At 70.6% G+C, this 54508-nt stretch carries 62 protein-coding genes, 2 tRNA genes, 1 other RNA gene and 1 pseudogene (1 of these 66 cut by a window edge); 29 read left to right on the top strand and 37 right to left on the bottom strand.

All coding sequences use genetic code 11. The features are described from left to right. Nucleotides 1-227: the 5' portion of an aspartate kinase gene (locus AF1_RS03505; protein WP_067793529.1), read on the bottom strand. It extends 1048 nt beyond the left edge of the window; only the first 227 of its 1275 coding nucleotides appear in the window; its start codon is at nt 225-227; the stop codon falls past the left edge of the window. 99 nt (nt 228-326) lie between these two features. Continuing rightward, on the bottom strand, nt 327-1172 hold the full coding sequence (locus AF1_RS03500; protein ID WP_067793528.1) for an LLM class flavin-dependent oxidoreductase: 846 nt from the start codon (nt 1170-1172) through the stop codon (nt 327-329). Between the two features lie 426 nt (nt 1173-1598). Between AF1_RS03500 and AF1_RS03495 the strand changes: the two genes are divergently transcribed. Further along, complete coding sequence (locus AF1_RS03495; RefSeq protein ID WP_131732378.1) at nt 1599-1886, top strand: hypothetical protein; 288 nt, start codon at nt 1599-1601, stop codon at nt 1884-1886. Nucleotides 1887-1966: 80 nt separating this feature from the next. Here AF1_RS03495 and AF1_RS03490 read toward each other — a convergent pair whose 3' ends face one another. From AF1_RS03490 to AF1_RS03480, 3 genes are read right to left on the bottom strand one after another with little or no spacing between them, the layout of a single operon-like run. Then, nucleotides 1967-2512 (bottom strand): DUF5063 domain-containing protein, encoded by a 546-nt coding sequence (locus AF1_RS03490; RefSeq protein WP_067793526.1) that lies wholly within the window; start codon nt 2510-2512, stop codon nt 1967-1969. Further along, nucleotides 2505-3104, bottom strand: a complete 600-nt coding sequence (recR, locus tag AF1_RS03485; protein ID WP_067793525.1) for a recombination mediator RecR — start codon at nt 3102-3104, stop codon at nt 2505-2507. The genes AF1_RS03490 and recR overlap by 8 nt, the downstream gene beginning before the upstream one ends. A 28-nt stretch (nt 3105-3132) precedes the next feature. Further along, entirely contained in the window at nt 3133-3513 is a 381-nt protein-coding gene (locus tag AF1_RS03480) for a YbaB/EbfC family nucleoid-associated protein (protein ID WP_084262409.1), read from the bottom strand. Between the two features lie 236 nt (nt 3514-3749). On the opposite strand from AF1_RS03480, the gene AF1_RS03475 reads away from it, so the two are divergent. After that, nucleotides 3750-4328 carry a GNAT family N-acetyltransferase gene (locus tag AF1_RS03475; protein ID WP_067793523.1) on the top strand — a complete coding sequence of 193 codons (579 nt, stop codon included), beginning with the start codon at nt 3750-3752 and terminating at the stop codon, nt 4326-4328. A 277-nt stretch (nt 4329-4605) separates the two neighbouring features. On the opposite strand, the gene AF1_RS03470 is transcribed toward AF1_RS03475, so the two are convergent. Both AF1_RS03470 and ffs read right to left on the bottom strand, forming a co-directional pair. Then, nucleotides 4606-6819 carry a DNA polymerase III subunit gamma and tau gene (locus AF1_RS03470; RefSeq protein WP_067793522.1) on the bottom strand — a complete coding sequence of 738 codons (2214 nt, stop codon included), beginning with the start codon at nt 6817-6819 and terminating at the stop codon, nt 4606-4608. 38 nt (nt 6820-6857) lie between these two features. Beyond that, nucleotides 6858-6953: signal recognition particle sRNA small type (ffs, locus tag AF1_RS03465), an RNA gene on the bottom strand. 58 nt (nt 6954-7011) lie between these two features. On the opposite strand from ffs, the gene AF1_RS03460 reads away from it, so the two are divergent. The 3 genes from AF1_RS03460 (at nt 7012) to AF1_RS03450 (ending at nt 8079) form a co-directional block, all read left to right on the top strand. Continuing rightward, nucleotides 7012-7356 (top strand): DUF952 domain-containing protein, encoded by a 345-nt coding sequence (locus AF1_RS03460; protein ID WP_067793521.1) that lies wholly within the window; start codon nt 7012-7014, stop codon nt 7354-7356. 10 nt (nt 7357-7366) lie between these two features. Beyond that, a tRNA-Ser gene (locus tag AF1_RS03455) sits at nt 7367-7451 on the top strand. A gap of 319 nt (nt 7452-7770) precedes the next feature. Then, entirely contained in the window at nt 7771-8079 is a 309-nt protein-coding gene (locus AF1_RS03450) for a type II toxin-antitoxin system VapB family antitoxin (protein ID WP_067793520.1), read from the top strand. Nucleotide 8080: 1 nt separating this feature from the next. On the opposite strand, the gene AF1_RS03445 is transcribed toward AF1_RS03450, so the two are convergent. From AF1_RS03445 to upp, 7 genes and pseudogenes are all read right to left on the bottom strand, one after another. Beyond that, the gene (locus AF1_RS03445; protein WP_255218772.1) at nt 8081-9295 is read right to left on the bottom strand and encodes a CynX/NimT family MFS transporter; all 1215 of its coding nucleotides are present in this window, start codon (nt 9293-9295) and stop codon (nt 8081-8083) included. Between the two features lie 34 nt (nt 9296-9329). Beyond that, the gene (locus AF1_RS03440; RefSeq protein WP_067793518.1) at nt 9330-10013 is read right to left on the bottom strand and encodes a FadR/GntR family transcriptional regulator; all 684 of its coding nucleotides are present in this window, start codon (nt 10011-10013) and stop codon (nt 9330-9332) included. A 165-nt stretch (nt 10014-10178) separates the two neighbouring features. After that, the gene (locus tag AF1_RS03435; protein WP_084262408.1) at nt 10179-11666 is read right to left on the bottom strand and encodes a helix-turn-helix transcriptional regulator; all 1488 of its coding nucleotides are present in this window, start codon (nt 11664-11666) and stop codon (nt 10179-10181) included. Nucleotides 11667-12164: 498 nt separating this feature from the next. Next, nucleotides 12165-12674: pseudogene (locus AF1_RS03430) on the bottom strand (PH domain-containing protein); the annotation flags it as partial. 9 nt (nt 12675-12683) lie between these two features. Beyond that, entirely contained in the window at nt 12684-12842 is a 159-nt protein-coding gene (locus AF1_RS34065) for a hypothetical protein (protein WP_157419132.1), read from the bottom strand. 161 nt (nt 12843-13003) lie between these two features. Continuing rightward, entirely contained in the window at nt 13004-13261 is a 258-nt protein-coding gene (locus tag AF1_RS03425; RefSeq protein WP_067793517.1) for a hypothetical protein, read from the bottom strand. 175 nt (nt 13262-13436) lie between these two features. Then, nucleotides 13437-14075, bottom strand: coding sequence for a uracil phosphoribosyltransferase (gene upp, locus AF1_RS03420; protein ID WP_067793556.1), 639 nt, complete (start codon nt 14073-14075; stop codon nt 13437-13439). 270 nt (nt 14076-14345) lie between these two features. Between upp and AF1_RS03415 the strand changes: the two genes are divergently transcribed. From AF1_RS03415 to AF1_RS03395, 5 genes are all read left to right on the top strand, one after another. Next, nucleotides 14346-14558 (top strand): hypothetical protein, encoded by a 213-nt coding sequence (locus AF1_RS03415; protein ID WP_067793516.1) that lies wholly within the window; start codon nt 14346-14348, stop codon nt 14556-14558. A 154-nt stretch (nt 14559-14712) separates the two neighbouring features. Next, nucleotides 14713-15198 (top strand): tRNA adenosine deaminase-associated protein, encoded by a 486-nt coding sequence (locus AF1_RS03410; RefSeq protein WP_067793515.1) that lies wholly within the window; start codon nt 14713-14715, stop codon nt 15196-15198. Nucleotides 15199-15323: 125 nt separating this feature from the next. Next, nucleotides 15324-15761, top strand: coding sequence for a tRNA adenosine deaminase-associated protein (locus tag AF1_RS03405; protein WP_067793514.1), 438 nt, complete (start codon nt 15324-15326; stop codon nt 15759-15761). A 37-nt stretch (nt 15762-15798) separates the two neighbouring features. After that, nucleotides 15799-16236, top strand: coding sequence for a tRNA adenosine(34) deaminase TadA (gene tadA, locus AF1_RS03400; RefSeq protein WP_067793555.1), 438 nt, complete (start codon nt 15799-15801; stop codon nt 16234-16236). Between the two features lie 10 nt (nt 16237-16246). Beyond that, nucleotides 16247-16331: transfer RNA gene (locus AF1_RS03395), tRNA-Ser, on the top strand. A 50-nt stretch (nt 16332-16381) separates the two neighbouring features. Here AF1_RS03395 and AF1_RS03390 read toward each other — a convergent pair. After that, nucleotides 16382-17248, bottom strand: coding sequence for an EamA family transporter (locus AF1_RS03390; protein ID WP_067793513.1), 867 nt, complete (start codon nt 17246-17248; stop codon nt 16382-16384). Beyond that, nucleotides 17248-17913 carry a B3/B4 domain-containing protein gene (locus AF1_RS03385; RefSeq protein ID WP_067793512.1) on the bottom strand — a complete coding sequence of 222 codons (666 nt, stop codon included), beginning with the start codon at nt 17911-17913 and terminating at the stop codon, nt 17248-17250. The genes AF1_RS03390 and AF1_RS03385 overlap by 1 nt, the downstream gene beginning before the upstream one ends. A gap of 255 nt (nt 17914-18168) precedes the next feature. Between AF1_RS03385 and AF1_RS03380 the strand changes: the two genes are divergently transcribed. Continuing rightward, nucleotides 18169-18732 (top strand): helix-turn-helix domain-containing protein, encoded by a 564-nt coding sequence (locus AF1_RS03380; protein WP_067793511.1) that lies wholly within the window; start codon nt 18169-18171, stop codon nt 18730-18732. Nucleotides 18733-18774: 42 nt separating this feature from the next. Here the strand turns inward: AF1_RS03380 and dnaN are convergent, their stop codons facing one another. The 3 genes from dnaN to AF1_RS03365 all read right to left on the bottom strand — a co-directional run bounded on the left by dnaN (nt 18775) and on the right by AF1_RS03365 (nt 21991). Continuing rightward, nucleotides 18775-19920, bottom strand: coding sequence for a DNA polymerase III subunit beta (dnaN, locus tag AF1_RS03375; protein ID WP_067793554.1), 1146 nt, complete (start codon nt 19918-19920; stop codon nt 18775-18777). A gap of 77 nt (nt 19921-19997) precedes the next feature. Continuing rightward, nucleotides 19998-20510: a methylated-DNA--[protein]-cysteine S-methyltransferase gene (locus AF1_RS03370; RefSeq protein ID WP_067793510.1), complete on the bottom strand. Its 513-nt coding sequence runs from the start codon at nt 20508-20510 to the stop codon at nt 19998-20000. Between the two features lie 8 nt (nt 20511-20518). Then, nucleotides 20519-21991 (bottom strand): DNA-3-methyladenine glycosylase 2 family protein, encoded by a 1473-nt coding sequence (locus AF1_RS03365; protein ID WP_067793509.1) that lies wholly within the window; start codon nt 21989-21991, stop codon nt 20519-20521. Between the two features lie 105 nt (nt 21992-22096). On the opposite strand from AF1_RS03365, the gene AF1_RS03360 reads away from it, so the two are divergent. Together AF1_RS03360 and AF1_RS03355 are read left to right on the top strand one after the other, a co-directional pair. Beyond that, nucleotides 22097-23155 carry a hypothetical protein gene (locus tag AF1_RS03360; RefSeq protein WP_131732379.1) on the top strand — a complete coding sequence of 353 codons (1059 nt, stop codon included), beginning with the start codon at nt 22097-22099 and terminating at the stop codon, nt 23153-23155. Nucleotides 23156-23254: 99 nt separating this feature from the next. Then, nucleotides 23255-23617 carry a nuclear transport factor 2 family protein gene (locus tag AF1_RS03355; protein ID WP_067793507.1) on the top strand — a complete coding sequence of 121 codons (363 nt, stop codon included), beginning with the start codon at nt 23255-23257 and terminating at the stop codon, nt 23615-23617. A 38-nt stretch (nt 23618-23655) separates the two neighbouring features. Here AF1_RS03355 and AF1_RS03350 read toward each other — a convergent pair whose 3' ends face one another. The 5 genes from AF1_RS03350 to AF1_RS03330 form a co-directional block, all read right to left on the bottom strand. Then, the gene (locus tag AF1_RS03350) at nt 23656-24411 is read right to left on the bottom strand and encodes an SDR family NAD(P)-dependent oxidoreductase (protein WP_067793506.1); all 756 of its coding nucleotides are present in this window, start codon (nt 24409-24411) and stop codon (nt 23656-23658) included. Between the two features lie 11 nt (nt 24412-24422). Beyond that, the gene (locus AF1_RS03345; protein ID WP_067793505.1) at nt 24423-25811 is read right to left on the bottom strand and encodes an MFS transporter; all 1389 of its coding nucleotides are present in this window, start codon (nt 25809-25811) and stop codon (nt 24423-24425) included. A gap of 76 nt (nt 25812-25887) precedes the next feature. After that, a complete protein-coding gene (locus AF1_RS03340) occupies nt 25888-26256 on the bottom strand; it encodes a VOC family protein (protein WP_306303150.1) in 369 nt (122 codons plus the stop codon). Nucleotides 26257-26348: 92 nt separating this feature from the next. After that, nucleotides 26349-27023 carry a response regulator gene (locus tag AF1_RS03335; RefSeq protein ID WP_067793503.1) on the bottom strand — a complete coding sequence of 225 codons (675 nt, stop codon included), beginning with the start codon at nt 27021-27023 and terminating at the stop codon, nt 26349-26351. After that, entirely contained in the window at nt 27020-28624 is a 1605-nt protein-coding gene (locus AF1_RS03330) for a sensor histidine kinase (RefSeq protein ID WP_242608602.1), read from the bottom strand. The genes AF1_RS03335 and AF1_RS03330 overlap by 4 nt, the downstream gene beginning before the upstream one ends. Before the next feature lie 253 nt (nt 28625-28877). Between AF1_RS03330 and AF1_RS03325 the strand changes: the two genes are divergently transcribed. Genes AF1_RS03325 through AF1_RS03305 form a run of 5 tightly spaced genes read left to right on the top strand, consistent with a single transcriptional unit; the run spans nt 28878 to nt 33225 of the window. Continuing rightward, complete coding sequence (locus tag AF1_RS03325) at nt 28878-29744, top strand: Bug family tripartite tricarboxylate transporter substrate binding protein (RefSeq protein WP_242608603.1); 867 nt, start codon at nt 28878-28880, stop codon at nt 29742-29744. Next, a complete protein-coding gene (locus tag AF1_RS03320) occupies nt 29741-30289 on the top strand; it encodes a tripartite tricarboxylate transporter TctB family protein (RefSeq protein ID WP_067793501.1) in 549 nt (182 codons plus the stop codon). The genes AF1_RS03325 and AF1_RS03320 overlap by 4 nt, the downstream gene beginning before the upstream one ends. After that, nucleotides 30289-31794, top strand: coding sequence for a tripartite tricarboxylate transporter permease (locus tag AF1_RS03315; RefSeq protein WP_067793500.1), 1506 nt, complete (start codon nt 30289-30291; stop codon nt 31792-31794). Before AF1_RS03320 ends, AF1_RS03315 begins: the two co-directional genes overlap by 1 nt. Further along, on the top strand, nt 31778-32293 hold the full coding sequence (locus AF1_RS03310) for an ATP-binding protein (RefSeq protein WP_067793499.1): 516 nt from the start codon (nt 31778-31780) through the stop codon (nt 32291-32293). The genes AF1_RS03315 and AF1_RS03310 overlap by 17 nt, the downstream gene beginning before the upstream one ends. Before the next feature lie 59 nt (nt 32294-32352). Further along, nucleotides 32353-33225: a helix-turn-helix transcriptional regulator gene (locus AF1_RS03305; protein ID WP_067793498.1), complete on the top strand. Its 873-nt coding sequence runs from the start codon at nt 32353-32355 to the stop codon at nt 33223-33225. On the opposite strand, the gene AF1_RS03300 is transcribed toward AF1_RS03305, so the two are convergent. Next, nucleotides 33222-33566, bottom strand: coding sequence for a YrdB family protein (locus tag AF1_RS03300; RefSeq protein WP_255218771.1), 345 nt, complete (start codon nt 33564-33566; stop codon nt 33222-33224). The two genes, AF1_RS03305 and AF1_RS03300, sit on opposite strands and share 4 nt — an antisense overlap. A gap of 42 nt (nt 33567-33608) precedes the next feature. Here AF1_RS03300 and AF1_RS03295 point away from each other — a divergent pair, with 42 nt between their 5' ends. Then, entirely contained in the window at nt 33609-34772 is a 1164-nt protein-coding gene (locus tag AF1_RS03295; RefSeq protein WP_067793496.1) for a 50S ribosomal protein L11 methyltransferase, read from the top strand. On the opposite strand, the gene AF1_RS03290 is transcribed toward AF1_RS03295, so the two are convergent. Continuing rightward, nucleotides 34759-35883, bottom strand: coding sequence for an epoxide hydrolase family protein (locus AF1_RS03290; RefSeq protein ID WP_131732380.1), 1125 nt, complete (start codon nt 35881-35883; stop codon nt 34759-34761). The genes AF1_RS03295 and AF1_RS03290 overlap by 14 nt on opposite strands. Continuing rightward, complete coding sequence (locus AF1_RS03285; RefSeq protein ID WP_067793494.1) at nt 35876-36268, bottom strand: nuclear transport factor 2 family protein; 393 nt, start codon at nt 36266-36268, stop codon at nt 35876-35878. The genes AF1_RS03290 and AF1_RS03285 overlap by 8 nt, the downstream gene beginning before the upstream one ends. Nucleotides 36269-36356: 88 nt before the next feature. Between AF1_RS03285 and AF1_RS03280 the strand changes: the two genes are divergently transcribed. Both AF1_RS03280 and AF1_RS03275 read left to right on the top strand, forming a co-directional pair. Then, nucleotides 36357-36812 carry a MarR family winged helix-turn-helix transcriptional regulator gene (locus AF1_RS03280; RefSeq protein WP_067793493.1) on the top strand — a complete coding sequence of 152 codons (456 nt, stop codon included), beginning with the start codon at nt 36357-36359 and terminating at the stop codon, nt 36810-36812. A gap of 51 nt (nt 36813-36863) precedes the next feature. Continuing rightward, nucleotides 36864-37334 carry a GNAT family N-acetyltransferase gene (locus AF1_RS03275; protein ID WP_242608605.1) on the top strand — a complete coding sequence of 157 codons (471 nt, stop codon included), beginning with the start codon at nt 36864-36866 and terminating at the stop codon, nt 37332-37334. Nucleotides 37335-37423: 89 nt separating this feature from the next. On the opposite strand, the gene AF1_RS03270 is transcribed toward AF1_RS03275, so the two are convergent. Beyond that, nucleotides 37424-37828 (bottom strand): nuclear transport factor 2 family protein, encoded by a 405-nt coding sequence (locus AF1_RS03270; protein WP_067793491.1) that lies wholly within the window; start codon nt 37826-37828, stop codon nt 37424-37426. A gap of 145 nt (nt 37829-37973) precedes the next feature. On the opposite strand from AF1_RS03270, the gene AF1_RS03265 reads away from it, so the two are divergent. Continuing rightward, nucleotides 37974-38564 carry a PadR family transcriptional regulator gene (locus AF1_RS03265; RefSeq protein ID WP_067793490.1) on the top strand — a complete coding sequence of 197 codons (591 nt, stop codon included), beginning with the start codon at nt 37974-37976 and terminating at the stop codon, nt 38562-38564. Nucleotides 38565-38576: 12 nt separating this feature from the next. Here AF1_RS03265 and AF1_RS03260 read toward each other — a convergent pair whose 3' ends face one another. Then, nucleotides 38577-42461, bottom strand: a complete 3885-nt coding sequence (locus AF1_RS03260) for a replicative DNA helicase (RefSeq protein WP_067793489.1) — start codon at nt 42459-42461, stop codon at nt 38577-38579. 338 nt (nt 42462-42799) lie between these two features. Here AF1_RS03260 and AF1_RS03255 point away from each other — a divergent pair, with 338 nt between their 5' ends. The 3 genes from AF1_RS03255 (at nt 42800) to AF1_RS03245 (ending at nt 44806) form a co-directional block, all read left to right on the top strand. Further along, the gene (locus tag AF1_RS03255; RefSeq protein WP_067793488.1) at nt 42800-44125 is read left to right on the top strand and encodes an MATE family efflux transporter; all 1326 of its coding nucleotides are present in this window, start codon (nt 42800-42802) and stop codon (nt 44123-44125) included. Nucleotides 44126-44179: 54 nt separating this feature from the next. Then, a complete protein-coding gene (locus tag AF1_RS03250; RefSeq protein ID WP_052357975.1) occupies nt 44180-44368 on the top strand; it encodes a hypothetical protein in 189 nt (62 codons plus the stop codon). 90 nt (nt 44369-44458) lie between these two features. After that, nucleotides 44459-44806, top strand: a complete 348-nt coding sequence (locus AF1_RS03245) for a VOC family protein (protein WP_067793487.1) — start codon at nt 44459-44461, stop codon at nt 44804-44806. Nucleotides 44807-44893: 87 nt separating this feature from the next. Here AF1_RS03245 and rplI read toward each other — a convergent pair whose 3' ends face one another. From rplI to AF1_RS35085, 5 genes are all read right to left on the bottom strand, one after another. Continuing rightward, the gene (gene rplI / locus AF1_RS03240; protein WP_067793486.1) at nt 44894-45340 is read right to left on the bottom strand and encodes a 50S ribosomal protein L9; all 447 of its coding nucleotides are present in this window, start codon (nt 45338-45340) and stop codon (nt 44894-44896) included. Between the two features lie 16 nt (nt 45341-45356). Beyond that, on the bottom strand, nt 45357-45593 hold the full coding sequence (gene rpsR / locus AF1_RS03235; RefSeq protein WP_026403973.1) for a 30S ribosomal protein S18: 237 nt from the start codon (nt 45591-45593) through the stop codon (nt 45357-45359). An 83-nt stretch (nt 45594-45676) separates the two neighbouring features. Then, the gene (locus AF1_RS03230; RefSeq protein ID WP_067793485.1) at nt 45677-46255 is read right to left on the bottom strand and encodes a single-stranded DNA-binding protein; all 579 of its coding nucleotides are present in this window, start codon (nt 46253-46255) and stop codon (nt 45677-45679) included. A gap of 37 nt (nt 46256-46292) precedes the next feature. After that, the gene (gene rpsF, locus AF1_RS03225) at nt 46293-46583 is read right to left on the bottom strand and encodes a 30S ribosomal protein S6 (protein WP_067793484.1); all 291 of its coding nucleotides are present in this window, start codon (nt 46581-46583) and stop codon (nt 46293-46295) included. 215 nt (nt 46584-46798) lie between these two features. Further along, nucleotides 46799-46966 carry a hypothetical protein gene (locus tag AF1_RS35085; protein WP_165488316.1) on the bottom strand — a complete coding sequence of 56 codons (168 nt, stop codon included), beginning with the start codon at nt 46964-46966 and terminating at the stop codon, nt 46799-46801. Nucleotides 46967-47187: 221 nt separating this feature from the next. Between AF1_RS35085 and AF1_RS03220 the strand changes: the two genes are divergently transcribed. From AF1_RS03220 to AF1_RS03210, 3 genes are all read left to right on the top strand, one after another. Beyond that, nucleotides 47188-47493 carry a hypothetical protein gene (locus AF1_RS03220; protein ID WP_067793483.1) on the top strand — a complete coding sequence of 102 codons (306 nt, stop codon included), beginning with the start codon at nt 47188-47190 and terminating at the stop codon, nt 47491-47493. A 53-nt stretch (nt 47494-47546) separates the two neighbouring features. Continuing rightward, a complete protein-coding gene (locus AF1_RS03215) occupies nt 47547-48314 on the top strand; it encodes a deoxyribonuclease IV (protein ID WP_067793482.1) in 768 nt (255 codons plus the stop codon). A gap of 177 nt (nt 48315-48491) precedes the next feature. Next, nucleotides 48492-48875, top strand: a complete 384-nt coding sequence (locus AF1_RS03210; protein ID WP_067793481.1) for a DUF4190 domain-containing protein — start codon at nt 48492-48494, stop codon at nt 48873-48875. Nucleotides 48876-48914: 39 nt separating this feature from the next. On the opposite strand, the gene AF1_RS03205 is transcribed toward AF1_RS03210, so the two are convergent. Continuing rightward, nucleotides 48915-49382: a barstar family protein gene (locus tag AF1_RS03205; protein WP_067793480.1), complete on the bottom strand. Its 468-nt coding sequence runs from the start codon at nt 49380-49382 to the stop codon at nt 48915-48917. 247 nt (nt 49383-49629) lie between these two features. Here AF1_RS03205 and AF1_RS03200 point away from each other — a divergent pair, with 247 nt between their 5' ends. After that, nucleotides 49630-50556, top strand: coding sequence for a MerR family transcriptional regulator (locus tag AF1_RS03200; RefSeq protein WP_067793479.1), 927 nt, complete (start codon nt 49630-49632; stop codon nt 50554-50556). 32 nt (nt 50557-50588) lie between these two features. Here the strand turns inward: AF1_RS03200 and AF1_RS03195 are convergent, their stop codons facing one another. Then, nucleotides 50589-52037: a glycosyltransferase family 87 protein gene (locus AF1_RS03195; protein ID WP_242608606.1), complete on the bottom strand. Its 1449-nt coding sequence runs from the start codon at nt 52035-52037 to the stop codon at nt 50589-50591. Nucleotides 52038-52144: 107 nt separating this feature from the next. After that, on the bottom strand, nt 52145-54508 hold a 2364-nt coding region (locus tag AF1_RS03190; protein ID WP_255218770.1), incomplete at its 5' end, for a transglycosylase domain-containing protein.

Genomic DNA, 54508 nt, shown 5'->3' with positions numbered 1-54508 from the left:
ATCCGCTCGCCCGCGGTGAGCAGCATGTCCAGCTCACGGCCCGGCGGCAGGGGACTCACCTGCTTGGCCATATCGATGAGATCATCCGTCGTGTCGCCCATCGCGGACACGACGACGACCACGTCGTTGCCCGCCTTCTTCGTTGCGACGATGCGCTGGGCGACCCGCTTGACGCCTTCGGCGTCGGCGACGGAGGAGCCACCGTACTTCTGCACGACAAGAGCCACGAGTGGGCGCTCCTCGGATCGGGGTCAGACGTTCCGGACGACGAGTCTACAGAGCCCGGCGCCATGGATCACGACCAGGTAACTACCAAGGTTGGAGCCCTACAGGTTCGGCGGGCCCTGCTCGATGCGGCGCAGCACCGGGTCGAGGCGCTCGTTGTCCTCGGTGCCGATGAGCCGGCGCTCGTCCCACCAGGTGGCGCCGGCGTCCATGAGCGGGCCGACCAGGTCGCGGGCGTCGGCGGGGCTGACCCCGCCCACGACGATCTCGAAAGGCCCTTCCTCCCGCTGCCCGCGAATGTAGGCGACCAGCTCCTGAACGTCCTCCTTGGACGGGGCACGTCCATGCGAACCCGGCCCGAACAGCGGGACGGCGCCGTCCCAGCGCGCGGCCCTGCGCATCGGCCGCCGGTTCGGCCAGAACCCCGCGATCCACACCGGAGGGCGGGGACGCTGCACCGTCGCGGGCAGCAACGCCACGTCCTCCGCCTGGTAGTGGCGCCCGTGATGGGTCACCGGCTCCCCGGTCCAGTAGCGTGCGAGCAGGTCGAGCCCCTCGTCCAGGCGCTCGGCCAGCAGGACCGGGTCGGTCGGCTCACCGAAGGCCCCGTACTCGTCCTCGATCGGCCCGCCGAGCCCCGCGCCGAAGATCACCCGCCCGCCGCTGAGGACGTCCAGGGTGGCGACCTGCCGCGCCAGCTGCTGCGGCCGCCGCCGCGCCACCGGCGTGACCAGGGTGCCGAGCTTGATCCGGCTGGTCGCCAGGGCCGCCGCCGTCAGCAGCATCCACGGATCACCGAACGTCTTGCGGCTCCGCTTCGCATGGACGACGTGATCCCAGACGAACACCCCGTCCCATCCGGCCTCCTCGGCCGCCACCGCGACCCGCGCCACCGTCCGCGGGTCCGCGAAGTCCCCGAAATTCGGAATATTGATCGAATACCGCACCCCCGCATGCTCCGCCCCACCCTCCCCCCTTGGCAATCGAATTAGCCCTGGGCGGACAACCCCCGCCAGCCACATCACCACCCCTCGGGCAGTACATCTAGATCATCTCGGATCGGTGCTCGCCTTTTCTGTGGGCCTGCGGGTTCGTTGGCGTTGTCATCGCGGGCAGCCCCGCGCGTCCCGGTGGCTCTCGCGCGATTCGCCGATGTGCTGGTGGCGGCCGGGGTGGGGTGCCGCGGCCGGTATGGGACACCGCAGGCGGTGCTGGAGATCTGCTCGGCGGACCACCCGGCGGTGAGGCAAGGCGTCTACGTAAAAGCAGGGGGCGGGTGCCCCGGTTCGTGGCGTCCATCGGGGACCCGTTGCGTCCCCTGCCATGACCCGGCCGGGGCATGCGCCGTGGTGACCGAGCTGATGGGAGAGTTGATGGCCGCGTTCGATGAGCTGCCGCGGGTGCGCAGGGGACCGCTGGACTCCCTGTACGCGACGCTGCGGCGCCGTGCCCCGCAGATGTCCGCGGCCCGCCCGGACGGCGACGCGCTGCACGTCGGATACCGGGGGCAGACGGCGACCGTCGTCTGGGACGCCGACCTTGAGCAGTACGCGTGGGGTTCCGGGGACGGCGGGCAGATCGGGCCGGACGCCGAGAAGGCGGCCGAGCTGATCGCATGGGCCCTGGACGCCACGGTGACTCCCGGCACGCCGGACGAATGAACCCGAGTCCGCGGAGCCGGGGCTCCCCGGCGACGCGGAGTCGTGCGCCGGGACGGTGACGAACGGGTCAAGCCCGTTCGCTAGGCCCTCGCGGCCTGGGGGGCGACGTCCAGGCGGGCGTTGGCGACGAAGGCGTGCAGGGCGCGAAGCGCCGCCCCGGCGTGGTTGCCCCAGTGGTTGAAGTAGGAGTACTGCCACCACCAGAGGGCCTCAAGGGGGCGGTCCTGGTTGTAGTGACGCAGCCCGTGGACGAGGTCACTGGCGACATCGACCAGGTCGTCCGACAGGCGGTAGGACGTGACCTCGGAGTCCTTGTAGGGGTCGAAGACCTCGGCGTACTCGTCCAGGGCTTCGAGACGCTCGGCGAGGCCCTGCCGGATGGAGTCGAGGTCGGGGTCGTCCCCGACCTCCGGCTCCCAGTTGTCGGGGAGGATCACGTCGGCGCTGGCACCGAGCTGCGCGCCGGCCAGGATGACCTGCGACACTTCGAGGAGGAGCAGCGGGATCGTGTGCTTGCCGCCGTCGCCGCGGGCGACCGCCTCCAGTCCGTTCAGGTAGTTGTCGACGTGGCACGCCACGCGTTCTGCGAGGGCGTTCCAGTCCTGCGGGCTGTTGGTGTCAGACATCGAGCAGCCTCCGTCCTTCGAATGCGCGGCCCAGCGTCACCTCGTCTGCGTATTCGAGGTCGCCACCCACCGGCAGGCCGCTGGCCAGACGGGTGACGGTGAGGCCCATCGGTTTGACGAGCCGGGCGAGGTACGTCGCCGTCGCCTCGCCCTCCAGGTTGGGGTCGGTGGCGAGGATCAGCTCGGTCACCGCCCCGTCCGCGAGCCGCTGCATCAGCTCGCGGATGCGCAGATCGTCCGGGCCGACGCCCTCGATCGGGCTGATCGCGCCCCCGAGGACGTGGTAGCGGCCGCGGAATTCGCGGGTCTTCTCGATCGCGACGACGTCCTTGGATTCCTCCACGACACAGATGATGTGCGGGTCACGGCGGGCGTCCCGGCAGATCCGGCACTCCTCTTCTTCCGCGACGTTGCCGCACGTCTTGCAGAAGCGGACCTTGTCCTTGACCTCCTTGAGCGCCTTCCCGAGCCGTTCGACGTCGGCCGGATCGGCGGCGAGCAGGTGGAAGGCGATCCGCTGCGCGCTCTTGGGGCCGACTCCGGGCAGCCTGCCCAGCTCGTCGATGAGGTTCTGGACCACCCCTTCGTACAACGGACCCTCCTTTCCTCGTCGCCCGCGCTCAGGCGCCCTGGCCGCCGCCGAGCCCGGGGAAGCCGCCGGGGATGCCGCCGCCTCCACCGCCGAGCCCCTGGGCGAGCGGCCCCATCTTCTCCTGCTGAAGCTCCTGCACCTCGCGCGCGGCGTCCCGGATCGCGGCCAGGACGAGATCGGCGATGGTCTCCGCCGTGTCGGCCGGGTCGTCGGCGTCGATGGCCTTCGGGTCGATCGACAGCCCCGTGACCTCGCCCTGCCCGTTGACCGTCGCGGTGACGAGCCCGCCGCCGGCGGTCCCCTTCACCTCGGCCTCCGCGAGCTCACGCTGCGCGTTGAAAAGCTGCTGCTGCATGGCCTGCGCCTGCTGCAGCAGTTCCTGCATGTTCAACTGACCACCGGGTTCCACGGTGCACTCCCTCTTCCGGCCCCCGAGGGCCTTCTCCCTGGCGCTCCGCCAGCCACCGGACGTCCGTCCCCCGAGCCTACGGGTTTCCACCAGGACACGGTAAGTACGCCCATCACGGCGCCGGTGCTTCCACGCCGGCCCCGGTCAAAACCCCTGAACCGGACGAGCCCCCGCGCTCAGCCACCGCAAAGTCGATCGTTTGCCGCCGGTGTGTCCCACCTGCTTCGCTGACCTCCATGACCTCTATCTGGGTCGGCGCACGGGTGCGGCTGCGAGGGATCGAGCCCGGGGACTGGCAGGCCTTCAAGGAATTCGACGAGCACTCCGCGGATATGCGCAGCGGTGACATGCTGCATCCGCCACGGTCGGACAAGGGCTACCGCCGCTGGGCCCTGGAAGAAGCGTCCCGCGGACCCGATGGCGACAACTTCCGGCTGGCCATCGCGGCTGCGCAGGACGGTGTCCTGGTCGGCACCCTGAACACCGGCAATGCCGATCCCAGAGCAGGACGCTTCGGCTACGGCATCTCGATCGGCCACCGGTATCAGCGCCGCGGATACGCCAGCGAAGCCATCTTGATGCTGCTCACCTTCATGTTCGGGGAACGCCGCTACCACAAGTGCGAAGTCGGGATCTACGCCTTCAACGAGCCCTCGATCGCGCTCCACCACAAGCTCGGCTTCGTCACCGAAGGACGCCTGCGCGACCACGAGTACTTCGCCGGTCGCCACCACGACATGATCTTGATGGGACTCATCGCCGAGGAGTTCACCGCACACCATCCGCTTCCAACGGCGAAAGAGACGGGCGGGTGAGTGGACGGCGGACGAAGACGCAGCGAGCCCCGTCCCATGGGTCTACGCCGGTGGCCCGCACGACCACGCCGGTCTCGCCGTAAGCGCCCTGCCCGTTCAGGGCGGGGGTTGGGGATACCACGACGCCCGGCGCGGGCGGCGCGGCTACCTGGGGCCCTGTCACGACACCGAAGCGGCGGCGGAGCAGGTGGAGGGCCTGCTCAAACACCGCATGCTCCCCGACACGCGGTAGGGACAGCCGTGTCGCCGCGCGGCGGCGCCGCCGGACCCGGTGCGGCTAAGGGTTCGAGTTGTCGATCTCGCGGATGACCTGGCCGCCGAGTTCGCGCTGGATGAGGGCCATGCCGTTCATCTCGGCCTCGGTGCCGTCCGCGTCCGCGTCGCTTTCCGGGTCGACCTCGTCGCTCTCGTCCACCGGCGCGGGCCCAGGGGGCATGGGAGGCTCGTCCGGCGGCAGGCCCGAATCCGATGGGCGCGCCGAGTTCTCCCCCCTCGCCCGGCGCGGGATGGGATCCGGTGGCGTGCTCGGCCGAACAGCCTGGGGCGAGGGCGGCCCCGCCTGCGTCTCCGGCTCATTGCCGAAGCCGCCCGATACGACCCGCCTACCGCCGAATCCCGGGGACGATGCTGAGCCGAAGCCACCGCCGGACCCGTTTCCGACGCCTGGCCGTTCGCCACCTCCGGGACCTTGGTGCGAGGAACGTCCGCCGGTTACTCCGCCTGGACCGCCGACGACAGTTTCTATTCGCCAGTCGACGCCCATCCGCTCCTTGAGTACACCGCAGAGGACTACGTCACGATTCCCATTGACAAAGTTCTTTCTATACCCCTCGTTCTCAAAGGAAAGGGTCAGAATTTTACCGTCGATTGAAACCGGCCGTACACCCGACATGATTGCCGTCCACGCAACAATGCTCTTTCGCTTGACCGCCTCAATGATGTCCGGCCAGAACTGCTGCACAGCCGCAAGGTCCACCGCACCGGGGCCGTTACTGCTGGGGACAGCGGTGCTGGTTCCCGGGACGACGACCGGGCTCGCGCCCGGGCCGGCCGGCGCGGTTCCGGACGAGTTCCGGGGAGAGCCGCCGCGAGGTGTGCCGCGGCGGTTATCCACAGAATTCTGTTCTTGCGGTGCCGCGGAGGGGCCGGGGTTGACACTGGAAGTGGGGCCGCCCCCCTGGGCGGGCGGGGAGTGGTCTCCGGCCGTTTGGGAACTGCTGTGTCCCCGTCCTTCGGGGCCCTGCCGCGCCTGCGGCGGTGCCGCTTGGGCAGGCGGGGCGAAAGCCGGGGCCATGCCGCCCGCCGGCGGCTGGACGCTCGCGAAGCCGCCTTGGGTGGCCTGGCGTTCCAGGCGGTCCAGGCGGGCGAACATCGACGCCTCGTCCTCGTAGGCCGCCGGCAGCAGGATGCGGGCGCAGATCAGTTCCAGCAGCAGCCGGGGGGACGTGGCGCCGCGCATCTCGGTGAGGCCGGTGTGCAGCAGGTCGGCGGCACGGGTCAGTTCGCCCGGCCCCATCGAGGACGCCTGGCGCCGCATCGCCTCCAGTTCGTCCGGCGGGACGTTCAGCAGCCCCGTCCCGCCGGCCTCCGGGACGTTCGACAGGATCACCAGGTCCCGGACGCGCTCCAGCAGGTCGGCGGTGAACCGGCGCGGGTCCTGCCCGCTCTCCACGACCCGGTCGACCGCGGCGAAGACGGCGGCACCGTCGCGGGCCGCGAAGGCGGCGATGACCTCGTCCAGCAGCGCGGAGTCGGTGTAGCCGAGCAGCGAGACGGCCCGCGCGTAGGTGATGCCCTTCTCGTCCGACCCGGCGAGCAGCTGGTCCAGGATCGACAGCGTGTCACGGGCGGAGCCCGCGCCCGCCCGCACCGCCAGCGGCAGCGCGGAAGCCTCGTAGGGGACGTTCTCGCTCCGCAGGATCTCCTCCACGAGCTCCTGCAGCACACCCGGCGGGATCAGCCGGAACGGGTAGTGGTGGGTCCGGGACCGGATCGTCCCGATGACCTTCTCCGGCTCGGTGGTCGCGAACACGAACTTCAGGTGCGGCGGCGGCTCCTCGACGAGCTTCAGCAGCGCGTTGAAGCCCTCGCGGGTCACCATGTGCGCCTCGTCGATGATGTACACCTTGAAGCGCGCCGCAACCGGCGCGAAGAAGGCGCGTTCCCGCAGGTCGCGGGCATCGTCGACACCACCGTGAGAGGCGGCGTCGATCTCGATGACGTCGATGTGCCCCGTCCCGGACGGTCCGAGCGCGACACACGAGTCGCACTTGCCGCACGGGTCGGGAGTCGGCCCCTGCTCGCAGTTCAGCGAGCGGGCGAGGATGCGGGCGCTGGACGTCTTGCCGCAGCCGCGCGGACCGCTGAACAGGTACGCGTGGTTGATCCGGCCGTTGCGCAGTGCCTGCTGCAACGGCTCCGCGACGTGCTCCTGCCCCTTCAACTCGGCGAACGTCGCTGGCCGGTACTTGCGGTACAGCGCCAGACTCATCGGGGGCCCGCCCTCCTCAGAAGCAGAGCGTCACAAGCGAAAAGGACCCCCCGCACACCCGCCAGAGCCTGCTTATCCTTGCTGCCTTCCGGCCCTGGGGAGGTTCACAGGATGACGCCATGCGAGGGGTCTGCTCAGAGTCTATGACATCCCCGGCCCAGGATTGCCACGCTTCCGCGTAGTCTCCGCCTCATGCCTGCCTCGTCCCAGGACACGCTCCTGCACATCGCCGAACGAACCCACTGGGAATCCGCCCATACGGCGGGTGTGCCGTACACCATGTCCACCCTGGGCCGGACGCTGGACGAGGAGGGCTTCATCCACTGCTCGTCCGACATGACCCAGGTGGACGGCGTCCTGGACCGCTTCTACAGCGGCATCGACCGCGCGGACCTGGTGCTGTTGGTCATCGACACGTCCCGGCTGGACGCTCCCGTCCGCCACGAACCCGTCGGCGATGACGTCTTCCCGCACGTCTACGGTCCCATCCCGCTCTCCGCGGTAATTGAGGTCAGGTCACTGCCCCGGAAGCTGTAGGCTTTCCCGTGGAGGATTCGCCTAGTGGCCTAGGGCGCACGCTTGGAAAGCGTGTTGCGTGCAAGCGCTCGCGAGTTCGAATCTCGCATCCTCCGCCGCGGCGAGGCCGGTACCCATCCGGGTGCCGGCCTTTCGCATGTCCCGCGCCGGCCGCGGCGTGCCGCCGCCAGGTTCTCCTCGTCCTCTTCCCGGCGATCAACGTCATCGTGAGCGCGGGCGCCGGTCTGCGGACCGTTCCCATCAGCGCGTTCTGCTCTCCGGCGCCTACTCGTGGCGGGAGCGGCACTGAAGTTTGGTACTTAGTCACGAACCGGCTGACCTGCTAAGTCACTTGTTTACCAAGAATGGAAAGTCGAGTGACGTATGTTGTTGCGTTGCCTTCTCCGGGTAGTGCGGACCCCGTAGACTCGGAGGGTGATCTTCAAGGCGGTGGGCGATGGAAGGCCTTATCCGGACCACGGCATGACGTCCCGGGACTGGGCCAAGATCCCGCCTCGCCAGGTCCGCCTCGACCAGCTCGTGAGCACCAAGCGGGAGATGGACCTGCAGTCCCTCCTCTCCAAGGACTCCACGTTCTACGGCGACCTGTTCCCGCACGTCGTCCAGTGGCAGGGCGAGCTCTACCTGGAGGACGGCCTGCACCGGGCGCTGCGGGCCGCGCTGCACCAGCGGCTCGTCCTGCACGCGCGCGTCCTGGACCTGGACGCCGTCGACATGAGCTGATTCAGCGGATACGGACGGGCTCCGCGGCGGGACGCGCCTTCGGCCGGGCCTGCGGGCGGGCGGGACGGACGACGCCGGGACGCGCGGCCAGCAGCCCGAAGAGCACTTCGGGCACGACCAGGGCGAGCAGCAGCACGATCGGGACGTCCCAGCCGCCCGTGACGTCGTGCAGCACACCGACCGCGAACGGGCCGGCGGCGGCGAGGAGATACCCGCCCGTCTGCGCCATCCCGGACAGCGCCGCCGCCACGGACGGGCTCGGTGACCGGAGGCTCAGCAGCGTGTAGGCCAGCGGAAACGCGCTGCCGGTGCCGAGGCCGAGGACGGCGACCCAGATCCAGCCCGCGGACGGGACGAGCAGCAGGCCGGCGAGCCCCGCGACCATCGTGGCGGCGACGGCGACCACCACGGGCCGCTGGTCGCGCAGCCGGGCGGCGGCCACGGGGACGAGGAAGCCCAGCGGAATGCCGACGATCAGCATGACCGAGACCATCATCCCGGCCGCCGCGGGAGTGAATCCGGCGTCCCGCATGATCTCCGGCAGCCACGACATCAGGACGTAGAACATCAGCGACGCCAGCCCCATGAAGGCGGCGACGTACCAGGCCGTGGGCGAGCGCAGCAGGGACCCCTCCTCGCGCGGAGCCGCCATCGGGGCCGTCGGGGCGCGGCGTCCGCGGACGGCGAGCGGCCCCCACACGAGCACGGCGGCCAGGGACGGGACGGCCCAGACGGCGAGCGCGAGCCGCCAGCCGCCCGCCTCGGCGAGCGGCACCGCGAGCCCGGCCGCGACGGCGCCGCTGGCCGCCATGAGCATCATGGCGAGACCGGTGAGCGAGCCGACGCGGGCCGGGAACGCCCGCTTGATGACGGCCGGCATCAGGACGTTGCCCATCGCGATCCCGGCCCCGGCCAGGACCGTTCCAACGAACAGCGACACCGGGGACTGCGCCACCCGCAGCACGATCCCCGCCGTGATCAGGACAAGCGACCCGGCGATGGCGGCCTCGGTGCCGAACCGCCGCGCCACCACGGGGGCGAGCCCGGCGAACACCCCCAGGCAGAGCACCGGCAGCGTGGTGAGGACACCGGCCCCGGCGTCCGACAGCCCGAACACGTCCCGCAGGTCACTGAGCACCGGCGCGATCCCGGTGATCGCCGCCCGCAGGTTGACCGTCAGCAGCACCAGCCCGGCCAGCCACCAGACGGCCGTCACCTGGGAACTAGGAGCGGCCGCCGGACTCCTCGTCTCACTCATGGCTCACCCGGTCGGCGGAGGCGAGGATCTCGTCCAGGCACGCGTGCGTCGCCCGGGTCGCGGCGTCGGCGTCGCCCGCCTCGATGGCCGCGGCGATCGGGCCGTGCGGGACGTCGGCGTGTTCGAGGAGGACGCCCGCCGCGCCGATGCTGGCCCTGAGCGCGGCGCTGAAGCCGCGGTACAGGTCGGTCAGGACGCGGTTGTGCGTGGCCTCGACGACGGCGGTGTGGAAGGCGAGGTCGGCCTCGACGAACGTGGCGTGCTCACCGGCCGCCCAGGCGGCGTCGCGGCGCGCGAGGGCGATCGCGATGGCGGCGGTGTCGGTGTCCGTGCGGCGGGCCGCGGCGAGCCGGGCGGCCTCCACCTCAAGCCCGCGCCGCACCTCCAGGATCTCGACGAGTTCCGCCGTCTCCAGGCCCCGCCGGACGGCCCCGGACAGCTCGCTCGTCGCGCGCACGTACGTGCCGTCGCCCTGCCGGGATTCGAGAAGCCCCGCGTGGGTGAGGGCGCGGACGGCCTCCCGGACGGTGTTGCGGCCGACCCCGAGCGTCTCCGACAGCGCCGGCTCCGGCGGGATCTTGGCGCCGACGGGCCAGCTTCCCCCGGCGATCTCCGCTCTGAGCTGGCCGATCACCTGATCGACCAGCGACGACCGCCGCGCCGTGCGCAAAGCCACCCTGAACCTCCGGTCAACCAATCATCCTACGTTTAAGGGTAAACCAAGACCGGGTGCCTCTTGTCCCTTTGTGCAGGAGAGGAACGCCACACCGCGCCGGCGCGGGGGTACGTCGCCGAGGCCGGTGACGTGCCGTCCCCGGGAAGGCGGACGGCACGTACCGGCTCAGAGTCCTCGGTCTTCGTATTGGCCGTGGTAGGACGGGGCCTTCGCGCCCGGCTGCGCCGGGGACGCGATCGAGGACGCCGACAGCCCAGCGGCCCGCAGGGCGTGGCGGTAGGCGGCGGCGGCGTCCTCGGTGTCCTGGACGAGTTCGAACAGCTCACCCAGTTCCCGGAACAGGTGGGCCGCCGGACGCCCCGGAGGCAGCGTCGCCAGCTGCTCGGACGCGGCCCGCAGGACGACCTGGGCGGCCGCCCGGTCGCCTTGGGCCACGCGTGCGCGGGCCAGGACGAGCCGGGCCAGGACGGTCTTCTGCGTGCGTACGGCAAGCTCGGCGGCAGGCTGCGGGGCCACGGTGTGATTGCTCGTGGGGGCGGCCAAGGCCAGTCCGGTGTCGAGGAACTGTTCCAGGGTGGCGATCGCCTCGTCCAGTGCGCCGACGAGGACCAGCGCACGAGCCTTGGCGATGACGCTCTCCGTGGATTCGTCGCCTTCGAGGCTCTCCGTCCCCTGGAGGAGGTCCAGCGCCTCTTGCGCGGCCTCCCGCGAGCCCTCCGGGCGCGGGCCTTCGAACCCGAACTCACCGGACGGCACCGCACTGGGCGGCACGGCTGCTGAGAACGGTACGACGCCCCTGAGCAGCGCCTTGGCCCCGGCAAGAGCGAGACGAGCGCGGCTCCGCACCGGAGTGGCGTCGGTACGCGCGGCCAATGCCTGATCGGCGAAGTACAGCGAGTCCCCGATGCTCCCCTCCTCCAGCGCACGCATGCTGGCCCGCTGGTAGTGGACGCTCACCGGCTCGCTCTCCCCGGCCTGCCCAGGATGCAGGAGGCGCCGGCCCAGCTCGTGCGCGCGCACCGGATCGGAGCGATCCACATAGGCGAGCAGCAGGATGCGACCGGCCTCGGTGTACTCGTGGCCGACGGCGAGCCCGAGCTGTTCGAGCCGCTCGACGGCGCGCTCGCCGAGCGCGGTCGCCTGCCCCAGGTCGCCGACGGTGTGGTAGCACCGGGCCAGCGCGATCACGGGCGGCAGCCAGCTGGCCCGGCCCGGGTCGCGTTCGGCCTGCTCGCGCAGCTCCTCGAACAGCGTGATCGCGGCGTCGGTCCGGCCCAGGTCCTCCAAGGCGCGGGCGCGGCCCCAGCGGGCGCGGGACGTGAGGTCGGGGTCGTCGCTGCGGGCGATCACCTCCTCGAAGCCGGCCTCGGCGGTGGCGGCGTCGCCGCGCAGCAGTGCGAGGTGCGCGTGGCGTTCCCGGACTTCGAGATGGGCGCGCTGCTCCGGCTCCACGCCCTCGGCGAGGTACTCCGGGGTGCAGCCGAGACGCTCGGCCAGCATGCGCAGGACGGTCGGAGTGGGCGTGCGCTTACCCGACTCGATCAATGAGATGTAGCTGTCGGAAAGGTCGTGACCGGCGAGCTGTGCCTGCGACAAGCGTCTGGTCAGCCGCAGGTTGCGGACACGTTCGCCGACGTTGCCTGGACCCGGCATGAGGACTCACTTAGCGGAAGTAAACAGGCGACTGGGGTGCCGACATGATTGCACATTGCGGGTTATCGCACATCGAGAGCAATGAACTGGAAATCGCGGACACCGCCCGGCGGGCTCGTCCCGCTGCCGCGCGCACGCCGCTGGAGCACGGTGCCGCGCCGGTTCGCGCCAACGGATCGTCCGGCGGATGCGACCTCTGTCACTCACCGAGAGTATCCGACTGACGCCACAAGATCCCGAACACCGCGAATATCGGCCAGTTCATCATGTTTTCCGGTCGGCCGCACCCTTCGTCCGGCAGCGGGTGGAGCGGCGGCCCGCAGCATGATCGTCCAGCTCGGAGCGCCGTCCGCCCGGCCGTCTCGCGGAGCCGGCCGGGCGGACGGGTCACGGTTCGGGATCGGAGCCTTCCTTGGGCCCGGTGGAGGTGGGGGTTTCCTCCGGCGGCCTGGGCCGGCGCGGGGGCGGGGGCAGCGTTTTCTCCACCGGCTCCGGGTTCTTGTTCGGGAAGATCATTTCGCAGACTTCGAGATAAAGCTGCTCGGGATACGGCAGAAACGGCACGTTCGTGAGCGCCTGGTCCTGGCCCGCGGACTCCAGGATGAACTCCCCGTAACCGAGCATCCGGCCCGCGATCGTCCGCTTGAAGCTCATGTCGGTGACCTTGGCCAGCGGCATCATCGCGACCTTGCGGGTGATCAGGCCGGTGGTCAGCAGCATCCGCTGGTTGGTGATGACGAAGTAGTCGACGGACCACTCCGCGACACGCCAGACGAACCAGGCGAGCAGGAACAGCCAGATCCACCAGATCCAGCTGATGGCCTTCCCGGCGTCGCTGGCGACGGTGTTGCTGAGCAGGCCGGCGACGATCAGGCCGCCGAGGACGAGACCGACCGGGACCATCAGCACGGCCGGATGCCGGCGCACCGTGATCACCTGGTTCTCGTGCGGGAGCAGGTACTTGTTGACCGACGCGGGCGCCGAGTCTCCGGGGGTGACGAGCCTCATCCCGGCCTCTCAGGAGAGCGCGTTGACGAAGGTGGCCAGGGAACCGGCGGCGGACGCGATGCCGTTGGCCGCGCTCTCCACCGACCGGGCTGCACCGTCCGGCTGGTTGATGACATAGAACGCTACGAAGGCCATGGCGGCCCACGTCATGTACTTCTTGGCGGGCACGGCTGCCTCCCGGAGCGTCGACTCACGGACCCCGGTTCAGTTTCGCACAGCCCACCCGACCGGCAAAGCAAGCACTATGGCGCGTTGCCGTGAGCCAAGGAAGGCCGGACGTCCACGTCCGGCACCTCCTCATGGCGCATTATGGCGCGTCCTCATGGTGCTTATGGCGCATTGTCCAACGACGACCGGCTCGCCTTGCGGCGCTTCTCGGCCGCGACGGTCGCGAGCACTTCCAGGTGGCGGCGCGCGATCCGTTCCACAAGGTCGGGGGGCGCCGCCCCCGTGACCTCCTCGGCGCCGTAGCGCGCGGCGGAGACGCAGCGGTCCACCGTGTCGGCACCGTGCACCCCGTCGAACTCCTCGGTGAGCCGCTCGCCGATCTCGGCGTAGCGCGGCAGGTCGTCCCCTTGGTGAGCCATCACGTTTCCCCGTGCTCGCTCGCACCGCCCGGTCCGTAGCGGTCCCCTGTGCCGGGACGGCGGAGGGGAACGCGCCCTGGCGTTCCGTAAGGGGGGTGGTACCCCATGCCGCAGCGAACGAACATCGCAGGTCACGCCTGACTTGGGGCATATTGCCGGTATTGCCGGGACGTGCTCAGACGACGCCGTAGAGGCGGTCCCCCGCGTCCCCGAGGCCCGGCATGATGAAGCCCTGCTCGTTGAGGTGCGAGTCGATCGCGGCCGTGACCACCCGGACCGGCGCCGAGACGCCGGCGAACGCCCGCTCCATGTACTTCAGCCCCTCCGGGGCGGCGAGCAGGCAGATCGCGGTGACGTCGTCGGCGCCCCGGTCGAACAGCAGCCGGATCGCGGCGGCGAGCGTCCCGCCGGTCGCGAGCATCGGGTCGAGGACGTAGCACTGCCGTCCCGACAGGTCGTCCGGCAGGCGGGTCGCGTACGTCTGCGCCTGCAGCGTGCCCTCGTCCCGGATCATGCCGAGGAAGCCGACCTCGGCGGTGGGCAGCAGGCGCGTCATCCCGTCCAGCATCCCGAGGCCGGCGCGCAGGATCGGCACGACCAGCGGCTTCGGGCTCGCGAGCTGGACGCCCTCGGCCTCGACGAGGGGGGTCTGGACGGTCGCCGCGGCGACCCGGACATCGCGCGTGGCCTCGTAGGCGAGCAGGGTGACCAGTTCGTCCGCCAGACGCCGGAAGGTGGGGGAGTCGGTGCGGACGTCCCGCAGCGTCGTGAGCTTGTGCGCGACGAGGGGGTGGTCGACGGCGAGGGTCTGCATGCGCTCACCGTAGCCCACCCGCTCTCGGTCGGCCGGACCGTGCCGAACAGGATAGGACGCCGTTGAGCTGGGCAGTATGGCGATATGAGCAGCCAAAGCGGTCGCCAGCCGAGGGGACCGGCGCGGGCCCGCGAATCCGCGCCCGATCCGCCCGCCCCCGCCGTGCCTCCCCCCGAGGCCGCGGCGCCTCCTCCCGACCCCTCCGAACCCGCCGAATCCGCAACTCCCGCACCGGCTTCCGAGCCCGCGCCCCAGCCCGCGGGCACCGGGGTGACCGATGTCACAGCCGAGGACGCACCGGCACGTCCCGGCCCCCAGGGCGACATCTCCCCCGAGCAGGTCCGCGAGCATCTGCGCCGCCGGGCCATCTTCCTGCGCGAACTGGCCGAGGCCCGTGAGCTGCGGCGCCGGGTCACCCCGCACCGGTCGCGCCGCGCGCGGATCCACGCGGTGCTGCGCCGCCGCACCTTCCGCATCAATTGATGCGGATTGGATAGGTTCTTGCCGCCAGGACCGGTATACGGTGCCGACTCCCGGCCTCACCTCCGGGTACGGTGCCGAGTTTGGCGGTGGGGCACGCGAGCGGGCGCCGCATCTGCCACCATTCCCTGGCAGGAGACGCGCCGGTGGGGTGGAAATGACGGATGTGGACGCGACGGACTTCGCCGTCGTGGTGTATCGGGAAGACGAGAGCTGGGAGGCCGAGATCCTCCCGGTGGCGTTGACCGAGGACCTCGCGGGGCTGATCCATGCCCTGCGCCAGCAGCCGAGCCTCGGCGGCACGGTCGGGCTGGTCTCGGTCGGCGACGACTTCTTCGTCGCGATCCGCCTGCTGGGCGACGAGGTCATGGTGTTCCTGTCGGACGTCACGGCCTCGGTCGACTGGCCGCTGGCCCGCCAGGTCCTCGACTATCTGGACATCCCCGTCCCGGACGACGAGGAACTCGACCAGGTCCTGCCCGTCGGCGACATGTCGATCTTCGCCGATCTGGGCCTTGACGAGATGGAACTCGGCGCGATCTCCGGTGACCTGGAGCTCTACCCGGACGAGATGCTCCTCAGCGTCGCCGGCCGCATCGGCTTCGCCCCCGCCTTCGAACGCGCCCTCGACGCCGTCCCCTAGGCGCAGGCCCGTCCCCCACCGGACAGAACCGAAGTTCATGCACGGCCGCCGCCGGGGAGCCGGGGGCGGATTCCGCCCGCACAAAGGGGTGTGACCCTGGCAACCCCGTGGGTCACAATGAGCACGTGTCCTACTTCGCCGCCGTGTTCGCGCGGACCCCGCAAGGCTGGGTCGGTGCCGAGGCCGCCCTCGCCGAGGCGGACCACGTCGACGATGTCGCCGACCTGATGCGGGAGGCCGCCGTCGAGTCCTACGGCGACCCCGTGGTGCTGATGGTCGAGCAGGACGACGACTGGTTCGCGATCGTCCGGCTGGACGGGACGGACGAGCCGCGCGCCTACGTGTCCACCGTCCGCCAGGACGGGCTCGGCTCGCTGCTCCAGCAGCTCGTCGGCGAGGTCCCCGACGGCGAGTCCGGCGGTGACCCGGCCCTCCTCGAAGACCTCGGCCTCGCCGCCGACCAGCTCACCGACCTCGGCGAACGCGCCATCCCCGGCGACGCCCTCCTCACCATCGCCGAACAGGCCGGCTTCGGCGAAGAATTCGACCGCCTCCGTGACTGACCCGGGGGATCCGGTCGTCGCGGGGTTCGTGCCGGCGATGCGTCGGGCCCTGGACGAGGCGCGGAAGGCGGCCGAGAGCGGGGAGGTTCCGGTCGGCGCGGTCGTGCTGGACGCGTCCGGCGAGATCATCGGCACCGGGCACAACGACCGCGAGCGCTCCGCCGACCCGACCGGGCACGCGGAGATCATCGCGATGCGGGAGGCGGCGGCGTCCCTCGGGTCGTGGCGGCTGGCGGGCTGCACGCTGGTCGTCACGCTGGAGCCCTGCACGATGTGCGCGGGCGCGGCCGTCCAGGCCCGGCTGGACCGCGTCGTCTACGGGGCGGCCGACCCGAAGGCGGGTGCCGTGGGGTCGCTGTGGGACGTCGTCCGGGACCGGCGGCTCAACCACCGGCCCGAAGTGATCGCCGAGGTACTGGCCGACGAGTGCGCCGCCCCGCTTATCGAGTTCTTCACCCGCCGCAGAGTCGGGTAGGCTCTCCCGCGGTGGTGTCGCCTAGTGGACGAGGGCGCACGCCTCGAAAGCGTGTGAAGTGCAAGCTTCCGTGGGTTCGAATCCCACCACCACCGCAGGCGCGAAGGCCGCCGTCCCGCAACCGGGGCGGCGGCCTTCGCTCATGTCAGCCGACCGTGACCAATGCCACGCCGGCGACGGCGACGGCCATGCCCACGCGCTGGATGACGCGCAGGCGCTCACTGTAGGCGACCCTCGCCAGCAGGACGGTGATCGCCGGGTAGAGGGACGTGAGGACGGCGGCCAGGCTGAGCATGCCGCCGTGGACCGCGAGGAAGTACAGGACGTTCGCGCCCGCGTCCAGGCCGCCGGACAGGAGCGCCAGCCCGATCAGCGCCCGTCCGGACATCCGCGGGCCCAGGTCGCGGCCGCGGGCCACCATGAACAGCAGCGCCACGGCCACGATGAACAGGGTGCCGACGCGAGCGCCGACGACCGGCCAGAGCCCGGCGCCGTTCCCCGCCGCCTTCAGCAGAACGAAGAAGACACCGAAGCAGGCACCGGACACCCCGGCCATGAGCGGGCCCGAATCCACCGGCCGCCGGCCGGACGCGGCCTTCCCGCCGTCTCCGGCCTCCATGCTGACCAGCCCGATCGCGACGAGGCACAGCAGCACGCCGGCGAGGACGGAGGCGTTCAGCCGTTCGCCTCGCGCGATGCCCACCGCCACCGGCAGCACCGCCGCGGCCAGCGCGGACACCGGCGCCACCACGCTCATCGGCCCGCGGGCGAGCGCCCGGTAGAACGCGATCAGCCCGGCCCCACCGGTCATGCCCCCCAGGAGCCCCCAGGCCATCGGCCCGGGAGCGGCGTTCCCGCCGCCGAGCAGCGCCGCCACCAGGACGACCGCGAGCCCCACCGGGACACACCAGGTCAGGGCCTTCAACGCGGTCGACTTGCGGGCCACGGCGCCGCCGAGGAAGTCGGCGGTGCCATAGGCGAGGGCGGCGCCGAGCGCCAGGACGGTGACCATCACCGCCCGCCGATCAGGCGGGTCTCGACCCGGACGTCCGGCGCGATCACGCGGAGCCGCTCCGCCAGCCGGTCGCCCGCCTCGCGCAGCCGCTCGATGGGGTACGGCTCAAGGCGTTCGAGCAGGAAGAGGCCGTTCTTCGTGCGCTGCGTCAGCCGCGTCCGGACGCACTGCCGCCAGTTCCAGCGCCGGCAGGTGACCCCCCGGTCGTCCCGCCAGACGACCTCGCCGGCGTCCGGGTGCTCGACGGCGGGCTCCCCGCCCGCGATCACGTCGAAGGGCTCGTCTCCCGCGGCCCTGACCAGCCGCGCCGCCCCCTGATAGGCATCGAGGTCCTCACCGCCGATCGGCAGCGCATACTCGACGCTGACCGCGTTGTAGGCGTCCACGACCTTGTTGATGGACGGGAGCGCCTCGGCACGCCGCAGCAGCGCGTCCACCGAGGGCCGGGTCCGCTGCGGCTTGGCGCCGAACGCCCGGTAGGCCGCACGCCAGGCCTCCACATGCGGATCACCGGGGTCGGCCTTCCCGGCGGCCTCGGCCAGCCAGCCCTCCGACACCTGATCGCCGGGCCCGTTCACCAGTCCCTCGGCGCTCATGACGAGCACGGCGAAGTCGGGACGCAACTCCCGGACGGCCTCGTCCACGACAACCCGCTCCAACATCCGACCCTCCATACGGTCACTTTAATGAAACGCCCGTAGCATTATACCGACCGCCAGCGGTGCGGACCAAGCCGTTTCCCGCTCCGAGACCGACGGCTCGGCGGGATGTGAGCCGGCCACGACCTGGGGGTTGTGGACGGGGGGACGGGGCACCGGCGGGGTTGCGGGACACTGATCGCATAGCGGATCGGGTGATGCGGCGGCCGCCCGCGCCGGCCCTGGCGGGCGCGCGACGCCGACAGATGCTGGAGGACGATGAGCGGGCAGGAGGCGATCGGGGAGGCCGTGGCGCGGACCGTCCGGGCGTTGCGGGCCGGGCACAGCTGGAGCCTGGACGAGCTGGCCGGGCGCGCCGGGGTGAGCAAGGGCGTCCTGGTGGGGCTGGAGCAGGGGCGCGGCAACCCGAACCTGGGGACGCTCATCCGGATCTCGGACGCGCTCGGCGTCCCGTTGACGCGGCTCGTGCAGGTGGAGGAGGAGCCGCCGGTGCGGATGTTCCGGCCCGAGCGGCACGTCGTCCTGTGGGAGGGCGAGCGCGGCGGGACGGGGACGCTGCTGGCCGGCAGCGACCCGCGGCCGTCGCTGGAGCTGTGGCGCTGGGTGCTCCAGCCCGGCGAGACGCGGGAGAGCGACGCGCATGTGCCGGGCACCAAGGAGATCGTCTATGTGGAGCAGGGCACGCTGACCCTCGTTGTGGACGGCCGGACGGACCTGGTCGAGGAGGGGGCCGCCGCGGTCTTCGTCGGCGACCGCCCCCATTCGTACGGCAACGCGGGCGAGGGCGAGGTCCGCTTCGTCCTGGCCGTCCTGGATCTCTAGCCGTCCCCTCGCCGTCCGTGGCCGGCGGGCGGGCGCGGTGGGTCAGGAGGTCAGGCGGACGGGCATGGCCAGGTAGCGGTAGCCGGTGTCGGTTTCGGGCGGGGGCTCCTCATCGTCCTTCCGGTCGGGGATGGCGGTGAGGAGGGCGGGTTTGGTGGGGCCCGCGCATTCGAGGCGGGCGTATTCGGTGTCGATGCCGGCCAGGCCGTCCAGGAGGTACTGGGGGGCGAACGCGATATCGACGTCATCGCCGGTGAGGCTCACCGCAAGCGCTTCGTTGGCGCGGGCGGAGTCACCGGTGGCGGCGCGGATGCGGACCTCGCCCGCGGTGAGGGCCAGGCGGATCGGGGTGCCGCGCTCGGTGACGAGGGCGGCGCGCTTGATCGCCTCGACGAACGGGGCGACGGGGATCTCGGCGACCGACGACCAGGTGCCGGTGAGGCGGGACCTGTAGTTGATGTACTGGTCGTCCAGGAGGCGGCTGGTCATGCTGCGACCGCCGCCGGAGACGCCGATGAGGGTGTCGGCCCTGCCGGCGAGGCCGATCTCGACGCCGGCGCCGCGTTTGATCGACTTGGCGGTGTCGGCGAGGGTGCGGGCGGGGACGACGACGCCGGCGGTGAAGCCGGGGTCGGCGGGCGACCAGGTCAGCTCGCGGGCGGCGATGCGGTAGCGGTCGGTGCAGGCCAGCCACATCGTGTCGCCCTCGATGTCGATCCGGACGCCGGTGAGCATGGGCAGCGTGTCGTCGCGTCCGGCGGCGGGCGTGACCTGGGCGACCGCGGTGGCGAACACGTCGCCGGGGACGGTGCCCGCGCGGGCGGGCGGCTCGGGGAGGGTGGGGTAGTCCTCGACGGGCATCGTCAGCAGGCCGAACTCGGCGGGGCCGCAGCGGACGACCACCTCGGAGCCCTTCGTGAAGACCTCCACCGGCTGCGCGGGGAGATTGCGGACGATGTCCGACAGCAGCCGCCCGGGGACGAGCACACGCCCCGGTTCGGTGACGTCGGCGTCCTCCCGGGCCTGCGCGGAGACCTCGTAGTCGAACCCGGCCAGGGTCAGTTCACCTTCGCCGGTGACCTCGATGAGCATGCCCGCGAGGATGGGGAGGGCGGGACGGGACGGCAGGGTCCGCGCCGCCCACGCGACGGCGTCGGCGAGCGTCTGCCGGTCGACTCGGAACTCCACCTCGATCAGCCTTCCCACGGTGAACGTCTACGTAGGGCACGTTAGCCGGGACCTCTGACAAACGAGCCGGACACGGGTCAGAAGAGGGTCGCCCCGCCGTCTCCGCCGCGGATCCCGCGTTCGAATCCGAGGAGGTAGCGCTTGCGGTCGAGGCCGCCGCCGTAGCCGGTGAGGGAGCCGGTGGAGCCGATGACGCGGTGGCAGGGGACGATGACGCCGACCGGGTTGCGTCCGTTGGCGAGGCCGACCGCACGGGACGCGGACGGTTTGCCGATCTCGACGGCGAGTTCGCCGTATGTAGTGGTCTCCCCGTAGGGGATCTCCTGGAGTGCCGCCCAGACGCGCTTTTGGAAAGGCGTCCCGTGGAGGGCGAGCGACACGTCGAATTCGGTCAGTTCACCGGCGAAGTACGCGGTGAGTTGGGCGGCGACGGTCGCGAAGGGTTCGTCGCCGGGGTCACCTGGCGCACCGAAGGTCTCTTCGGACGGAAGGTGCCGCTGCTTCTCCATGTAAAGCCCGGACAGGGCGCCGTCTGTGGCCACCAGAGTGAGGGGGCCGACGGGGCTGTCCAGGACGACGTGTGCAGGCATGAGGTTCCTCAGTGTGCAGGAAGCAGGTTGATGGGGTGGTCGCCCGTGGCCCACAGGTACTGGACGGCGTAGGCGCGCCAAGGGCGCCATTGGGCGGCACGCCGGGTGAGGGCCACGGGAGTGGCCGGAAGGTCGAGGCTCCTGGCGGCGGCCCGGATTCCCAGGTCGCCGGGGATGAACGCGTCCGGGTCTCCGAGAGCACGCATCGCGATGGTCTCGACGGTCCATGGGCCGAAGCCCGGTAGGGCGGACAAGCGCGCGCGGGCCTCATCCCAGTCGCTCCCTACGCCCAGGTCGATCTCGTCACTCGCAAGCGCGTCGACAAGGGTCGTGAGGGTGGTGCGGCGAGCTTTCGGGAACGCGAGTGCCTCCGGGGCAAGGCCGGCCAACGCGGCCGGGGTGGGGAAGAGGTGCGTCAGCCCGCCCCCTGGGTCGTCTATGGGGTCGCCATAGGCGGTGACCAGGCGTCCCGCGTGGGTGCGGGCCGCAGCCGTCGAAACCTGCTGCCCCAGGACGGCCCGTACGGCGAACTCAGGGGCGTCCACAGTGCGGGGGACGCGTCGCCCGGGGGCCTTGTCGACCAGCGGGGCCAGAACCGGGTCGGTGCGGAGCAGGTCGTCCACGGCGACGGGATCGGCGTCCAGGTCGAGCATCCAGCGGCAGCGGCTGATCGCGATGGTGAGGTCGCGCAGGTCGCTGAGGCTGAGCGTGCAGGCGACGTAATCGGGCTGCGGGCTGAGGGCCGCGATGCCATGCCCGTGAGGCAGGCGCATGGTGCGCCGGAACGCACCGTCCCGCCATTCTTCGACGCCGGGGACGGCGGTGGCCGCGAGATGGCCGAAGAGGTTGTCCGGGCAGAGCGGCGCACGGAAGGGCAACCGCAGCGACAGCGCCCCCGACCCGGCCGGTGCGTGGCCCTTGGCGGCACGGTCGCGCAGAGCGGTCGGGGTGAGCGCGAACACCTCGCGGACGTTGTTGTTGAAGGCGCGGATACTGGTGAAGCCCGCCGCGAACGCGACGTCCCCCATCGGAAGGGAAGTCGTTTCGATGAGGAGCCGTGCCGTCTGAGCACGCTGAGCCCGCGCCAGAGCAAGTGGCCCGGCACCCAGTTCAGCATTGAGCTGACGTTCGATCTGGCGGGTGCTGTAGCCAAGACGTCCGGCGAGACCTGGCACACCCTCACGGTCAACGACACCGTCCGCGATGAGGCGCATCGCCCGTGCGACGACGTCCGCCCTGTGGTTCCACTCGGGCGAGCCAGGGGACGTGTCAGGCCGGCACCTCTTGCAGGCCCGGAAGCCCGCCTGCTGGGCGGCGGCAGCACTCGGGTAGAAGCGCATGTTCTCCGGCTTGGGCGGTACCACCGGGCAGCTTGGGCGGCAGTAGATCCCGGTGGTCACGACCCCGGTGAAGAACCATCCGTCGAAGCGCGCGTCCTTCGACTGGACGGCCCGCACACACCTCTCCACGTCCTCGTGCATGCCTCCAGCATCACCGACGGGAACACAACCCACTAGCCAGAAAACGACATCATCGCTGGCCGCACTACGATCGTCCCCCACACCAACCATGTGCAAGGAGGAATCATGGAGCACCAGCCCAGCACCCCTGCCTTAACGGCTTCCGAGTCCGGCGAGGTGGTGCTGAGGCCACCGCGCACGCTCCGGTACCTCGCCTATGCGCAGGCCGCTACAGGTGCCCTCCTCATCGTGGCCACGGTGTACGCATTCTGGATCCAAGCCTTCATCCCGGCCCTGTGCCTCGGCTTCATGGGGCTGTCAGCCATTGGCGCGACGCTGCCCTTCCTCGCGGGCAGTGTGAAACTTGGTCCGGACGGGCTGCACAACCACCACCGGGATTCGGTCAGCCAGGTCTACCTGGCCTGGGACGGCATCAATGCGCTCGAACGGCGCCGCCGGCTGTGGACGGAGGCGGTGGTGGCCGTAAGTCCCGCCACCTCGGTCACCTTGGGGGCACCGATCCGGCTGCGCCTGCGCCGGGACCCGGGGTTCGAGGCCGCCGTCGCCGACCTGTCCCGGCGCTCGGGAATCGCGGTGACCCGCGGGCGTTCCCTGCTGACATGGCGGTACGCCTTCGCGCATCTGGCGATCCTGACGACGTGGACGCTGGTCTTCGTCACGTTCGATCCGATCTGGCACCATCAGGCGTGGCCGGGCCGCAAGGAGGCGCACGCCCTCCCCGATCCCTGTCGCGTACTCGCGCCCACCGCGAACCAGATGCTTCCGAAGAGCACACCGGCACGTTTTCCGTTCGACGGCAACCCCGTGTGCCACTTCGGCGCCATCTCGCTGAGGCTTGAGTACCGGCTGTACGAATACAGGACCGGTCAGGACGGCGGCATCGAACAGGCCGAGGAAAGGTTCCGCGAAGGCCCCGGCGGGCCCACGCCCGAGGACAAGGACGCCCGGCCGCTGCCGAACGTCGGAGATGAGGCGGTGATCGTCGCGTCCACCTATCAGGACGCGACCCGCGTGAAGCAGGTCCAGGTCTCCGCGCGTAAGGGCAATGTCGTCATCTGGCTCGTCTACACGCCTCGTTTGAAGGGCCGGGACTCCACGGACGAGGCGGCCGCGATCGCCGAGCGTCTCGCCCGCACCGCCGCCGGCCGGGTCGTGCTCGGGTGAGCGGGCTTGACGTCTCAGGTAATCGATCTTCCGTCGGCGGGTTGGCAGCGTAGGGGGCACCGGGAGAACAGGCCCGGACGATCAGACGGGAGTCATGAAATGGGCGACGTTCAGCAGCGGGTCGAGCGGTACCTGGCCATCTGGAACGAGACGGACCCGGCCGCCCGGCGCGCCGCGATCGACGAACTGTGGACGGAGAACCCCGTCTACGTCGACCCGCTCGGCGTGGCCGAAGGGCGGGACGCGATCGACGCGTTCGTCGGCGCCGCGCAGCGGCAGTTCCCCGGCCTGGTGTTCCGCGCGGCGGGCGCCGTGGACGCCCACCACAACGTGGCCCGCTTCACCTGGGAACTCGGCCCCGAGGGCGGCGAGGCGATCGCCGCCGGCTTCGACGTCGCGGTCTTCGGCGACGACGGACGCTTCGACCGCGTCCACGGCTTCCTCGACAAGGTGCCCGGCTGAGGCGGAGCGCGGCGTGCCGGGCGCCCGGCACGCCGCGATCACAACTGCCGTAGCGCGCCGCCGTCCACCGTCCATTCGGCGCCCGTGACCTGGGCGGCCATGGGGGACAGCAGGTAGGCGATGACCCGTGCGACGTCCTGCGGCGCACCCAGCCGTCCGACGGGGAGGCGTCGCTCCTCACGGACGAACCGCTCTATGGCGTCCTCGACGGGAAGGCCGTAGAGAGCGGCCAACTGGTCCGCGAACCCACCGGGCTCGTCCCACAGCCGAGTCCGTGTAGGGCCGGGCGTAACGACGTTGGAGCGGATGCCACAACGGCCGAACTCCCCCGCCAGCGTCTTGGACACCGACAACAAGGCCGTCTTGGACGCCGCATAGTCGACCAGTGGCGTGTCGGGGAGCCGCCCGGCTTCGCTGGAGACGTGCACCATGCTCCCCGCCCCCTGGTCGATCAGGGCGGGCAGCACGGCGCGGGCCATGCGCACCGCCGCGTGGAAGTTCAACTCGAACGTGGCGTGCCACTGGTCGTCGGTGACGTCGAGGAATCCGATCCTTGAGTGCAGCGCACCCGCGTTGTTGACAAGGCCGTCCAGCCGCCCATGACGCTCTAGGGCGACGTCAACGACGCGTTGCGCGGCGGCCGGGTCGGTGAGGTCGGCGGCCACGTCGGGGGAGAAGCGCGCCACGCCGACGACGTGGGCGCCTTCGCCGGTGAGCAGCCGGGCGGTCGCCTCGCCGATGCCGGCGGACGCGCCGGTGACGATGTAGACCCTGCCGTCGAGTCCGAGATCCATGTCGGTTCCCTTCAGGAGCGGCGCAGGAACGACCCGACGAGGACCGCGCCGGCGAGGGCGATTGCGACGTTCACCGCGGTCGCGGTGTGGACGCCGCCAAGGACGGACGTGTTCGCGGTGGCCACGGCGCTCATCACGGGGATGCCGAGCGTGATGGCGACCTGCTGCGTCATGGTGGCGAGGCCGGTCGCGAGTCCCTGCTCGCCGTCCGGCAGCCCGGACGTCGCGGTCCCCATGAAAGCGACGATCGCGACCAGGTTCCCGAACCCCCCGATCGCGGTGGCGGCGAGCAGCAGGCCGAGCCCGTCACGCCGCTCCCCCAGGCCGAGCAGCGCGGTCGTCGCGGCGGCCTGCAGGACGAGCCCGCAGACGAGCGTCGCCCGGCCGCCGAGCCGCCCCATGATCCGGGGCGCGGCCACCCCGCCGGCGAACGTCCCGGCGCCGAGGACGCCGAGCGCGAGGCCGGTGGCCAGCGGCGAGAAGTCCAGGACCTTCTGGAGGTAAATCGTCATCAGGAACACCAGTGATGTTTCGGTGGCGAACGCCACGAAGCCGCCCACGTTGCCCCAGGTGACGGTCCGGCGGGTCAGCACGCGCAGCGGCGCGAGCGGCGCCGGTGAACGCCGCTCGACCAGGACGAACGCCACGAGCAGCGCCGCCGCGGCCGCGAGCGCACCGAGCGCGGGCGGGAACGTCCAGCCCCGCGAACCGGCCGAGGTGATCCCGTACACGAGGGCGAGGAGGCCGCCGGTGACCGTCACCGCGCCCGGAACGTCCAGCTTCGCCCCGTCCCGTGCCCGGCTCTCGGTGATCACCGCGGGCGTGACCGCGAGGATGAACACCGCGAACGGCACGTTGACCAGGAAGGCCCAGCGCCAGCTCAGCAGATCGGTGAGCAGCCCGCCGAGGATCGCGCCGACGGTGAACCCGGCGGACATCAGCGCGCCGCTGAGCCCGAGCGCCCGCGTCCGCAGCGGCCCCTCGGGGAAGGACGTGGTGAGCAGCGACAGAGCGGCCGGGGTCGCGATCGCCGTGGCCAGCCCCTGCAGGACCCGTCCGGTCAGCAGCGGCGCCGGCGCCGTGGCCAGCCCGCCGATCAGGGACCCGCCGGCCAGGAGGACCATGCCCGCGAGCAGCATCCGGCGCCGCCCGAACAGATCGGCCACGCGACCGAACAGGAGCGTGAAACCGGCGGCGGGAAGGGCGAACGCCGTGGCGATCCATTGCAGCTGGTCCAGGCCGAAGCCCAGTCCCCTGCCGACGACCGGCAACGCCACGTTCAGGATGGAGAAGTCGATGGCGAGCATGAACTGCGCGCCGAGCAGAAGGGTCAATACCAGCTTGTGCCGTGACGACATCCGCCCGGAGGGGGCGGAGACAGCGGTGGTGAGTGCGGTCATGCCGACGACCCTCGCGCCGTAGGGCGCGGCTACCCAGCCCCCGGCCGTTCGTACCACCGTCAGTGGCAGGCTCAGGTCACGGGGCGAGGCTCCGCAGGACGCAGAACTCGTTGCCCTCCGGATCGGCCAGGACCTCCCAGGTGCGATCCGGGGACTGGCCCACGTCCGCCTTGCCGGCACCCAGTTCGACAAGGCGGGCGACTTCCTCGTCCGTTCCGCAGTCGATCGGGCTGAGGTCGAGGTGGAGCCGGTTCTTGACCGTCTTCCCCTCCGGTACCCGGATGAACTGGATCGTGGGCGGCATCTGGCGCGCTCTGACCTCTGCGACGGTCGGCTCCCACGAGCCGATCTCGACCTTGTCCCGGGTTCTGTCGATCACTGTGAAGCCCAGTGCCGCGCACCAGAACTCCGCGAGCCGCTCCGGGTCGCGGCAGTCGATGGTCAATTCAGTGAACCTACTCGTCATGATCTCCGAGTGTCGCACCTTCGGCGGGGCTCGGCGGCCGCCGTTCGCCGCCGGGGCGAGACCATCGGCGCTCAGGAGCGCCAGCGGTACCTGCGCTCGGGGCGGCCCGCCGCGCCGTAGCGCAGCCGTACCTCGGCCCGGCCAGAGGACACGAAGTATTCGAGATAGCGGCGGGCGCTCACCCGGGCCAGGCCCACGCACGCGGCGCACTCGGACGCCGACAGGTCGGGGTGTGCTTCCCGCAGCGCCTGTTCCACCAGGGCCGCGGTCTCCTGGGTGAGGCCCTTGGGGAGCCGGCTGACCTGGCCGGACGCGGTTCCGCTGAAGGCCCGGTCGACCTCGGCCTGCCCGGCGCTGGAGACCTCGGCGAGTTCCTTGCGGAGCGCGGCATACCGCTCCAGGCGCTCCCGCAGCGTCGCGTAGTCGAACGGCTTGATGAGGTAGTTGACCACCCCGCCGCGCATGGCCTGGCGGACGGTGTCCACGTCCCGGGCGGCCGTGACGACGAACACGTCGACTTCGGGTGGGCCCTCCCCCCGCAGCCGCCGCAGCATGTCGAGACCGCTGATGTCGGGCAGATAGATGTCGAGCAGCACCAGGTCGGGCCGCAACCGGCTCACGGCGCGGAACGCGTCCGTACCGGTGTGGACCTGGCCGGCCACCGCGAAGCCCGGTGTGCGGGCCACATATCCGGCGTGGATCCTGGCGACCATGAAGTCGTCGTCGACGATGAGCACCCGGATCATGGCCCCGTCCCGTCCGCCACGGGGAGCCGCGCGGTGAACACGGCCCCGTCCTCGTTGCGCACCGCGATGTCACCGCCGCGGCGCCGGCAGACGAGCCGGGCCAGCGCGAGCCCGAGCCCGCGCTCGCCGGCGCCGTCCTTGGTGCTGAAGCCGCGGCGGAACACCTCCTGGGTCAGCTCGGGCGCCACACCGGGGCCGCAGTCTCGGACGGTCACCACCACGTTTCGGGGCTTCCCGGCGTCTTCGGTCACCTCCACCTCCACCCAGCCGTCCGACACCCCGCCGAGTGCGTCGAGCGCATTGTCGACCAGGTTGCCGACGACGGTCACCAGATCCGCGGAGAGAATCTCGTCCACTTTCGGCAACCGGGTCCGCGGCGAGATCCGCAGCCGTACGCCCTGCTCGGCGGCCAGGCTGGATTTGGCGATGAGCAGGGCCGCCAGCGAGGAATCCGCGATCCGCGAGACCACCTCGGCGCTGAGCCGGGCGCGGGCCTTGCTCAGCCGCGTCACGTACTGCACGGCCTCGTCGTGCTCGCCGAGTTCGATGAGGCCGGCGACGGTGTGGAGCTGGTTGCTGAACTCGTGCGCCTGGGCGCGCAGCGTGTCGGTGGTGTGCCTGGTCACGTCCAGTTCCCGCTGCAGCGCGGTCAGCTCGGTACGGTCGCGCAGTGTCGTCACCCACCCGAGCGAACGGCCGCGGGCCGAGAACGGCATGCGATTCAGGATGAGCACCCGGTCGCCGCTCATCACCACCTGATCCCGCCCCGGCGAGGCGTCGGTGAGCGATTCGCACACCGGCTCTTCCAGGCCGAGTTCCTCCAGCTTCTTGCCCACGCACTGCGGGGGCAGGTCGAGCAGGCGCACCGCCTCGTCGTTGACGAGCGTGATCCGGTGCTGGAGGCCAAGGCCGATCACGCCTTCACGGATGCCGTGGAGCATCGCCTCGCGGTGCTCCACCAGGCCCGTGATCTCCGTGGGTTCCAGGCCCAGGGTCTGCCGCTTGACCCTGCGGGAGAGCAGCAGCGAGCCCGCCACCCCGAGGGCGCTGGCCATGCCGAGATAGGTGAGCAGGTTCGGAGAGGCCCGCCACAGGCTGGCCAGCAGCGTCGGATAGGCGCGCCCCACGGCCACCAGGCCCAGGGTCCGCCCGCGGTCATCGAGCACGGGCGCGTAACCCACCACGTACTTGCCGCCGTCCTCCTCGACCGCCTCCACCCAGGAGCGGCCGGAGAGCACGGGGCTGCCGTGCAGATCCAGCGGTTCGCCCACCTGGCCAGGGTCCGGTGAGGTGACGACGATGCCGTCGGACCGTGCCACGATCACGTAGGAGGCGCCGGAGACACTGCGTGTGCTCTCCGCGACCGGCGCCACCACATGCTCCATGGTACGGTCCGTCAGTCCGAGACGGACCGACCGCACGGCGGCCACGGTCTCGGCGATGGAGAGTACCCGGCGTCCCTCGTCCCTTCGGAAGCCGGCCTCCGTCTGCGCCAACGAAACCGCGGCGACCGCCACCAACACCGCAAGAACGATGGCCAGCTGCAGGGCGAGGAACTGGCCGGCCAGCGAGACCCGGCGACGCGCCCACGGCCAGTTCACGCTTCGATACTGCCAGGACAGTGTCTCGATGGAGACACAATTCTCATGACCACAACGACCACAACCATCAGTACGACCCAAAGCCTGACATTGAAGCGCAGATTGCCCGAACATCGTCTGAACCTGGTCGAGAGGCGGGATCGTGATGAACAGACGTTACCGGGCAGGTTTGGCGGTCGCTCTGGCCGCGATGCTAACCGTGGCAGGCTGCGGCGACGCTTCCGGTGGCAAATCGGTCACCAACCTCCGCGTGATGGTGCCCACCGGTCCCGGCGGCGGGTACGACATGACCGCGCGCACCGCGGCCAAGGTCATGGAGGAAGCCAAGCTCGCCCGCAATGTCGAGGTCTTCAACCTGGCGGGTGCCGGTGGCACCGTCGGCCTGGCACGCCTGGTCAATGAGAAGGGCAACGGCAAGCTCATCATGCAGATGGGCCTGGGAGTGGTGGGCGCCTCCTACGCCAACAAGTCCAAGGCCAAGGTGAGCGAGACCACGCCGCTGGCCCGGCTCATCGAGGAACCCAACGTCGTGGTGGTGCCCGACAAGTCCCCCTACCACAGCCTGCAAGACCTGCTCAACGCGTGGAAGGCCGACCCGGGCAAGATGCCGGGCGGTGGCGGCTCCAGCCCGGGCGGACCCGACCACCTGGCCACCATGCTGCTCGCCAAGGCCGCCGGCATCGAGCCCAAGCAGGTCAACTACGTCACCTACGCCGGGGGCGGCGAACTGCTGGGCGCCCTGCTCGGCAAGAAGATCGCCTTCGGAGTGACGGGCGCCGGGGAGACCACCGACCAGATCGAGGCGGGAACGGTGCGGGTGCTGGCCGTCACCGGCGGCACGCGCATCAAGGGCATCGACGCGCCCACGCTCAAGGAGTCGGGGGTGAACGTGGTGTTCACCAACTGGCGCGGCATGCTCGCCCCGCCGGAGATCAGTGAGTCCGACCGCAAGGCGCTGCTCAAGCTGATCACCGATATGCACGGCACCAAGCAGTGGCAGGACGCGCTGGCCAAGAACGGCTGGACCGACGCCTTCCTCACCGACGAGAAGTACGCCGCCTTCCTCAAGTCGGAGACCGAACGGGCCGCCGCCGTGCTCCACGACCTGGGGCTGGGATGACAGAGAGAACGGCCGGCGAGACCCCAGGTAAGACGGCTGGCAGCACCGGGACGAACCGGCTGCAGGGCCGCTCCGAGCTCGGAGTGGCCCTGTTCCTCGGCGGGCTCTCCGCGGTCGTCCTCATCGACGCCGCCCACCTGCACAGCGAACTGGCCCAGCGCGGCCCGGTCGGCCCCAAGACGACCCCGCTGCTGGTGGGGGCGCTGCTGGCGGTCGTGGCGGTACTGCTGGCCGTCGACGTGGTGCGCGGCGGACGCGGCAGCGCCGAGACCGGCGAGGACATCGACCTTGAGCGGCCCAGCGACTGGCCGACCGTGCTGCTGCTCGCCGGTTCCTTCCTGACCAACGTCGCCCTCATCGAGCGGGCCGGCTGGCCCATCTCCGGCGCCCTGATGTTCTGGGGTTCGGCGTTCGCGCTCGGCAGCCGGCATCTGGTGCGCGACCCGCTGCTGGCGTTGGCCCTGTCTCTGGCCACCTTCTACGCCTTCGACCGGGGGCTGGGCCTGGGCCTGCCCGCCGGCATCCTGGAAGGGATCCTGCCGTAATGGGGGCCCTGAGTGATCTGCTCGGTGGCTTCACCACCGCCCTGACACCGATCAACCTGCTGTACGCCCTGATCGGTGTGATCGTCGGTACCGCGGTGGGGGTGCTGCCCGGCATCGGCCCCGCGATGACGGTCGCGCTGCTGCTGCCTCTCACCTACGGCCTCGACCCCACGGGCGCGTTCATCATGTTCGCCGGCATCTACTACGGCGGCATGTACGGCGGTTCCACCACGTCCATCCTGCTCAACACGCCCGGCGAGAGCGCCTCGGTGATCACCGCCATCGAGGGCAACCGGATGGCCCGTTCGGGACGCGCCGCACAGGCCCTGGCCACCGCCGCCATCGGCTCGTTCGTGGCCGGCGCCATCGCCACCGCGCTGCTGGCCCTGGCCGCCCCGAAGATCGTCGACGTGGCGCTGAGCATCGGCTCCCAGGACCACTTCGCGATCATCGTGCTGGCCTTCGTCGCGACGACCACCGTGCTCGGCGCCTCCCGCATCCGCGGTCTGGCCTCGCTCGGGCTCGGTCTCACCGTCGGCCTGGTCGGAATCGACCACACGACCGGCGAGCAGCGGCTCACCTTCGGCATCCCCCAGCTGGCCGACGGCATCGACGTGGTCGTCGTGGCCGTGGGGCTCTTCGCGGTGGGCGAGGCGCTGTGGGTGGCCAGCCATCTGCGCCGCAGCCCGCTGGAGATGATCCCGGTCGGCCAGCCCTGGATGAGCCGGGAGGATTGGCGCCGTTCCGTGGGCCCCTGGCTGCGGGGCACCGCGCTCGGCTTCCCGTTCGGCGCCATCCCGGCGGGCGGCGCCGAGATCCCCACGTTCCTGTCGTATGTCACGGAGAAGAAGCTCTCCCGCAAGCCCGAGGAGTTCGGTCACGGCGCCATCGAAGGGGTCGCGGGACCGGAGGCCGCCAACAACGCCTCGGCCGCGGGCACGCTGATGCCGATGCTCGCCCTCGGCCTGCCCACCACGGCGACGGCCGCGGTCATGCTGGCCGCCTTCCAGCAGTACGGCATCCAGCCCGGCCCGCTGCTGCTGAAGCGGGAACCCGACCTCGTGTGGGGCCTGATCGCCAGCCTCTTCATCGGCAACGCGCTGCTGCTGGCCCTCAACCTGCCGCTGGCCCCCGCCTGGGCCAAGCTGCTGCGGCTTCCCCGCCCCTACCTGTACGCGGGCATCCTGGCCTTCGCCAGCCTGGGCGCCTACTCGGTCAACGGTTCGACCATCGACCTGCTCATTCTCTTCGCGCTCGGCTGCCTCGGCCTGATGATGCGGCGCTACGGCCTTCCCATGGTCCCCGCGATCATCGGCGTGATCCTCGGACCGCGCGCCGACCAGGAACTCCGGCGCGCCCTGCAGATCAGCGACGGCGATCTCTCCGGCCTGGTGAACACTCCGTTCTCGATGACCGTCTACGGACTGGTCCTTCTCCTGATCATCTGGCCGTTGCTTCGCCGAGTGCTACGACCGACGGGAGGATCGAATGAATCCGATCCCTGAACACGTTTCGCCCACCGACCATCACGTCCCTCACCACCAGGGCGTGGAGCAGCGGCTCGCCGCCGGACCGGCCGCGCCATCGGCCGGCCGCCGGTTCGTTGCCGCGCACCTGCGCAAGTGGGGGCTGGACGAGCTGACCGACGCCTGCGAACTGGTGGTCAGCGAGCTGGTCACGAACGCGGTGACGGCGGTCGGCGACCGGGACGTCGCGCGCCGCACCGCGCCCCCGCCCGGCCCGCTGCCCCCCTTCCTCCCGGTGGACATCATCGTGGTGCTGCGGCTTGCCGGACACCGGCTGTTCTGCGAGGTCTGGGACTGCAGCGAGCGCCTGCCCGTCCCCGCCTTCACCGACGACGAACCCGCCAGTCTGGACGCCCTCGCCGACATCGACGAGCACGGCCGCGGCCTGCTGCTGGTCGCCGGTCTGTGCACCGGCTGGGGGTACCGCCCCGCTCCCATGGGCGGAAAGATCGTCTCGGCCTGGTGGGACCTGCCCTGATCCGCTCTCGCCGCCCCTGATCCGCTCTCACCGCCGTCCCGCCGGATAACCTCGCCGGTATGGCGCGCAACCGTGAACTCGGCGAGTTCCTGCGGTCGCGGCGGGCGCGGCTGCGCCCCGAAGACGTCGGCGTACCGTCCTACGGAACGCGGCGGCGCGTCCCCGGGCTGCGGCGGGAGGAACTCGCGCAGCTCGCCGGGGTCAGCGTCGCCTACTACATCCGGCTCGAACAGGGGACGGCCGACGGGGTGTCCACCGAGGTCCTGGACGCGATCGCGCGGGCCCTGCGGCTGGACGGCGCCGAGCGCGCCCACCTGCACCGCCTCGCACACCCGCCGCGCCGGGCGCCCGTCACCGGACCGCCGCGCCTGCGGGCCCCGCTCCAGCACCTGCTCGACTCGATCACCCACGCCCCCGCGTACGTGGTCGGCCACCACACCGACGTCGTCGCGTGGAACCGGCTCACCGCCGCCGTGTTCGTCGACCTCGCGAACCTCCCGGCGGACGAGCGGACCTGGTCGCACCAGATCCACCTGAACGGCGACTACCGGGCGCGGCTCGGCGGCAACTGGCCGGTCGTGGCCCGCCGCAACGTCGCCTACCTGCGGTACCGCTCCGGCCAGGACCCGGACGATCCGCGCCTGCGCACCCTGATCGACTGCCTGCGGGAGCGCAGCCCCGAGTTCCGTCGGATGTGGTCGGACCACCACGTCACGGACCTGACGCATGGGGAGGCGCACATCGACCATCCGCAGGTGGGCCGGCTCGTCCTCCCGTTCGAGACCCTGCACCTGCCCGGCGACCCCGACCTCAGCCGCCTGATGCTGTACGCGGCCGAACCAGGATCGCCCTCTGAGGCGGCGCTGAGGAAACTGGCCGAGACGTCCACGCACCTCTCCAGCGCGGATCTCTCCAGCGCGGACCTCGCCTAAGCGGCCGTGTGGAAATGTGCCTCGCGGTCCAGTGTCGCCAGGGCGGTGTTGAGCACGACGACCACGGCGAACACGATCGCCACCGTCGTATGCCCCACCCCATGGAAGGCCAATGCACCTGCACCGAACACGACGGTCTTCACCAGGAGGACGAACGGCAACGCGACCTTGAACCGTGCGCGCGGTGCCGCGAACAGGCCCCACAGCACCATCGCTACAACCGGCGTACCGACTCCTAGGGCGATGTTGGCGACGATGTTGCCACCAGCCGTGAAGCCCCACCACGCGAGCGCGACGATGGCCACGACCTCCAGGAGAAAGGCGAGACCCTCGTTCAGCACATGCAATGGTCCAGGTAGGTGCACGCCGATACCGTACTCCGTGTGGACGAGATCTCCTGGCGGGAGGACGGCCGGGACCATCGTGCCCGCTGGCGGTCGGAAAGCGGCGCGCCCCCGCCCCGCCGCGTGGTGATCGCCGACGACGAGACCCGCGCGGCCGACGCCTACCGGCTGGCCTGCGAGGGCACCGCGCTGCTGTGGCGCGGCGACTTCCAGAACGCGCGGCAGCTCCTCACGGCGATGGCGCGCAGGATCGACCGTCCGCCACGCCGGCGGAAGCGCAAACTGCCGGAGCCTTCCCAGGTACAGGCTTTCCACCTTCACCGTCAGGCACGGGCCCAGCGCGCGCGGACGCTCGCCATGCTGCTCATACCGTTCGACTCGGGGCACGTGATTCCGCTACGCCGCGCACCTGCCGTCCAGGACGCCTGTACGGAGGCCTATGGGCCGGACGACCAGCCCTACGTCACCTCACTGCGCGAACTGCTCGGACTGATCGGCGCCCACGAGTGGCGTGAGAAGGGCGTCCCCATCTCCGCCCTGGGCGGCGACCGGATACATCCGCATTACGGGGTCTTCTCGCCGGTCCGAGGGGAGTATGTGGACCTGGTCGCCGAGGCGCCGCTTCCCCCGACGAAGACGGCGTTCGACATCGGAACCGGCACAGGTGTCCTGGCGGCGGTCCTGGCCCGTCGCGGTGTGGAGCGCGTCGTCGCCACTGACCTGGACCCGCGCGCGCTTGCCTGTGCCCGGGAGAACATTAACCGGCTGGACATGGCGGAGCAGGTAGAGGTCGTCCAGGCCGACCTGTTCCCCAGCGGACGGGCCGACCTCATCGTGTGCAACCCGCCCTGGGTGCCGGCCAAACCGAGTTCCCCTCTCGAACACGCCGTCTACGATCCGGGCGGACGGATGCTCCGCGGCTTCCTCGACGGCCTCGCCGATCATCTGGAACCGGACGGTGAAGGCTGGCTGATCCTGTCGGACCTGGCCGAACACCTCGGCCTTCGCACCCGCGCCGACCTGCGCACAATGATCGAATCGTCCGCCCTGCGGGTCGTGGGCAAGCTCGACACCAAGCCGGTCCACCCCCGCGCCGCCGACCCCGACGACCCCCTCTACGCGGCCCGCTCCGCCGAAACGACCTCCCTCTGGCGCCTAAGACGAACCCCACCCGCCTCTTCGGACGACCTCACGTCCCCCTAACGCGCCGGAAGAACGCACGGACGTCATCGGTGAGCGGGTCCGGTGCCTCAACGGCGGGGAAGTGGCCACCACGATCGAACTCCGTCCAGTGGACGACGTCGTACACGCGCTCTACGAGACGCCTCACCGGCCGGACCAGATCGTGCGCGAACACCGCCACGCCCAGCGGAACGGAACACGGAACGGGAGGACCGCCCCGCGCGGCATTCTCCCTGTGCAGCCTGGACGAGGAACCGGCCGTGCCGGTGAGCCAGTAGAGCGTCACGGTCGTGAGCACGCGGTCGTCATCGACGCCGCTCGCGGGGTCGGTCCACTCAATGATCTTGTCTGCGAGCCAGGCGAGCTGGCCGACGGGGGAATCGGTCAGTCCGTACGCGACGGTCTGGGGACGCGTCGACTGCATCTGCCAGTAGCCGGCCGGGTGGGCCAGATAAGCCTTCTGGTCCCGGAGCCTCTCCACATCGTCTTCTGCGAGACCGTCGTCATCTCCTAGAGGCGACCCCATGTAGTTCAGGTGGACGCCTACGACCCGTTCCTTGGCCACGGTGGCGAGCGCGTTCGATATGGGCCAGCCCCAGTCACCGCCTTGCGCGCCGTACCGTTCATAGCCGAGCCGTTCCATCAGCGTGGCCCAGGCGCGTGCGATGCGGTTCACGTCCCATCCGGTCTCGCGCGCCGGGCCGGACAGCGGGAAGCCGGGCAGCGACGGGATCACCACGTGGAACGCGTCCGCCGGGTCGCCGCCGTGCGCGCGGGGGTCGGTGAGCGGGCCGATCACGTCCAGGAAGTCGGCGATCGTGCTGGGCCAGCCATGGGTGATGATCAGCGGCAGCGCGTCGGGCTCCGGCGACCGCACATGGACGAAATGGACCTCCGTCCCGTCGATCTCCGTCGTGAACTGCGGGAACGCGTTGATCCGCGCCTCCTGCGCCCGCCAGTCGTAGGCCGTCCGCCAGCGTGCGGCCAGTTCCCTGACGCGGGCGAGCGGGATTCCGTAGTCCCAGCCGGCGCCGGGCGGCTCGTCCGGCCAGCGGGTGCGGTCCAGCCGGGCGGCGAGGTCGTCGAGGTCGGCCTGGGGAACGTCCAGGCGGAAGGGCGCGATCTCAGACATGTGCATCCCGGTCATGTGTCATCTCCCAGATCGGACGGACCTGAACCCGCGATAGGCGCCAGCCGTCCGGCGCCCGGACGGCCCTGAGTTCGTAGCGCTCGCCCAGCAGACGCGGCCCGGTTTCGTGCGCGAACACGACAAGGAGGTTCGCGCTGATCGCGGCCTGGTCACCGTCCACGTCGATGAGCGGATTGGTGACGAAGTGCTGGGTCGGCACCGTGTGGTTGCGGCGCGCCTGTTCGACGAGGGCGCCGACGCCCTTGGCGACACCGCCGAGGGTGTGCGCCTCCGCGTCCTCGGTGAAGAGGCTCGTGTCCGAACTCTGCTCGTCCAGCCACAGCCCGAGCCGGCTGACCAGTACGGACAGCTGTTGACGGTCGTCCATCACGCTCCATTCATTGGCATGACCAACATTGGTTCCCCCAACACTAGGTCATTGTTGGTCCGGCCAACAAGCCCGTAGACTGGACGGCATGATGACGGCCGACGCCCGGACACCCAGCCGACTCCGGCGCGCCCCCAGCTGGCTGATCAACCTGGTGTCCGCGCACAGCCGCCGGCTGGTCGCCGACGGTTTCGCCGCGGCGGGCGCCCGCGGGTACCACTACCGGCTGCTCGCCGCCCTCGACGAGTACGGCCCGTCCAGCCAGGCCGCCCTGGGCCGCCACACGGGCATCGACCGCAGCGACGTCGTCGCCGCCCTCAACGAACTCGCCGCCAAGGAGCTGATCGGCCGCTCCCCCGACCCGTCCGACCGGCGGCGCAACATCGTCACGCTCACCGCGGAGGGCTCCCGCCATCTCCGGGAACTGGACAAGGTCCTGGCCGGCATTCAGGACGGCTTTCTCGCCCCCCTCTCACCGGAGGAACGCGAACAGCTCATCGGCCTGCTGACCCGCCTGGCCGACCACCACGAGAAAAGCTGGTAAAAACACCCGATGTCACCTGCGATTCGCCTTGTCGAACTACCTCCGGCCGCAATGAACGCCCTGGTGGACGGAGATCTTGAGCGCGCCGGAAAAGCCGCCGGGATTCCGCTCACCGAGTACTTCACGACCGACGAAGCGAAATGGCTCTGGCGTTTCCGCCTCACCCAGCTCGCCCGCGATCCGTCCCATGCCGCATGGATCGTCCGAGCCGTCGTCGCGGTCCCCGAAGGCCACGTCGTCGGGCATGCCGGTTTCCACGGGGCGCCCCAGAACGGCACGGTGGAAGTCGCCTACTCGGTCGATCCCGCGCACCGCCGCAAAGGTTATGCGAAAGCGATGCTCTCCGCGCTTCTCGACCGGGCCGCGGCGGAACCGTACGTCACGACCGTTCGCGCGGCGATCAGTCCCGAGAACGCGGCCTCATTGGCGACGATCGCCGGATACGGCTTCACCCACGTCGGGGAACAATGGGACGAGCAAGACGGCCGCGAACTGATCTACGAGCGTCCAGCCGTCCAGTAACCGGAAGCCATACCGGCCACATTCGAGTGGCTCGGAGACGGCGCTTTCCGCGCATCCGCTCCGAGCCACCCGTCTCCGGCCGACGGCCGCTATTCCCGCGTCCGCGCGGCCAGCGCCTCACGCTCGATCCGGTCGAACTGCGCGCCCATCGCCTCGGCGAGCGCGTTGGCGGCCGACAAGGGCCGCACCATGACGGTGAGGTCGTCGATCAGGCCGTTCTCATCAATGTGCAGGAAGTCGCATCCGTGCAGTTGGCGACCGTTCACCGTCGTCTGGAACATCAGCGCGTGGTCGCGGCCGTCCGCGCTGACGATCTCCCGGACATAGCGGAAGTCCTGGAACACCCGCATCACGCCCCGCAGGATCGCCGCCGTGATCGCCTTCCCCTCATACGGCTTGAACGCCACCGGACTGGTGAACACCACGTTGTCCGCCAGCAGCCCCTCGATCGTCGCCATGTCCCCGGCCTCGGCCGCCTGTCGGAACGGGTACATGCACCCACCCCCATACTCAATTTGTTGACTAGGTGCGAGGGACGCTAATCACGTCCGGAGGGCCCGTCCAGATACCGGCCGCATGACGCTCATCACATAGTTGACCAGCAGCAGAGTCGTCCATGGCTACCGCTAGGCTCGGGCCATGTCGTTGCGGCACGCGGTTCTGGCCACGCTTCTGGAGGGCGAGGCATCCGGTTACGACCTGTCCAAGAGCTTCGACGCCGGAGCCGCCAACTTCTGGACGGCCACCCCGCAACAGCTCTACCGGGAACTGGACAAGATGTCGGACGAGGGCCTCATCGAGGCACGCGTCGTCCAGCAGGAGCGCCGCCCCAACAAACGCCTGTTCTCCCTCACCGACGCCGGCCGCCGCGCCCTGTACGACTTCACCGCCACCCCGCCACGCCCCGGCGCGATCCGCGAAGAACTGATGGTCCAGGTCCAGGCGATCGACGCGGGCGACGCCGAGGCCGTCATGAACGCCATCCGCGAACGCATGGCCTGGGCCGAATCCAAGATCGCCCGCTTCGAACGTCTCCGTGCCCGCTTCCTGGACGGCCGCACCGAGGACGGGTACCTCGCCACCGCCGACCGCATCGGCCCCTACCTGACCCTGACGCGCGGCCTGGCGTTCGAACGCGAAAACCTCCGCTGGTGCCGGCAGACCCTGGCCATCCTCACCGACCGCACCGAATCCCGGCCCCAGCAGGTGACCAGATCGGCCAAGCCCTAGCACCGGACGCCGCTACTGAGCCATGTCGACGAAGCGGCTGTAATGGCCCTGGAAGGCGACCGTGACGGTCGCGGTCGGGCCGTTGCGGTGCTTGGCGACGATCAGGTCGGCCTCGCCGGCGCGCGGCGACTCCTTCTCGTAGGCGTCCTCGCGGTGCAGCAGGATCACCATGTCCGCGTCCTGCTCGATCGAGTTGTGCAGGGTAATCCCGTTCGCCACGAAATTATGGAGCCCCAGCACGGTGGCGTCATAAACCTCTTGCCGCCCGATGCTTTCGATCTCGGCTATCTCGTCCCACAACACGTCGTTGGTGCACAGCAGCTCCAGCTCGGCACCGTCCAGCACCGTCGCCACCCGGCCAAGACGCTCACGACCAGGCGCACGCCGCGAGAGGACACCGCCACCGGACCGAGCACCGATCGGGGCCGAGAACTCCCGATGCGGCATCCGGCCCTCGGCGAGGATCCGCCGGACGTCGTCCCACACCTCGTGGGAAACGGTCTCGCGGTTGGTATTCGACCGAACACCACGGAGATTCTCGGCGGCGGCCGCGGCCAGGGCGCCGCGTGCCCCATGCACACGGACGGATTCGAAGAACGCGAGCTGGTTCTCCGCGCCGTGGATGTGGAGCCGGTATTCGCAACGACGGGCGTCCTTGGTGACGCTCTTGACGCTGGACGGAATTCCGAACCGCAGCAGCAGCACGGAAACGTCGTCCACGAGCCGTCTGCTCGCGGACGCGTAGTGGACGTCGTACCGCCCACGCTCAGCGTCCCCGTGCACGCGCCCGCCGGTGGCCCACAGATGCCGGATGAAGAGGGCGACCTGCTCCTTGGGAAGGCCGAACACCGGCGCCGGCACGAACTTCTCGTGCGAACGCGTTCCGAGGAGCCCCAGGTCATCGAGCCACTCGGCGACCGGGTTCGGGCGGTTATGCGGCGGGCCGCCGGGGCCCGGCAAACGCAGCGTGGTGACCCGCGCGTCCGCATCTCCGTCTCGAACAGCGGTGACACCGAAGTGCCCGGCCGCCTCGATGACCGCCCGCAGGCACGCCCAGTCCTCACTCGCGTACCGGATCGGCCGGCCCTTGCCGAAAGATCCGCCACCGATCAGGTGGGCCAGCAAGATCACGCGCGCCTCGGGCCATGCCTTGGGCTCCAGTGGCGGCGGCACATGCCGGGACACGGCGACGCGGGAGCCGGGCGCCAGCTCTCCGAGCGGCTTCCAGCCGTGACAGGTCAGGAACGGGTGGTTCGCGGTGGCCTCGATCTCCTTGCCGGAAGCCAGCCTGACGCGGAAGACCTCCTTACGCCCGCTGGAAAAGGCGTGCGTCATCGTTCGCGGTACATACTTCAAGCGCTCATCGAGCGCCCACACGGGAACATCGTGCGCGCCGCCGGCCACGAGTTCACCGATCGTGACCTCCTCATTGGTGTCCGCACGCATGATCCGGGTGGCAGCCGTGACGCATCCCGATTCGCGGAGGTCGGACACCATGGGCTTCTTGTCCGTCCGCTGCTCGGGACCTCGGTTGAGCTGCGACAGCGCGATGACCGGGACGCCCAGTTCCTTGGCGAGGAGCTTCAGCGACCGGGAGAACTCCGAGACCTCGACCTGGCGGCTCTCCACACGCTTTCCCGAGGTCATCAGCTGCAGGTAGTCGATGATGACGAGGCGCAGGTCATGCTGCTGCTTGAGGCGCCGGCACTTCGCGCGGATCTCCATCATCGACATGTTCGGTGAGTCATCGATGAAGAGCGGGGCCTCGGCGACCTCGCTCATCCGCCGGGCGAGGCGGGTCCAGTCCTCGTCCTGCATGGTGCCGGACCGCATCGCGTGCAGCGCCACCCGCGCCTCGGCCGACAGCAGGCGCATCGTGATCTCGTTGCGGCCCATCTCCAGGCTGAAGAACGCCGAGGTCAGGCCGTGCTTGATGGACGCGGCACGGGCGAAGTCGAGCGCGAGCGTCGAGTTGTGCGTCGGGATGCAGGAGCGCCCCGCCAGGTACATGTGGTCGTCGTTGTCGACCTGGACGCACCGCACCGGCACGCTCTCGACCGGCCGCACGTCCACGATGTACCGGACCTGCGGTTCCGCGGGGACGTCCGTGCGCTGCCGGGCCGCCTTGCGCGGCAGCCGGAACACCGTCTCGGCAGGCGTGAAGCCGATCTCGTGCACCCGTTCGCCCGGCTCCGCCCGGCCGGTCGTCAGCTCGGCACGATGGCCGAGGCTGAGGAGGAGTTCGTGCACCCCCCCGGCGAACCGTGCGGAGGAGAAGGCGAGATCGACGCGTCCGTCCGCGGACACGTGACCGCGGACATCGAGCAGCCCGGCCAGCAGCGCCCGCCGCTGGGCCCTGGACGCCCGCAGATACCGCGTCGGGACGTGTTTTCCGTCCAGCAGGGCGAGGGAGCGCAGGTGACCCCGGATTCCGGGCAGCAGGTGGCAGCCGGGGACCGGCTCCGGGTCGACCCGCTGCCCCGCCGCCTCGACCTGGGCGATGATCATGCCGTCGAGGCAGGTGATGCGCGCGTCCCCGGCGTCTCCCGCGCCGAGCCACACCCCCAGGACATAGGGGTCGACGGGGAGATCGGCCTCGGGGAGGTCGAAGGCGGCGGCGACCTCCACCGCATGGACGGGGCGCCCCTCGTGCCGAAGCGTCGCGAAGATCTCCTCGGTCGTCCGGATCCGGGGAAGACCGGCGAGCGATGCGGCCCCCTCATGGCGCCGGGCCGCCGGACCGTGCGGCTCAGGCGGCCCGCCCGGAGTCCTTCTGTCCGTGCCGGCCGAGACCACTGCCCCGACACCGGTTCGGGTGGAGTGCCCGTGCGGTCGCCGGACGGGCTTCCCCGGCAGCACATCGGAAGAGCGCGGCGCCTCGTCCGCCATCACCGGAAAGCGTCCGGGGAGTGCCCCGGTCTTGCCGCGCCGCCCCGCGCTCGTGCGGGTGCGGAGCGCGGCCCGGTTCTCGGAGCCGCCCCCGCCGGCCTCGCCGTGCCGGTGGACCGTCCCTGTCGTGGTGCGCCACTGGTGCTGGGCGTCGGCGACGATGACCTCGCCGCCGGAGAATTCGATCTCGTAGCAGGGCCGGTCGCGCATCACCTCGGTGGCGGCGACGACGCGGGTCGGCCTGCCGTCGGCACCGATCAGGCGGTCTCCCACCTCGACCTCGCCCATGGTCGTCCAACCGGTCGGGGTCGGTAGCGGTGTGTCCAATTTGACCGCTTTGCCCATGGCCGGTCTTGCCGCCACCACGATCATCTGGCCGGGGTGGAGACCGTTGGTCAGGGCGTCGAGGTCGGCGAAGCCGGTGGGGCAGCCGACCATCTGGCCGCCGCGGCTGCCGATGGCCTCGATCTCGTCCAGGGCGCCGGGCATGATCTCCGACAGCGCGACGTAGTCCTCACCGGCGCGCTTCTCGGCGATCGCGAAGACCTCGGCCTGGGCGCGGTCGAGGACCTCGTCGGCGTCGGCACCGTCGGCGGCGTAGCCCATCTGGACGATGCGGGTCCCCGTCTCGACCAGGCGGCGCAGGATCGCGCGCTCGTGGACGATCTTCGCGTAGTACCCCGCGTTGGCCGCGGTCGGCACCAGGGAGATCAGGGTGTGCAGGTAGGGGGCGCCGCCGATGCGGGCGATCTGGCCGTTCTTGGTGAGTTCGCCGGCGACCGTGACGGCGTCGGCGGGGTCGCCGCGCCCGTACAGGTCGAGGACGACGTCGTAGATGATCTGGTGCGCGGGACGGTAGAAGTCCGGGGTGCGCAGCAACTCGACGACCTCGGCGATGGCGTCCTGGGAGAGGAGCATGCCGCCGAGCACGCCCTGTTCCGCCGAGATGTCATGCGGTGGGGTGCGCTCGAACTCATGCTCCGGTGGTCCGATCTCGGCCACGCTCACCGTCGCACCCCCCTCATCCCGGCCGTCGGCGGCCCCGCCCGCCTCATCGCCGATCGTTCATCACACGTCTATCTGACGCGTCGGACATTCTCGCGAGCCCGTGCGGCCGAGAGCAAAGCCGCCTGTGGACAAACCTGTGGACTGCCTGTGCAGACACGCCGGACAGGTTGTGCACGACCTGTGGACAACTTTGTGGATTTCCTATGGACGAGCCACGAGCCACCGCATTGAACTGCGAGAACGTCGTCCACCGGCTGTGTGGGAAAGAAAGTCGGCCGGCCACCGCACTGTAAGGACTGATCTATTTACGTCAGTTACGGGCTGGTAGCCTCGGCGCGGTGACGACCCCCCGGCGGCTCGCGACCGCGCATGACCGCGAGATCCTGCGCCTGGCCGTGCCGGCCTTCGGCGCGCTCGTCGCCGAACCCCTGTTCCTGCTGTCGGACTCGGCGATCGTCGGGCATCTCGGCACCGCGCCGCTGGGCGGTCTCGGGGTCGCGGGCCAGGCCCTGAGCACCCTCGTCTACCTGTGCGTCTTCCTCGCCTACGGGACGACCGCCGGGGTCGCGCGGCAGATCGGCGCCGGAGATCTGCGGGCGGCGATCCGGCAGGGCATCGACGGCATGTGGCTCGCGCTCGCCATCGGGGCGGTGCTGGTCGCGGCCGGCTGGCCGCTGGTCCCGGGGATCGTGGACGCGTTCGGCGCTTCCCCGGCCGTGGCCCCGTACGCCGAGACCTATCTCCGGGTGAGCCTGTTCGGGATTCCGTCGATGCTGGTCGTGCTGGCCGGCACCGGCGTGCTTCGCGGCCTGCAGGACACGCGCACGCCGCTCGCCGTGTCCCTCGGCGGGTTCTCGGCGAACCTCCTGCTCAACGCCGTGTTCGTGCTCGCCCTGGGCTGGGGGATCGCCGGCTCGGCCTGGGGCACCGTCCTCGCCCAGACGGGCAGCGCGGCCGTCTACGCGGTGGTCGTCCTGCGCGCGGCGCGGCGCCACGGGGCTCCGGTCCGTCCCGACGTGGCCGGGCTGAGGGCGTCCGCCACGGCGGGCTTCGGCCTTCTGGTCCGGACGGCGGCGCTCCGCATCGTCCTCATCGTGGGGACGTCGATCGCCGCCCGGATGGGCGACCCGGAGATAGCCGCGTACCAGGTCGGCTTCCAGGTGTGGACGCTCCTGGCGTTCGCGCTCGACGCCATCGCGATCGCCGGCCAGGCCATCACCGGACGCTACCTGGGCGCGTCCGACGTCTCCGGGACGCGCGCCGTCACGCGCCGGATGGTGGGGTGGGGCATCGGCTGCGGTGTCGCGTTCGGGCTGATCATCCTCGTGGTGCGTCCCTGGCTGCCCGCGCTGTTCACCTCGGACGGCGACGTCCGGCGCCTGCTCTTCGCCTCGCTGCTCCTGGTCGCGGTGCTGCAACCGGTCGCGGGAGTGGTGTTCGTCCTGGACGGCATCCTGATCGGCGCCGGGGACGGCCCGTACCTGGCGGTGACGACGCTGATCGCCACGGTCGTCTTCCTGCCCGCGGCCATCGTCCTCTACCGGGCGGACGCGGGCCTGACCGGGCTCTGGGTCGCGATCGGCCTGTGGATGCTGACCCGCATGTTCACCCTGGGCCTGCGCGCCCGCGGCGACCGGTGGATGGTCACCGGCGCCGGCCGCTAGCCGGATTCGGCGTTTCGCACCTGCACCGGGGGCCACAGCCGCTACGATTCGAACATGTGTTCCACACACGGCGAGCGGATGGCCCGGCTGACGCAGGCGATCGACGACCTGGCGGCCGAGGGCCTGGCCGGGCTGCCCCCGGAGACCCTGGTGGAACGGGTGGCGGGCATCTGGTCGCTGGTCGAGGGCATCGACCCCGAGATCGCCCGCCGCCGCACCCGGTACACGACCCCGGAGACCTGAGCCGGGTCGCGAAAGTGCGTGCGGCGACGGACGGGGCGTAGTACCCCTGGACGGTCCCGGATCCGTGCCCGTTCCCATCGGGAGTTGTCAATGGCCGTTCGCCGTGTCATGCCCATCATCCAGTCAGCGGCCGCACAGGAGAGCCGGGAGTTCTATGGCCTGCTGGGCCTCGAAGAAGTCATGAATCTCGGCTGGATCATGACGCTCGCCTCCCCGGCCAATCCGGTGGCCCAGGTCAGCGTGATGACCGGCGACAAAACCGCCCCGCTCACCCCCGATATGAGCATCGAGGTCGACGACGTGGATGCGGCTTACGCGGTCATGCGGGACAGCGGCGCGGAGATCGTTCACCCCCTGCAGGACGAGGAGTGGGGCGTACGGCGGTTCTTCGTCCGCGACCCCAACGGCCGCGTGGTCAACGTTCTGGGCCACCGCTGACGCCTCCGGCGCCACGAGGACGGTGCCGGGACGCGGAACGGCCCCCGGGCCCGGGTGGGCTCGGGGGCCGTTCGGCCGGACGTGGTGTCAGGCCTCGACGACGTTGATGTCGATCGTGGCGTTGACGTCGCTGTGCAGCCGGACGCTGACCCGGTGGGTGCCGACGGTCTTGATCGGGTTGCCGATCTCGATGCGGCGGCGGTCCAGGTCGGGGCCGTTGGCGGCACGGACCGCCTCGGCGATGTCGGCGGCGGTCACGGCGCCGAACAGGCGGCCGTTGCTGCCGGTCCGGGTGCGCAGCGTGACGCGCAGCCCGCCGAGCCGGTCGGCGACCTCCTTGGCGTGCTCGACGGTCGCGATCTCGCGGGCCGAACGCGCCTTCTTGATGGAGTCGATCTCCTTCTCGGCGCCCCGGGTCCACTTGATCGCGAACCCGCGGGGGATGAGGTAGTTGCGGCCGTAGCCGTCGCGGACCTCGATGACGTCACCGGGCTCGCCGAGCCCGGAGACCTGCTGGGTCAGGATGAGCTTCATGATCGTTCCTCCTGCCTCAGCGCGCGGTGCTGGTGTACGGCAGCAGCGCCATCTCGCGGGCGTTCTTGATCGCCGTGGCGACGTCCCGCTGGTGCTGGGTGCAGTTGCCGGTCACCCGACGGGCACGGATCTTGCCGCGGTCGGAGATGAACTTCCGCAGCAGGACCGTGTCCTTGTAGTCGACGTAGGAGATCTTCTCCTGGCAGAAAACGCAAACCTTCTTCTTGGGCTTGCGGGGAGGTGGCTTCGCCATCGTGGTGCTCCTTTGGGAGAGCCCCGCTCACGCGGGAATGGACGTGTACTGGGTGTTGCCGTGGTCGCGCCGGAGCGACGGAGCTAGAACGGCGGGTCGTCGGAGTATCCGCCGCCACCGCCGCCGCCGCCGGTGGCCCAGGGGTCGGACGGGGCGTTGCCCTGCTGCTGGCCGCCGCCGCCTCCGAAGCCGCCGCCGCCCTGCTGCTGGCCGCCGCCGCCTCCGAAGCCGCCGCCCTGCTGGCCGCCGCCTCCGAAGCCGCCGTCCTGACCACCGCCGCCGAAACCGCCGCCCTGCCGCTGGGTCTTGTTGACCTTGGCGGTCGCATTGCGCAGCGACGGGCCGACCTCGTCGACCTCGATCTCGAAGACGGTGCGCTTCTCACCCTCGCGGGTCTCGTACGACCGCTGCTTGAGGCGTCCCTGCACGATGACCCGCATACCGCGCTGCAGGGTCTCGGCGACGTTCTCGGCGGCCTGCCGCCAGACGTTGCAGGTCAGGAACAGGGCTTCGCCGTCCTTCCAATCGCCCGACTGGCGGTCGAAGAACCGCGGGGTCGAGGCGAGGCGGAACGACGCGACCGCCTGGCCGCTCGGGGTGAAGCGCAGATTCGGGTCCTCGACGAGGTTCCCGACGATCGTGATTACGGTGTCGCCTGCCATGGGGCTCGCTCCGGCTGCTGTGAGGGCTGAGCCTGGCTCAGTGGACCTCGGGGCGGATGACCTTGGTACGGAGGATCGACTCGCTCAGGTTGAGCTGCCGGTCGAGCTCCTTGACCGTGGCAGGCTCGGCCGACAGGTCGATCACCGCGTAGATGCCTTCGGACTTCTTCTGGATGTCGTACGCCAGGCGCCGGCGGCCCCAGACGTCGACCTTCTCCACACTGCCGCCGCCGTCCTTGACGACCTTCAGGAACGGGTCGAGCGCGGCGTTCGCGGTGCGCTCGTCGATGGCGGGGTCGAGAATGGTCATGAGTTCGTAACGACGCATGCTGGTCCCTACCTCCTCTGGACTGATGCGGTCACGGTCTCTCCGTGACAGGAGGGCTCTTGCGTCTCCCGCGGCGGCACCGGCCCGGATTGCCGGGCGGACCTGCCGCGGGACCGGTACAGGCTACCAACAGTCGAGGGTGTGGGGGTCGCCCACGCGAACGATCCCGTGCCGGTTCCCGGACCGGACGCAGCGGCCGGCTCGTCCATGGCGTGTCAGTGGCGGGCCTGGGCCCTTGGCTGGCGCTTGGCACAGCGGCGCCGTTCCAGCTCGGCCATGATGTCGGCCATGCGGGCCCGCATCCGGGCGGTCTGGGTCGTCAGCAGCGACAGTTCCTCCACGAGCTCGGCGTCGCCGATGAGCCCCAACTCCGCTTTCGTCACGGTGTGCACCTCCTGCTCTCCCCCGCTTCCCCTCGGGGGATCGGACCCGGGCCGGTGTTCTCGAATCTGTGTTCGACACTACCGGGTGCCGCCGACATTTCCGCGCCCCCACGCTGGTTGATCTTCGCTCCAGGTGGGAATTCCTTTACGCACACGGTCCGTCCGGTCCCGCGTTCACCATGTGCCCCAGGCGCGGGTGCCACGACGTCGAGGAGGGTCCGATGCCAACGGAGGCACCCGGCGCACGGCGGCCGGCCGCGCGCGCAGAGGCCAGGCCCGAGTCCCATCGGTATCAGGACGTGCTCGCGGTCGTCGCGGTCACGATCGGAATCGCCGCCCTCATCCTGGGCTGGATTCCGGCGACCCACTTCCCCGGCGCCGTGCTGGGCGTGATCGGCCTGCCGCTCGCGCTGTACTCGCAGATGATCTCGGCGACGACGAACGAGCGCTGGCTGAACGTGGTCGGCATGGTCGCCGCGTTCGTCGGCGGCGCCTTCGCGCTGAGCCACGGCGGCTTCTCGATCTGACCGCCCGGCGGAAGGACGCCCTGGCCGTCGTAGGGCGCGGCTAGGCTCGTGGCATGCGCATCGGAGCCCATGTCGACCAGACCCATCCGCTCGACAACGCCCGCGCGGTCGGGGCCGACGTCGTGCAGTTCTTCCTGGGCGATCCGCAGGGCTGGAAGAAGCCCGTCCTCCCCGAGGGCGTCGAGGCGCTGGAGGGCTCCGGCGTGGACGTCTACATCCACGCGCCCTACACGATCAACGTGGCGACGTCCAACAACCGGATCCGCGTCCCGAGCCGCAAGAACCTCACCCAGCAACTGGAGGCGGCCGCGTCCATCGGGGCCAAGGCGCTGATCGTGCACGGCGGGCACGTGCTGAAGGACGACGACCCCGAAACGGGCTTCGAGAACTGGCGCAAGGTGTTCGAGCGGGTCGAGTGTCCGATTCCGGTCTACATCGAGAACACGGCGGGCGGCGGAAACGCCATGGCGCGCAAGTTCGATCGGATCGCGCGGCTGTGGGAGGTGCTGTCCGGGGTCCCCGGGCTGGACTCCAAGCTCGGTTTCTGCCTCGACACCTGCCACGCGCACGCGGCGGGTGAGGAACTCGTCGACGCCGTCGACCGGATCAAGGCCATAACCGGCCGCATCGACCTGGTGCACTGCAACGACAGCCGGGACGCGTTCGGGTCGGGCGCCGACCGGCACGCCAACCTGGGCAGGGGCGGCATCGACCCAGAGTTGATCTTGACGGTGGTGCGGGCCGCGGGCGCGCCGGTCGTGGTCGAGACGCCGGTGGCGGGCCAGGCCGACGACATCGCATGGTTGCGTTCCAAGCTCTGACGAAGCAAAGTCGGAATCGTCCCGGGAACCCCCCTGGCGGCCGCCGCATCTAAACCGCATGCAACCGGCCTGACGACAGAATCCGAAGGTCACGTCACACTGGCATAATCCGGAACCAAGCCCTCAGCGCACGCGCGTTCTCTCCGGCGGCGGGCGCGCGAACCGATCGGGAAGCACATGGCACAGCCCCCTTACGACCCCTACGGCTACGGGGCGCAGGATCCCTACGCCCAGTCCTACTCCCAGCAGCCCCCGGCCGTGCAGCACCACTACTACGGGCCCTCCGTGCCGGCCCTCCCGCCGACCAACGGGATGGCGACCGCCTCCATGGTGTGCGGCCTGATCGGCTTCCTCGCCTGCGGCCTGACGTCGATCCTGGCGGTGATCTTCGGGCATGTCGCGCTGGGCCAGATCAAGCGGACGGGCGAGGGCGGTCACGGGATGGCCGTCGCCGGCCTCGTCCTCGGCTACATCGTCTCCGCCGGATGGCTGGTCTTCTGGATCTTCTACATCGGCCTCTGGGCCGCGATCGTGGGAGGCAGCGCCACCACCGGCACCTAGCTGACCCGCCCCGGCCAGGCCGCCGCGGGGCCGGCCGGCTCAGGCCAGCCTGGGAACACCCGCCACCTCCACTCCCACACTGGACATCAGCACCGTCATGGGGGTGGAGGTGTCACGCCACACCTTGACCGCGTCCCCGAACACCTTGAGGACGACGCGCAGCGACCTCTGGTCGGCGTCGGCCAGTTCGGCCCACGACTCGTACAGCACCAGGTAGCCGCTCTTCGCCGGCGTCCACGACAGGTCCCCGAGGCAGTCGCCGAGATCACCCCAGTCGCCGCCGGCCAGCGAGGGGAGTTCGAACACGTCGGCGCACAGCCGCAGGAACGCGTTCTTGTCGCGGGCGCGGCGGCCGTCGAGGTGGAAGCCGCGCCAGCCGGCCTCCTCGGCCCGTTCCGTCCAGCTCGTGTCGCCGACCGCGCCCGGCACCGGAGGCGTCCGCCACTGGTAGACGCCCGGCGTCAGCCCACCCGCGAGCAGCCTGGTGAGTGCTTGGTTCGCGTTCACGTCCTCTCCCGGCGGTTCCTGCGTCCCCGCGGTTCGCGAGTGGCCGGGGTGCCCCGCCCCGCCGCGAGCATTTCCCTAGCATTCCCCACGAAATCCCCCGAATAGCCAGATTCCGGACACGGACGTTCCGCACCACGTCCGCGACCGCCGCACCGCATGCCCGGCGCAGCACGCCGACCGGCGATGACGCGAGCACGGGCACGATGGGCTTGAGTCTCCAGCGGGTGGAGGGCCCAGGGTGAGGGGCATGGACGGCGACACCTTGTACACGATCGGGGAACTGGCGCGACGGACCGGCCTTTCGGTGCGGACGATCCGGTTCTACTCCGACGCGGGTGTCGTCCCGCCCACCTGCCGTACCGCGGCCGGTTACCGGCTGTACGACGCGGAGGCCGTCGCGCGCCTCGACCTCGTGCGGACGCTGCGCGACCTCGGCGTCGACCTCGGCACGGTCCAGCGGGTACTGGACCGCGAGATCGGCGTCGGGGAGGTCGCGGCGGCGCACTCGGAGGCGCTGGACGTGCAGATCCGGACGCTGCGGCTGCGCCGGGCCGTGCTGCGGGCGGTGGCGAAACGCGGATCGAGCCCAGAGGAGATCGAACTCATGCACAAGCTCGCCCGGCTGTCCGACGAGGAGCGCCGGCGGATCATCACCGACTTCATCGACGAGTCGTTCGCCGGACTCGACGTGAACCCCGACTTCGCGGCGAAGATGCGGGCCGCGCTACCGGAGCTGCCCGACGATCCCGAGCCCGCGCAGGTCGACGCCTGGGTGGAGCTGGCCGAGCTGGTCGGCGACCCCGATTTCCGGGCGGCGGTGCGGCGGATGGCCGAGTTCCAGGCCGCCGACACCGAGAACGCCGCCTATCCCGAAGACCCGGCGCGGCTCGGCCGGCTGACGGGGGAGAAGATCGCGGCGGCGATCGCGGACGGCATCGAGCCCCGTTCGGACGCGGCCCGTCCCATCGTCGACGAGCTGGTGGCCGCCTACGCGGAGGCCCTCGGCGCCACGGACGACGCCGAGTTCCGGCGCGAGCTGCGGAAGCGGACGGAGATCGGTACCGACCGCCGCGCGGAACGCTACTGGCAGCTGATCGCCATCATCAACGGCTGGCCCTCCTGGCCCGCGATGACCCCGTCGTTCGAATGGTTCATCGAGGCCCTGCGCGACTAGGGGCGCGACTAGGGGCGCGACTAGGGGCGCGACTAGGGGCACGGCTGGGACGGCACGGGGGCGCCGGCGTGGCGGGCGCCGCGCCAGCGCCCCAGCGAGATCACATCGGGGGCGCCGTCGAGAACGCCCCCGGCCGGGTCGTCCTCCCCGTCCGACCGGACCACGTCACCGGACGGGCGAAGAATGTCCCACACCACCAGGGCGGCCAGCATGAGGACGGTCGCGAACCGCGCGAGAAGAGCCAGGGAGTAGACGTCCTGGCTGATGCCGCCCTGGGGCGCGTCCAGGCTCAGCACCGCCGACACCGTGCCGGACAGGTCCTGGCCGGGAGTCTGGCCGGACACCGACAGCAGGAACCACCAGATGCCGAAGAAGTAAGCGATCTCGCCGAGCTGCCAGACGACGAACGCGGGCGGCTTCGGACGCGCCATCACCGCGAGCGGCAGCAGCCAGAGCACGTACTGCGGCGACCACACCTTGTTCGGCAGCATGAACGCGACCAGCACCAGGAACATCAGCTGCGCCAGCCGCGGCCGGCGCGGTGCGGCGAGCGCCAGGACCGCGATACCGGCGGCGAGCACGAGGAACGTTCCGGTACCGAGGAGATTGAGCAGTTCGGTGTCGGCCGCGGGTTCCGCCAGCCCGTGGTCCTGCAGGACGAAGAAGATCGAGCCCCAGTCGACGCCGCGTTTCTGGCTGAAGGTGTAGAACTCCGTCCAGCCGTCCCACGCGAAAACCATCACGGGCAGGTTGACGAGCAGCCAGGTCGCCGCGGTGCCGGCGAGCAGCCGTCCCATCGCGCGCCACCGCCCGGCGCGGACGCACAGCAGCACCAGCGGGCCGAGGAACAGCAGCGGATAGAACTTCGCGGCGATCGCCAGGCCGAGCATCGCGCCCGCGAGCGCCGGGCGGCGCGCCGACCACGCGGCCACCGCCAGCGCGGACAGCGCGACCGCGAGCAGATCCCAGTTGATGTACGCGGTGAGCAGCAGCGCGGGGGACAGCGCCACCATCAGGCCGGCGCGCAGCGAGCGCCGTCCGGCCGCATGCGCCGTGGCGAGGACGGCCACCACCGCGAGGACGGCCAGGATCAGCGCGGTCACGTGGTAGAACGCGAGCCCGCGATCGTCCGCCCCGAACGGCTTGACGAGCCACCCGACCAACTGCATGAAACCGCCGCTGAGCACCGGATACTCGACGTAGTGGATGTCGGATCCGGTGAACGAGTCGAAGTACGGGATCTTGCCGTCGTTCAGCCCGCGCACGTAGTACAGCGGATAGATGTCGGTGTAGCACGCGTTCGTCGTCGTCTTGATGAAGTCGAACCGCACCGACGCGCACGGCTGCTTCTGCAGCCAGCCGAGCAGGCACACCAGGGCGGTCAGCCCCGTCAGCACCGGCGCGAGCCGCCTCAGCCGGCCGGGAGGGTCCGCCACCTCGCTGTCGGCGGGCATGGTGAGCCTCTCAGAAGACGACGACATGGACAGCAAGACTATTCGTCCCGGGCCGCCCCCTGATCGCCATCACGGAGAACGGCCCGGAGCCACCGCGGGCTCCGGGCCGTCCTCAACGCAAGTGCCGGCTCCGGTCAGGCGCCGTTCTCGGTCCCAGGACCGGGATTCTCCTTCCGGCAGGCGGGGTCGTTGCGGTGCTCCGGCTTCGCGCACCACCAGGTCTTGTCCCCGGTGGGCGGAAGGTTCGGGTCACAGCCGAGCGGCAGGTTCATCTCGTTGCAGGGCTGCCCCTCTCCCGGCTCCGGCGTCGGCGACTGCGGCGGCTCCGGCGAACGCGACGGGCAGCCCGGCTGCGGCCGGCCCGGCTGGCAGGTGGGCGTGGCCGACGGGGACGGCGTGATCGTCGGCGTCGGCGCCGGCTTCGCCTTCGCCCAGGGGGCGATGCTGCCGCCGTTCGCCGCCGGCGGGAACTGGCTGATCTCCTTGCCCTCCAGTGCCTTCAGCATGAAGCGCTTGAACAGCTCGGCCGGAACCGTACCACCGTAGACCTGGCTGTAGTTGCCGACGCCGACCAGCGACTTGCGCCGGCCGCTCTTGTCCTGCCGCCACATCGCCGCCGAGGTCGCGAGCTCCGGGGTGTAGCCGACGAACCAGGCGGACTTGTTCTCGTCCGTCGTACCGGTCTTGCCAGCGACCGGGCGGGCGCCGAGGCTCGCGCGCGTACCGGTACCGGACGTGACGACCGCCCGCATCGCCGTCGTGGCGTCCGCGGCGACGCCCTCGGAGAACGCCTGGGTCGGCTTCTCCCAGGGCAGCTTGCTGAGCGGCTTGTTCTCGTTGTTCACGACGGTGTGGCCCTTGGCGTCGGTGATCTTGGCGATCACGTGGGCCTGCCGGTGCTTCCCGCCCGCGGCGAACGTCGAGTAGACCGACGCCATCGTGACGGGGCTCGTGTCGATGACGCCGAGCGGCAGCGAGGTGTAGGTCGGGTTGAGGTTCGGGGTGTCCTTCGGGATGCCCATCTTCGCGGCCATGTCGATGACGTTCGTCAACTGGACCTTCTGCCCCAGGTCGACGTACGCCGTGTTGATCGACATCGCCGTCATCTGCTTCAGGTTGTAGATGCCGTTCTCGGACCTGCTGTCGTTGGTGAACGTCGCACCGTTGATGGTCCGCTTGTAGGCGCCGTCCATCGTCGTCTGCAGGCTGACGCCCTGGTCGAGCGCGGTGGCCAGCACGATCGGCTTGAAGGACGAACCCGGCTGCACCTTGCCCTGGAACGAGTTGTCGAACTGCTGTTTGCGGAAGTCGGGGCCGCCGTAGGCGGCCACCACCCCGCCCGTCCTCGGGTCGACCGCCGCGAGCCCGAACTGGATGTCCGACTTGAGGCCGTTCTCCTTCTTGATCTGGTTGACGGCCACGTTGGTGTAGTCCTGCAGTTCCTTGTTGAACGTGGTCGTGATCCGCAGGCCCCCGGTCGACAGCCTTTCCCGGTCGATGCCGAGCTCCTTCAGCTCGCTGAGCACGCGGGCTTCCAGGTAGCCGGAGTTCGGGTCGTTCGGGACGTCGCTCCACTGCTTCTGCGTCTGCGGGAACTTCGCCGCCGCCCGCTGGTTCGAGTCGAGCCACTTCTGCTCGACCATCCCGTCGAGGACGTAGGTCCAGCGGTCGATCAGCGCCTTCTTGGCCGGGTTGGACGCCGGGCCGTAGCTGGCGAAGTAGTACGGCCGCTGGATCATCGCGGCGAGCACCGCCGCCTCGGAGACGTTGATCTTGGTGACGGGCTTGTGGAAGTAGGCGCGGGAGGCCGCCTGGATGCCGTACGAGTCGCGCCCGAACGGGACGGTGTTGAGGTACAGCTCAAGGATCTTCTTCTTGTCCATCTCCTTGCCCATCCGGACGGAGATGAGGATTTCCTTGAACTTGCGGCTGACCGTGCGGTCCCGGCTGAGGTTCGCCCAGTAGTTACGGGCCAGCTGCTGGGTGATCGTCGAGGCGCCGGCGACGTCTCCGCCGGTCGCGGCCCGGTAGAACGCGCCCACGATGCCGGTCGGCGAGATACCGGGCTCGGTCCAGAAGTTGCGGTCCTCCGCGGCGAGCACCGCGTTCTGGACGAAGACCGGCACGTCCTTCAGGGCGATGTCCTCGCGGTGGGTGCCGACCCGGGCGAGCGGGGACCCGTCCGCGTAGGTGATCACCGACTCCTGCCGGAGCGCGTCCTGCTGCGCCTTCGTCGGCAGCGGGGTGTTGGCGTAGGCGACGACGACGAGCGCGGCCATGCCGAGGATCATCACGCTGACGACGGCGACGGTGATCTTCCAGGACGGTATGTACCGCCGCCAGCCGGTCTTCTTCTCGGTGTCCGCGGAGTGCTTCTCGCGCCGTCCGCGCCCCTCGCCGCCCCAGAAGCCGTCCCCGCCTCCGGAGCCGCCGCCGGCCCCGCCGGGGCCGCGGCCGCCGGGACCGCCCGGCCCACCCGGACCGCCGGGGCCACCGGG

This window comes from Actinomadura formosensis NBRC 14204, assembly GCF_001552155.1.
In the GTDB taxonomy this organism is placed as follows: Bacteria; Actinomycetota; Actinomycetes; order Streptosporangiales; family Streptosporangiaceae; genus Spirillospora; species Spirillospora formosensis.
The sequence above is the reverse complement of the archived record's forward strand: the minus strand, read 5'-3'. Positions and strand labels throughout refer to the sequence as shown.

Coding starts and splice junctions, on each gene's coding strand:
- AF1_RS03495 (WP_131732378.1), top strand. CDS start 1,599: ATGGCCGCGTTCGATGAGCTGCCGCGGGTGCGCAGGGGACCGCTGGAC.
- AF1_RS03490 (WP_067793526.1), bottom strand. CDS start 2,512: ATGTCTGACACCAACAGCCCGCAGGACTGGAACGCCCTCGCAGAACGC.
- AF1_RS03475 (WP_067793523.1), top strand. CDS start 3,750: ATGACCTCTATCTGGGTCGGCGCACGGGTGCGGCTGCGAGGGATCGAG.
- AF1_RS03470 (WP_067793522.1), bottom strand. CDS start 6,819: ATGAGTCTGGCGCTGTACCGCAAGTACCGGCCAGCGACGTTCGCCGAG.
- AF1_RS03460 (WP_067793521.1), top strand. CDS start 7,012: ATGCCTGCCTCGTCCCAGGACACGCTCCTGCACATCGCCGAACGAACC.
- AF1_RS03435 (WP_084262408.1), bottom strand. CDS start 11,666: ATGCCGGGTCCAGGCAACGTCGGCGAACGTGTCCGCAACCTGCGGCTG.
- AF1_RS03425 (WP_067793517.1), bottom strand. CDS start 13,261: ATGGCTCACCAAGGGGACGACCTGCCGCGCTACGCCGAGATCGGCGAG.
- upp (WP_067793556.1), bottom strand. CDS start 14,075: ATGCAGACCCTCGCCGTCGACCACCCCCTCGTCGCGCACAAGCTCACG.
- AF1_RS03410 (WP_067793515.1), top strand. CDS start 14,713: ATGACGGATGTGGACGCGACGGACTTCGCCGTCGTGGTGTATCGGGAA.
- tadA (WP_067793555.1), top strand. CDS start 15,799: ATGCGTCGGGCCCTGGACGAGGCGCGGAAGGCGGCCGAGAGCGGGGAG.
- AF1_RS03390 (WP_067793513.1), bottom strand. CDS start 17,248: ATGGTCACCGTCCTGGCGCTCGGCGCCGCCCTCGCCTATGGCACCGCC.
- AF1_RS03385 (WP_067793512.1), bottom strand. CDS start 17,913: ATGTTGGAGCGGGTTGTCGTGGACGAGGCCGTCCGGGAGTTGCGTCCC.
- AF1_RS03380 (WP_067793511.1), top strand. CDS start 18,169: ATGAGCGGGCAGGAGGCGATCGGGGAGGCCGTGGCGCGGACCGTCCGG.
- AF1_RS03370 (WP_067793510.1), bottom strand. CDS start 20,510: ATGCCTGCACACGTCGTCCTGGACAGCCCCGTCGGCCCCCTCACTCTG.
- AF1_RS03365 (WP_067793509.1), bottom strand. CDS start 21,991: ATGCACGAGGACGTGGAGAGGTGTGTGCGGGCCGTCCAGTCGAAGGAC.
- AF1_RS03360 (WP_131732379.1), top strand. CDS start 22,097: ATGGAGCACCAGCCCAGCACCCCTGCCTTAACGGCTTCCGAGTCCGGC.
- AF1_RS03355 (WP_067793507.1), top strand. CDS start 23,255: ATGGGCGACGTTCAGCAGCGGGTCGAGCGGTACCTGGCCATCTGGAAC.
- AF1_RS03350 (WP_067793506.1), bottom strand. CDS start 24,411: ATGGATCTCGGACTCGACGGCAGGGTCTACATCGTCACCGGCGCGTCC.
- AF1_RS03345 (WP_067793505.1), bottom strand. CDS start 25,811: ATGACCGCACTCACCACCGCTGTCTCCGCCCCCTCCGGGCGGATGTCG.
- AF1_RS03335 (WP_067793503.1), bottom strand. CDS start 27,023: ATGATCCGGGTGCTCATCGTCGACGACGACTTCATGGTCGCCAGGATC.
- AF1_RS03325 (WP_242608603.1), top strand. CDS start 28,878: ATGGTGCCCACCGGTCCCGGCGGCGGGTACGACATGACCGCGCGCACC.
- AF1_RS03320 (WP_067793501.1), top strand. CDS start 29,741: ATGACAGAGAGAACGGCCGGCGAGACCCCAGGTAAGACGGCTGGCAGC.
- AF1_RS03315 (WP_067793500.1), top strand. CDS start 30,289: ATGGGGGCCCTGAGTGATCTGCTCGGTGGCTTCACCACCGCCCTGACA.
- AF1_RS03310 (WP_067793499.1), top strand. CDS start 31,778: ATGAATCCGATCCCTGAACACGTTTCGCCCACCGACCATCACGTCCCT.
- AF1_RS03305 (WP_067793498.1), top strand. CDS start 32,353: ATGGCGCGCAACCGTGAACTCGGCGAGTTCCTGCGGTCGCGGCGGGCG.
- AF1_RS03290 (WP_131732380.1), bottom strand. CDS start 35,883: ATGTCTGAGATCGCGCCCTTCCGCCTGGACGTTCCCCAGGCCGACCTC.
- AF1_RS03285 (WP_067793494.1), bottom strand. CDS start 36,268: ATGGACGACCGTCAACAGCTGTCCGTACTGGTCAGCCGGCTCGGGCTG.
- AF1_RS03280 (WP_067793493.1), top strand. CDS start 36,357: ATGATGACGGCCGACGCCCGGACACCCAGCCGACTCCGGCGCGCCCCC.
- AF1_RS03275 (WP_242608605.1), top strand. CDS start 36,864: ATGAACGCCCTGGTGGACGGAGATCTTGAGCGCGCCGGAAAAGCCGCC.
- AF1_RS03270 (WP_067793491.1), bottom strand. CDS start 37,828: ATGTACCCGTTCCGACAGGCGGCCGAGGCCGGGGACATGGCGACGATC.
- AF1_RS03265 (WP_067793490.1), top strand. CDS start 37,974: ATGTCGTTGCGGCACGCGGTTCTGGCCACGCTTCTGGAGGGCGAGGCA.
- AF1_RS03250 (WP_052357975.1), top strand. CDS start 44,180: ATGTGTTCCACACACGGCGAGCGGATGGCCCGGCTGACGCAGGCGATC.
- AF1_RS03245 (WP_067793487.1), top strand. CDS start 44,459: ATGGCCGTTCGCCGTGTCATGCCCATCATCCAGTCAGCGGCCGCACAG.
- rplI (WP_067793486.1), bottom strand. CDS start 45,340: ATGAAGCTCATCCTGACCCAGCAGGTCTCCGGGCTCGGCGAGCCCGGT.
- rpsR (WP_026403973.1), bottom strand. CDS start 45,593: ATGGCGAAGCCACCTCCCCGCAAGCCCAAGAAGAAGGTTTGCGTTTTC.
- AF1_RS03230 (WP_067793485.1), bottom strand. CDS start 46,255: ATGGCAGGCGACACCGTAATCACGATCGTCGGGAACCTCGTCGAGGAC.
- rpsF (WP_067793484.1), bottom strand. CDS start 46,583: ATGCGTCGTTACGAACTCATGACCATTCTCGACCCCGCCATCGACGAG.
- AF1_RS03220 (WP_067793483.1), top strand. CDS start 47,188: ATGCCAACGGAGGCACCCGGCGCACGGCGGCCGGCCGCGCGCGCAGAG.
- AF1_RS03215 (WP_067793482.1), top strand. CDS start 47,547: ATGCGCATCGGAGCCCATGTCGACCAGACCCATCCGCTCGACAACGCC.
- AF1_RS03210 (WP_067793481.1), top strand. CDS start 48,492: ATGGCACAGCCCCCTTACGACCCCTACGGCTACGGGGCGCAGGATCCC.
- AF1_RS03200 (WP_067793479.1), top strand. CDS start 49,630: ATGGACGGCGACACCTTGTACACGATCGGGGAACTGGCGCGACGGACC.
- AF1_RS03195 (WP_242608606.1), bottom strand. CDS start 52,037: ATGTCGTCGTCTTCTGAGAGGCTCACCATGCCCGCCGACAGCGAGGTG.